This window comes from Clostridium sp. UBA7791 (genome assembly GCF_002480755.1).
In the GTDB taxonomy this organism is placed as follows: domain Bacteria; phylum Bacillota; class Clostridia; order Clostridiales; family Clostridiaceae; genus Clostridium_J; species Clostridium_J sulfidigenes.
The window spans coordinates 1,509,052-1,566,722 of the sequence record NZ_DLCT01000005.1; the positions used below are offsets into that span (position 1 = coordinate 1,509,052).

The following is a 57,671-nucleotide window of genomic DNA, read 5'->3' on the forward strand; positions in this document are numbered from 1 at the left end:
ATTTTATTGCCTCATCTAATCCTTCTTCATAGCTTATTGAAACACTAGATTTCATACCAGTGCCTTGACTAAAAATTTTTTCTGACTCTTCTTTCTCTTTACGTTTAGCATGTAGTTTTATTTTATCAGTAATGTTCAACCCTATGCCTGTTGGGAAATGAGTAATTTTTCTGAGAACATTTATATTGACCCTCTCTGCGTCAATCTCAATATAATCATCTACTAACTTTAATATATCTTCTTTTGTTAATGAAGGCGGTAAGTATAAATCCTTGTCATCCAAAAACTTTGAAAGTATTGTTTCAGCATTATAAGAATCACTCATTATTTTTTCCTTAACAATATCATCAAAATAATCAACTATCTTCTTATGTTTTAGTACCATGTAAAGTGGGACATTATCCTTATCTAAGAACATCTTAAATTCAAAACCAGGAATGTCTTTATAGACTCCATATATTTCGATTACTTCAAGAAAATCTTGGGTTCCAAAAAAATTAATATCATCATATTTTGAAATGATAACAGATTTGTTAAAACCTATGAACTTTCCAATTTCAGCTTTGATTTTCTTAATATAATCTATGCATATAACATTTGTTTTTTCCTGAATATATTCAGCAAACCTTTTTACTTGCATATACTTTAAAATGTTAAAAAACTCAATTACATCTTCTAATGACGATTCCTTCTCAATAGAATTGTCATTAATTCTTTCAATAACTTTATCTAGTTCCCATCCACATGCCATATCGTATTCAGAATAAAATTTAACTCTATCCATTTTTCATCTCACCCAAACCTCACAATATTTATTATATTAAATCCACTCACTTGCCCGGAGGGGACTGTCCTTGCTTGCTTACTAACCAGGTTTGATTATCACAATCTTTATTGCATTGTAGTACTTATATTTGTGTTATGATACAGTCTTGAAACCCTACCATAACTCAAATAAGCTCACCTCAGCATATAGTCTTATTTTCCTTACTTCATAATTAATGATAACTTAAAAGCCACTCATCTTAATTCTTCTACTGCCCAGTGTTTTCAATGCTCTCTGCAAAAAAACTTCGTTACTTATGATACGGTTCACCATAATGTATCTAAATGAGGTATTTCTTTTGAATAAATCAAAAGAGATATCCTACCACCATAGATAATCTCGGTTTTTTGTATTAGGAAACTTATCTTGCATATATTTATAATTCATCTGTCTATTGCTTGCTTTCAAAAACTTTAGCTAAAAATAATCCCATAATTATTAAACCTAAAACCGCCTCTAATACTGTAAGTAATCTGAACAATTGACTTACAGGTGTAATATCTCCAAAACCTAAAGTTGTAATCACTATAAAACTATAATAGAAATAGTCAAAAAAACTCTTGGAAATACCCTCGTGAATTATCATATTTATATCAGTAATTGTGTCATCTAATAAGACATTTGAGAATTCTAATAATTCATTTAGCAGAATATAATGATTTCTTTGAGATTCAAAGATTAGATAATTTGTAAGATTTTCTTCAGCAACAATTAAATACATATATTTTTCTACGTATTGATCTAAACCTTCTCCATTACTTTTATCTTTTAAAATACTTCCATTTAACTCTTCTGAAGGAAGTTTATATAAAGCAATTTTCAATAGTTTATAATTACCGTTTAAAAATTTATTATAATCTATGTTGGAATATGACTTTATAAAACTATCTTGAGTAAACTCAAAATCCGACATACTTAGAATTGAAAATAAATTATAATTTTTTATTAAATCACTATAATAATAGTTGGCCCAATTTTCACCTATCATATCAGAAGTTATATTTAAATCATTACCTTCAACATCTATAACCGTATATCCTATTTTATTTTGTTTCTCAGTTATAATTTTTGTTATGTTGTTTTCTTGGAAAGGATGTAAGTCTTTATCAAAATCAATTAGAACATTTCGTGCTAAAATTTCATTTTCAAGTTTTTCACTAAAACTAAAGCCATCCACATTACTAACAGAATAATAATCACCTATATAATATATTAATGAAAAAGAATAAGCTATAAACATATACAAAGCTAATATTAAAGAAACCCAGCCCTTAATCCAAAAGCCACTTTTCATAGAAAATCTTACAAGTAATACCACGAAAATTAGTGAACTTATCAACACAAATAGTATATATAATAATCCTAGTTGACTTGAATGTAATTTCTCTTTATGAGATATAATAAAACTAGATAATATCTTATGTATAAAATTCATTATTATCGGAAAAAATAAAACAATAGTCTTTAAAATGTACCTTTTGAAAACCTCTTTTATATCAGTTTGTCCCTCATATATATCAATATATTTCCACCAACTTTTTATACAATCTAACAATATAATTAAACCTATACCTAGACTTAAATAACTCATATTTTGTTTTAATAAGTCTTTCTCTGGTATAGCTACAAAATTGAATAACTGTAATGAAAAATAAATTATAAATACAAATTCTAGATACGGAATTCTAAATTTATTTATATAAATTTTCCATAAACGCTTAAAAAAATTCGATATATTTTCTTCCATACAATCCCCTCCTATAGCCTACTATATTTACTTAAATCAATTCTAAGCTAAAATTCATAATAATGAAAAAAAAATAAGCCTCTAACAACATTAACATTCATGTCCTTGATTAATTATTTCAAAAACCTCACTTACTTATGGTACGGTTCACTCTTAATTATCCTAAACTCCACCCTATATACTTTTATATCTCCTATTACCTCTTCCAAACCCCATACCCCTGATTAAAAGCTTCCTGATACGTCTGTTCAAAGCTTAGTTGCTTTATTTAGCCCTTTAAATGGAATTGCTGGTACATTAAGATTTAACTAGTTCTATTACAGTAAATATACCTTTAATTAAATTAATTTATTTAACATGTCTAAATACTCTATATCAAGTATATAATTAATAAAATTGCTAGCTCTCCTACATCGTATTGAGCTGACTATTTCAAAATAAATCTACATTTAGGATAATTGCTGCACCCTTTAAACTCACCATATTTACCTTTTCTCAAAACTAACTTGCCTCCACACCTAGGACATATATCATTACTTATTTTATTCTTATTATCAATTAGTCGATTCTGATTTTGTGCTATATGGGCTTTTCTATTTTCTTTACCATCAATACTCAAAGAAATCAGCTTTGAGTATATTTGTTTTTTTACAGAATCTCTTAATGTCTGTTTATTGTATTTTTTAATTGTCTTCAATAAATTTATTGTATATATAACATCTGTTTTACATTTAACTTTTAAATCCGCATTAATAGTGAAAACTACAATAGGAATGTAATTCACATCTGGGAAGTCACCTAGTATCTTTTTTAAAGCTTGTATATGTCCGTAATTCTGCCCTATTGGATTATACATATCTTTCTTATAACTATAAATTCTTTGTTTCCAATATTCATCAAATTCATTCCCTATAATCCTTCCCTTATAGTTTTTAGTTTCAATTACAAAAACACCATAATTCATTATTAGCTTTATCTAAGCATTTATACGGAGGAATATTATATATAATAATGATTTTAATGTTATATTTTATTGCTGCTAATATATTGCTTTAACAATCCACTTGCTTCTCTTCTATCATCTTTTAAACTATTAATATTACCAAAAACTAAAAAACTATCTTTTGAACGAGAAACAGCAACATTTAACATACTTTTGCTTGCATCTATAAAATAACAACCTTCATTTCCACCATACACTGTAGACATTATTATTACTCTTCTTTCTGCTCCTTGGAAAGTATGCACTGTTCCAACATTTATATTTTTCCACATTTCTTTTGGAATTCGCTTATTAATCTCATTTTTAATGCAACTTACCTGTGCTTTAAAGGGCGTAATTACACCTAACAAATTTTTTGTATCTTCATTGGGATATGCCTCTTTAATCATTTGGAAATTTTCATTAATCCAATTTGCTATTTCAATAGCTTCATTTTTATTATATCTGCTACTTCCATTTTTACTTGAACATTCAGTTTCAATCTGTTTATATCCAATTTGGGGTAGATTAGTTAACTTATAATTGTCATCTACGCTACCTTTACCGCGCATAGGTTCAAGATTTCCTTCATATACTAAGTCATTGCAATAAGATATAATTTCATCATAACATCTTCTATGTTCACTCAAAAATAATCCCCTATTTTCAAACTTCATATATTTACAACTCTTTGAGGCCATCTTCATTACACTTGAATTTGAAGCGTTAATGCCTAATATATCAATCTTTTTATATTCTTCTACATTTTTTACTACTCCATTTTCTATAGCTAATGCCTTATCTAAAGCATTACTAACATTCCAAACAGGCTCTATTTGATATGAATCACCTACAACTACAGCTTTTTTAGCTAATGAGAAAGAGCATGCTGCAATTTCAGGAGAAACTTGTCCAGCTTCATCCACTATCAATAGATCTATATAATTATAAAGATAAAAACGCTTACCACCTATCTCCTGTGATAAAAAATTTTTAGGAAGTTGATAAAAAGTCATTACATAGCATGGCGTAACCATGCTTAATCTATTATATAACTTATCTAAAACATTTTTATACGGCATACCTTTTTGCTTTACAGTTAGACTATCTTCTCCTTTAGCCCATCGACATTCATAGTAATGAACTGCTAACCAGAACTCAATATATCTAAGAGTTTTATCCATTATTTCATTTGTTTGCTCTAAATTAACAGGGTGCTTTTTCTCTCCTTTAAATATATCAATATCTAGATCATTTAATAATTTTAAATTGTCATCATACTGCTTTTTTATCTGTTCTACTTCTCTATATATTCTTTGTAATTCACTTATTTTCACCTTTAAATCTTTGATTATATAACTATATTTCTCCTCAATCTTATCTAAAGTCATATATTCATCTAAAAATGTTTCTTCAATTGCAATAAACATTCTGTTTCTTGCCTCTATTTTTATTTTATACTTCTTGAGAAACTTTAATAGTTTATATAACAAAGGTATTTCCTTGAAGTGTTTTCTCCAGGCTTCAACTCTTATCAAATTTAAAGATATATTGTCTTTTAAGATTTTTATTTGATTTTCAAGATATTCTAAGTATTCTTCTATAGTTTTATCATTAATTTCATATACCTTGAGCTTATTAAATACCTCTAAAATATTGTATCTAACTAAATCAATTTTACATAGCAAGGCATGTATTTTTTCCTCACATACTTGTAGTTCTGAAGCATTATCACCAAAGTATTTATTATAATTTTTTAATAATTTATCCTTAGATTTTAATATATTCTCTTCACTTTCAATATCGGAAACAAAATTATCACCTTTTATGTTAGTATAATGATATCCCGTAACTTTTGCATCTTTCGCTTTTTCAGCCGATGAAAAATAAACAGCAAAACTGTTAACTCCTTCTATCCATCTTTCTTCAAGATTTTCATATCCTAAAGCATCTATTTTCCCAAAGGATTCTATTATATTAGTAACTGCCTGATTGTTTGTAGAAGAAGCTACTATAAGTGGAGGTTTTTCTTTTTTTAAGGCTCTCTCTACATACATATTAGCAACTACAGATTGAAGTAAGGTTGTCTTACCTGTACCTGGTGGTCCATTTACTGCTAATATTTCTCCATCTTTCATGTTTGTAAAATGATTAATACACTCCCTTTGAGAAGGTGATAATGGATATTCTCCTGACATCTGACCGCAATGTTTACTCATTTCCACTAAATTATTTGATATAAGTGGCGATATCTCATTAAGATCTAAATTAATAAAATTTTCATAGAGCTTGGACTCTTTGCATTCACTAATCATGTCATCATATAAATTTAATATTGCCCATGTAGCATTTATAGTAGTATCCTTTAAAATATAAATGTTTTTATCTAACTCAACATCTAAAATATTAAACTCTGTAAATTTAACTTTAGTCACATTTTCGTATATATCACTAGTAAACTCTATGTAATCCTTCCAATCTTCTATTTTATGTATTCTTCCAATACTTTCACTCATATAGGTGTCATAATCCTTACAATCTCCCATTGATAAATCAGCTTCAATCATTGGTTGAAGAAATTCTCTGGGTATCCATGGAAATTTACCCTCATTATAATGGAGTGTTCCATCTTTTTCTAAAATAGCTGGAACAAAGTATATTCCTGTTAAATCTTCAAAATTACTATTTATCTTCTCTTGAGAATCAAAAATTGTTTTTATTGTCTTTGCAACAATTATCACATTAATGCTTTCTTTATATTTATTGTTATTTTTATCTTTTTCTTTATTTGCTTTATCTACTTTGGACAAATTTACAAAAATACTTTCATCAATTTTACCATCAATTAATTCATTAAATGTAAAATAGTAATATTCATCTTCTTTAAATTCTATTTTCTTATTTACTTGTGCTGTAACTGCACTTCTAAAATATGATGTTAGCTCTTTTATTTTATTATTCAATTTTCCACCAACTTTTCTATTCTATTTTTGCCAATCGGCCTTTTGTTTTGTTATTATTTCACCTTTAGAATTTAGTAAGGCACCATCAGAATAGTAAAATACAACTTTGTCCTTTGATTGTTAAGTCTCCTTTATTAGGAGTACATGATAATACTACTCCAGGATTACAATCAAAATTTACTTTTTCTTCAGCTTGTTTTTTCTCGCCATCTAAATTATTACCAATTTTATCTCCACAGCCTGTAAAAGCTATAATTGTAGCTACTGTTAAAATAACTAATATATTTTTCTTCATAACTTGTTAATTTATATCTATTATTTAAATTTAATCAACAATATCCTTATTGTACCACCTTGCTGTCCACTGCTCAATAAATTCGTACCATTTAAAGCATATATTTCCTTCGTTTAATGTATAACTACATAAAAAAACAGCAGAATTCTGAAATTCTACTGTTTCTTACTTTTCTAGTTAATTAATGTATATCTATTTTATTTCACTAATATTTTATAAAACATCTATAATTTAATCCCACATCATTACCTCTGCAATCTCTAAGATTTCATGACATTTTGGACAATTTAGCATATGAACCTTATCATCATCTATAACTTTCATAATATCTTTTTTGCACATACTACATCTATATGTTTTTCCATAAAAGTTGGCTTTTGTATAAGCCTTTATCTGTAGTTCTTCTGATAAATTATTACAGTTTTTACAGTGGTATATTTCTCTTCTAACATAACTTTCTGCCGTGGTATACTCATCTATAAAACTTCGCATTTCTTTACCGTATTTACCATCTACTATATACTTTGCTACTTGTTCCTTAATCTCCATAAATAGAAAACCTATTCCTGTGTTAAAAGTCTTTTCATAGTCGCATTTACTACATTTCAAAGTATAATTTTGACCCATACTTTGTTTATTTCTTCTTAAAGCCCTTTCACTTAGTTTTTTTATATCATTTAGGGGAATATAGGCTTTTATAATTAACTCCGGAATTAATGACAAAAATATTTTGTTTTAATAAAATATTAAACTCCTCCAATTTTTCATAACTTATTATATTTTCTATGAACTTCTTTCTAGCATACATAGAAAATAAAAACATCCTTATTATCCCCAATGTAGTTCCTAAGAATCATATTATTGTTCCATTGAATCTTCCAAATACCAAACTACCAGCCATTATTGTAATAGGTTCTGGTAACGGTAATACTATGGGTTGTAGAAAACATACAAAAAAATAAATCAAAATTGACTTTTCTTTATATTTAATTAATATGTATTAAAATTTATATCCCAACAAATTATCTTTTATATTCCATAATGCACATAGTATCATTAAAACAATAAAAATACTAAAAATTTTGATATTTTAAAATTAAATTTACTTTTTACTTTTAGATTATGTTCCACAATTATATTTTCCTAATTTTTTTTATTTTACTATTAAATCACTTATTGATTTTTTAAAAAAGTAAAATGCATAAATACTTATTGTTAAAACAAATATAACCATTCCATACTTGCTAAACATAGTTTCTAATATACTCATTCTTAACATCTACCTTAGTAATACTATAATAAAATTTTAACTTTTAATAATTAATATATATGTTAATTTTTCTTAGTAAATAAAGCATAGTCAATTTACTATGTTTTATTTATTATAATCTTAAATTTTATATTTTCCTTATTCTTTTCTACAATTATTTCTCCGTCATGTAACTCTATTATCCTTTTAGCTATAGTTAATCCTAATCCAGAACCTTCATTTTCACTACTTCTCGCTTCATCTACCCTATAAAACTTTTCAAATATTTTACCTAAATCATTTTGAGTTATTTTTCCACATTTATTTATAAAATGCATAGTAATATTTTGCTCATTTTCTTCAACAATTACTCTAAATATTGAATTATTGTCGCTATATTTCTCAGCATTTTTAACCAAGTTCTCAAAAACTCTTGAGATTAATCTCACATTTATATCACAATATAATTCTTTATATGGATTTTCTAAATTTACTTCAATTCCTCTTTCTGAAAAAGATAAAATACTTTCTCCTACAATTTGATTAATTAAATTTGATATATTAAATCTAACTTTCTCAATTTTTATATCATTGCTAGTCAATCTTGTGTACTCAAATAATTCATTAATTAATACTTTAAGCCTTAAACTTTTATTATAGGCAATTTTAATATACTCATCCTTAACATCCTCATCAACTTTTTTATTATTTAATACCTCTAAATAACCTACAATAGAGGTTAGTGGTGTTTTTAAATCATGTGATACTGATGTTATTAATTCATATTTTGAATCTTCAATTTCCTTTTCTTTATTGAACTTTTCTTCTAATCTTTGCGACATTGTATTAATACTTGTTGCCAATTCTGCAAATTCATCATTACCTACAATATTTAGCTTTGATAAAAATTGCTCCTTTTCAATTTCTGAAACTGAATCTATTATATATTTTAAATAACTAATCCTTTTTCTTATCAAAGTTATAAAAGTAATAATGAAAGCTAGTATAGGAATTATTATTATACCTAATGTTATGAAATTATATTTTTGAACAAAATCTATAGGACTGTATTTACTCCTATTCATTAAGAGTTTCTTAATAAAATTATTACCTAGTATCATAAAGATACTTGATATAATAAAAGAAATTAATATTGCAACTAAAGCTTTAACCGTTAAACTTTTAGCTTTTATCTTTTTCATATTTTATATCCAACTCCCCAAACTGTCTTTATATATTCTGGGTTTTTAGGGTCCTTTTCTATTTTTTGTCTTAACTTGGTTATATGAACTATTATAGATGTATCTCCCACAGCATATTTATTTCTCCAAATGTTTTCATATATCTGCTCAACACTGAAAACTATGTTTCTATTTTTACATAAAAGCTCTAGTATCTTGTATTCTGTAGGCGTTAAACTTACTTCTTTACCAGATATCATTACCCTATACATTTCTGTATCTAAGACTAAATCTCCTATTGTTATTATATTTCTCTCCGAATTATTAAATACTGTATATCTTCTTAATTGTGATTTAACACGTGCTATTAACTCCATAGAACTAAAAGGTTTAAATATATAATCATCTGCCCCTAAAGCAAGTCCTTTTATCATATCTATTTCTTCATTCTTTGCAGTTAGAAAAATTACAGGCATTGAATATTTTTTTCTAATCTCAATTAAAACTTGTAATCCATCAAGCTTTGGCATCATAATATCTAGGATAACTAAATCATAATTTTTTCCTTCAATTAGTTTTAGAGCTTCTTCACCATTGCAAGCCTTATCAACATAAAATTCTTCTGTTTGCATATAAACAGTTATAAGTTCTCTAATATCTTTATCATCATCTACTACTAATATATTTTTGCTCATCTTTTCCTCCTTTACATTTTAAAACATAAGCAGGTGGTAAATTTCTTATTACTTTTTTATAGTTAATATCATGAAAAAACTCTCTAAAAAAGTTTAATCTAAAGAGTGAATATTGAAATGTTATAAACTCTGATTCTCCTTTTAGTATTTTACATGTTTTATTCAATACATTCTTTGAAACTTCCTTTGGTAATGATGCAAATGGAAGTCCTGATAAAATATAATCCACATTTTCTATAGAATGTTCTTTAAGTATTATATCAATATTTTCAGCACTATCATTTATAATTATTACATTTTTTTATGTCCGTATATTCCTCTTAAAATATTATAAAACTCTTTATTAATTTCTACTAATATAACTAGTGCATCTTCTTTAATTCTTGAAAGAATTTTCTCTGTAAATACTCCTGTCCCTGGTCCAAATTCCACTATACACTTAGCTTTTTTAAAATTAATAGAATTTACCATTTTATCTGCTAAGTATTTACTACTGGGAGCAATTGCTCCCACAAATCTAGGATTTTTAATATATTCTAATACAAACATTTTAAGCATTACCTCCAACATTTATTTTTATTAATTATAGAAATAAATGTTTAAGTAACACTATATAAAAATATTAAGATTTCTTAATATTTAAGTGAGAATAGCCTATTGTAAAAAAATAAGATTATCTTAATTAGAAAATCTTATTTTTTATCACATTATTTTATTCATAATACATATAGGTAAATGTTTTTAAACCTCACTTATTTATGATAAGACTCACCGTATCAGCAGTAAGTGATGTTTTTCCATTATTGCAATTTCATCATAGGCTTATGTCATGCAATAGACTAAACTTTTTTAAATATCTTGCAAATACGCAAAAAACCCAACAATAAACTAACACCACTGTTTAATGTTAGGTTTCAGAAAACTAAGTTAGAAGATATTAACAATTAAGTAGTGGTGTTTTAGGCTCTCAAGTTAAAAACTACTTGTTTTTTACGGATTTATTTCGCCGTTTTATTGATAAAATCAATTTCATACTGACGTTCACTGTATTTTTCTTGGTTGTCAGTAATGGTACCCTCTGTGAGGGAGATACGCAAAACGATTGAGTTCGGATTATCTTCGTCCCCAACTTCATCAAACCAATCGAAAACTTTTTTAAATATCGCCCTGATTTTCCACTATATCAAATGTATAAATACAAGGGGTTTCTTTGCTTACTCCAAGCTTGGGGATGTCCATTGAATTAATTTTGAGTTTTATTCCCAGCGATTTTTCTAAAACATACATGCGCCCTCCCGCACAACTCTCATAATATAAGGCAAACGGCGCTGTAAGTTTTCCTTTAAGCGTATGTCTGTAACACTCGTCACAGGCAAATGTTATCGTTATAGTATTCTTTTCTTCGTTCAAAACGATGTTGCGTGTCTTTCCGGTATAATTCCCTACAAAAGTGATTAAATATAATTCTAATCTTACAGCAAGAGGCTTATCTGCGTGTTCTAACGCAAAGGCTTTACGGACTTTATCGTGCCCGGTACCCTGACAACCTCCGTGTTGTTCCCAGAGCTTAAAACGTTGCTCCTCGGTGAGATGTTCACTCATAGCTTCCATAAACCTATTATCGCACTGATTCCCTCCGTATGTTTGCACAACGCTTTCAAATATAGGCAATATATCTTCAGAAATACCATTTTTTCGCTTTTTCATAATGCTTAACATAGTTTTCAATTTATTAAGCCTCCAAACCTATCTTTTCTTCCTTTAGTTTTATAGGAACATATCTTTGTAGCTGTTCATAGCCAAGGCCTCTTTTTATTTCATCGTCATTATAGGTCATGTTTCCCATGATGTCACGTTATCTATCAATTATAAAATTCGTTCCCTCCAACCATTTGAGGATTTTATTTTCAACTTTCTTAATGCTGTCATCATCACCGTCAATGCATACCGCAGAAGCGTACAAGCCGCCTTCAAACTCGATGACTTCATAGGTCGCAGTATCAACTTCTTTGACACTATCATGTACACCATATAACCATCTGAATTTTCCATCGTTTCTTCTGCACAAAAAATCCGCGCAGTCAAAGATAACGTTTTTTTTAAAATTACTATGCCTGCCAATCCAAAACATTAAACAGTCTTCATTGAACAATTCACCGAAGTTTTGATACTTCGATGTCAGTGCCAAGAATTTCGGCACCCTCACAATCATCACGTCCGGGATTTTCTTGTCAAGCTTTTCGGTTATTTCTAGCAAACGGTTCACATTCGCTGGGTTGCCGTTGTAATTAACATTTACAAGCTGTCCTTCAATCTCTTGAGCTTTTTCGTAAAGCAACTTCACATTCGCATCCTTGGAAAAATCGGCTTTTTTGATTTGCTCGATAAATTCCAAAACGATTGACTTCAACTCGTGCAAAAGTGACACATCTTCGTCAATGCCGTTGACTTTGTTCCCAAGAACCTCAAGTACTACCTTAGAATCCGGCGCGTTAAATATACGCTGGATATCTTTTATGCTTATGTTCAGTTTACGCAAAATCAGTATCTGTTCCAGCCTTTTTACGGCATTCCCGTCATACATTCTGTATGCGTAATCTTCACTTCGGGTGCTGGCTATCAGCCCCATGTCTTCGTAATACTTCAATGCCCGTGCAGAAATATCATATTTCAGTGACATTTCACGTATTTTAATAAGTTCACTCATATTTTTACCTCCATAGTGGTTTATTATAGCCATTATAAAGTACGACGTAACGATTGAGTCAATAGAAAACTACACATTATATAAATTATCTAAGCCTTTGGTAGGTACAGCCATCTTTTGAATTATATCTTACTTTTAATTATTAAGTTTTAGTAAGAACCGCTATTACTTATGGTACGGTTCACTCTTTATTATCCTAAATTTCACCCTATATACTTTTAATATCTCCTATTACTTATTCAAAACTCCATAACCTTTAGATATATCAATTCCAACACTTATCATATTTGTACCTACAATGAGAATATTTTGTAATTGATTCCATCTGCACTTACTACAATTCATCTTGGTTAGTTACACGAAAGCCTTATAGTTTCAACCGGTTTAATCTAATGTTTTGACATCTTTTATGAAAGATGTGATTAATCCAAAAACAACTTTCTATGATATATTTATTTTATCATAGAAAGCTGCTATTATTTGTAAAGATATTACTCTAACATCCTTTACTTATTTATAACACAATCCTATCAATTTATCTTGATTTACTGTAACGAAGTATTTTTTATCAATATTTACTGCCAACTTATACCCGTCATCCATGTATACTTGCATTTTAAACATAATACTTTTTATCTACATTAATATTATTTTTAGAATTTCAATCACGTTTTTAAGAATCAAACTTTATGTCATAATATACTCTATACTGTTCAATTTGCTTACCTTTATAGCTAATTGCATTAACCGGACAGTTGTGAATGCAACATGTACACATAATACACTTGTTAAAATACTTCTTATCTTTAAATTTTATTTTTTGGGGGACAATTTTTTCACACATTCCACAACCAATACAGTTTTCATTAATGCTAATTGACTTACCCAATGATTTTGCCATAATTCTAAATAAAACAGCAGAATTCTGAAATTCTACTGTTTCTATGTGTTCCTAATTATTGAGGTTCATAGTAAATATATCCTTAATTAAAGATACTTCCTTAACCCTCTAATGATTCTAAGTAAGCACAACATTAATTGAAATATGGGTTCTCTATCCACGTTGGAATATACGGTGTTGGAATATCTATTATTATTTCACTTTCATTTGTACTTTGTGTATCTTCTTGATTATTTATTTCCCCTTAAGTTTGAGTTTCTGCTTTTAAGGCTTTTAGCTTTTTATTTCCCATCTTTATATCTCCGTGTTTACATTACATCAAGCTCTTTATAATCATTTTCCAATGTAATAATAATTACACTTTTAATTTCATAACCAATTTATTTATACCTTCACTGTTCATAAGCTCATACATTAACTTAACTAAATCTTCTTTTGAGATATTTTCATTATTTTTAAACCAATAGGTTAATATGCCAATCATAGCAGATAACATATACTCAAGGGTATAATCAATTTCCATATTGCTCTCACTTGTTTCTAGTTGCTCCAATAGTTTTGCTTTTATACCATTTTTAATCTTACCTGCAAAAGCAGGGTCTCCATTATCCCCTAAAAGCACAGTATAATACTTACTACTACTTGAATAGAGCTTTATAAATGAATCTATAGGTACCGATTCATTGCCCATTGTTGGTAAAAGTGGTGGCATGTCTTCAATGTTTGGTAAAAGAGATTCTTCAATCTGCTCAAGAACATCATAAACGTCATTAAAATACTCGTAAAAAGTGCTTCGATTGTATCCTGCTTTTGTGGTTATTTCACGGACTGTTATTTTCTCAATACGCTTCTCACAATAAAGCTCCCAAAAAGCGTCTATAAGGTTTTGTCTTGTTTGGGTAGATATTTCTTTATATTTTGCCATAACTGCTCCTTTATAAAATCCGACATATTGATCGATATTGTCGGTTGAATAATTTTTATATGTAGAATACACTAAAATCATACAACAAGCTGTTGTGCAAATCAAATGGATTTTAGGAGGCAATAATGATTACGATTTTATGTAGTGGTTCTCGTGGAGATATTCAGCCATATATTGCTCTGGCTATTAAGTTAAAAAAACAGGGGGAAGATGTACGAATTGCAGCAGGTAAAAGCTTTGGAGATTTTATTACAAGTTATGGAATAGAACATTTTCCACTTGCAGCAGATTATAAATCTGTAGATATTGATCCTAAGCTTCTAGATGCTGCTCAAAGTTCAACAAATCCACTTAAAATGCTTTTTACCTTTAACAAAATGAAAAAATATTCGAAAATGATGGTTGATGAAATGTATGAGTCATGTGTTGGTAGTGACGTTATTGTATATCATCCTGGTTGCACTATTGGCTATTTCGCTGCACAACAAATGGGGATACCATCTGTTATGGCATCTCCTTTTCCTATGCTGAAAACTTCTAAAGTGCCATCAATTATCGCTTATGGGAAAACTAAAATGCCTATTTCTCTGTCTTACAAAATGCTACAGGGGATGTTATGGATGGCATCTAAAACAGGCGTTATGCTTTATTGGAAAGAAAAATTCGGTAAACTACCAGAAAATTTTGATTGTCCTTTTGAACGAGTAGATGAAAAAAATCCATCTATTGTTTGTTGTTCTAATTATGTTTTTCCACGTCCAGGAGACTGGAATAAAAATGTTTATCAATTTGGCTATTGGTTTACTCAAGAAAATGATGAATATACTCCACCAAAAGAACTTGTGGAGTTTTTATCAAAGGGTGAAAAACCTATTTATTTTGGATTTGGTTCTGTATTTAACGAAAAAGATAAAGATAGGTTTATATCTTATGTAAAAGAGGCTTTATCAAAAACAAATAAGCGTGGAATTATTTATGGTATGGGTAATGTTAAGAACTTACCTGAAAATATATTTACAATAGACAGCATCCCCCATACATGGCTATTTCCAAAATGCTTGGCTGTCTGTCACCACGGTGGATCAGGTACAACAGCAGCTGGCTTTGCTGCAGGCGTGCCGTCTATTATTATTCCATTTTCCAACGACCAATTTGCATGGGCACATCGTAGTTATGACATTGGAGTAGGAGCAAAACCTATATACAAAAAACAGCTATCAGCAAAAAAGCTTGTAGAATCAATAAACTATGCTTTATCTGACAAAGTCACACAAAATGCAAAACAGTTGGGTAAAAATATTGCAAGTGAAAATGGAGCAAAGCATTGTGCAGATTTAATTGTAAGGATGGTAAATTAAATATGCATAAAATTGTAGCAATTTTAGGTAGCCCCCATATTAATGGAAATGGTGCATTTGCTTTGGATAGAATACTTAAAGGCGCAAAAGAAAACGGAGCAATATGTTTAAAATATGAGCTTTGTAAAATTAACATAAAAAACTGTTTAGGTTGCAGAAAATGTGTAGAAAATGGTGGTGTATGCGTTTTGAAAGATGATTTCACTGAGATTTTTGAAAATATTAAAACTGCTGATACTGTGATAATATCATCGCCAATTTATATTAACCAAGTTAACGGATACACAAAAACCTTTCTCGATAGGTGTTATCCACTTACCGACAAATACCATAAACCACGTTTTGGAAAACGAAATGTTATAATGCTTTGTACATATGGTGCACCTATACCTTTTATTTTTTCAAAATATATTAAAAGTACAGGTAAATCTTTAAAAGCAATGGGATTAGTTAATAACAGAAATATTATAATTCATGGCTGTACTACTATTGATAAGGTTAAAAATGATGTAAAACTTCAATCAAAACTAATTTCCATTGGAAAAAATATATAAAAAAATTTAGATTTCTCCATATACAATATAAGTAATATTATTTAAAGTTCAAGTTTTAATTATATTTTTCATGAAAAAAAGATAGGCTTTTAAGCCTATCCTATCCCTTTGAGTATCTTCACCTGCACAAATTGGAATTTGTAAAACTTCGGATTAGCCTCATAATCTCACTGATAAATTAATATATACTATACACAATTCTCAAATATTGGTTCAATATAATCTTTAATAAGTTTTAAACTATCCTTCGCATATGGCTTTAAAATAGAAGCAATAGAAACTACCATTTTTTTCTTTGTATTAACATAAATCGCATTTCCTCCCTGTCCCAAAGCTGCATATATATGTTCTTTATCATCAATAATCCACCACAGATAGCCATAGGACAGCTTTCCTCCTCGGCTATGCTCCTTTATACTCTCATCTATCCACCACGCCGGTATAATTTGTTTATCTTTCCATATTCCATTACTTAAGTACAATTGACCTATTTTTGCCATATCCATTGGGGTTAAGGTAAGACCCCAGCCTGCTGTATTTATACCTTCAGGGTCAACAACCCAACCGCTAACATTTTTATCTTTGGGAAAGGCAAGATGTTCTTCTTTATTTGGTAATACCACATTGTGTTCAACATTAATTTCCAATGGCGAAAACAAATTTTCTCTTGCAAAATTAAGTACTGATTGTCCTGTTGCTTTTACAAGAATTCCTGATAAAATATGTGTTCCTACAATAGGAGAATACCTAAACTCTCCATTCTGCCTCTTTCCTCCTAATAAATCAAGCCCAGCTTTTATCCAGTTATCGCTTGCGAAAACCTTCGCATATGGTTCTGACTTACATTTATATGGGGCTGTCATAGTCAGCATGTCCTTAATGGTAACACTCTGTATCGTTTTTTCTCCTCTTTTAACTGTGTAATCCGGGAAAAAATCCAATACTTTCTGGTTAATACTTTTGATGTACCCTTTATCTATAGCAATACCAATCAATATGGAAATAATACTTTTTGTCACTGAAAAAACATGGCTGGTGTTATTAGCGGCACATCCATTATAGTAATTTTCATATAATGTTTCACCGTTTTTTAATACAATTATGCCAGTAATATTGTTATAGCTACTGTTTATTATCTTTTCTAACCATATCTTTTTTCTTTGATTTATATGATTCATATAAGATACCCTCCTGTTCTGGAATTTGGATTATCTTTCAGTTGCTCTGGTATTCCTTTGGCAATAATCTCACCGCCCTTGTCCCCACCTTCCGGACCAAGTTCAATAATATAGTCACAGCTCTTTAAGACCTCTACATTGTGTTCAATTACAATCACCGAATTGCCATTTACAACGAGTTGATCTAATAGTTTTAATAACAATGCCGTATCATACAAGCTAAGTCCAGTGGTTGGTTCATCTAACACATATAGTATATTGCCCTTTCGATGCCGTCCTAACTCTTTGGCAAGCTTCACTCTCTGTGCCTCACCACCACTTAAAGAAGAAGATGGTTGACCAAGGGCTAAGTACCCCATGCCCATTTGATCTAGAATACGTAGTGGTCTCACAATGCTATTCTGATCTGCAAAGAATGAAATGGCTTTGGTAACGCTCATCTCTAACACATCGGCAATGTTTTTTCCTTTATAGTCTACAGAAAGACTTTCTTCATGGAACCGCTTGCCATGACACATCTGGCAAAGCTTATCTACGGAAAAATTGGAGGTCAGAAAGATTCTTTCATAACCACTACCACCACAGTCTGGACATGCCCCTTTAGAATAAAACGAAAAATGTCCACCGCTCATGTTTCTTATTTTTGCTTCAGGCTGTTTTGCAAAAAGTTCCCTGATTTTATCCCAGATACCAATATAAGAGACTGGCGTAGAACTGGAATTTCTTCCAATAGGCTCCTGAGATATCTTTGCAAAGCCACTAATCAGTTCTACTCCTGCTATATCAGTTGCAATACCATATTTTCTGGCACTAACAAGACGTTTCAAAAGCGTCTCCTCAATGAGTGAACTCTTCCCACTTCCGGACAATCCAGCAATACCAACCATGACATGAAGTGGAAATGCTACAGTTAAGTCCTTTAAATAATGGGTATTTGCATGCTCTAAGATTAGACAGTCTTCCTTATCAAAGGCATGCTTTCTAACCGTCCTTTCCGGCATCAAACATTTGCCTGAAAGATACTGACTAAGCATAGTATTTACATTTTCATATCCTTCATAATTTCCCTGGTAGACAACCCTTCCACCTTCTATGCCTGCTTTTGGACCAATCTCAATAATATGGTCGGCATGACGAATCATCTCTCTATCATGCTCCACCATAATCACTGTATTACCAATGTCTCTTAATTCCTTTACCGCTTCGATCATGCTTTCCTTCTCAGATGAATGTAATCCTGCCATGGGTTCATCAAAGACATAAATCAGAGAATTCAGTTTAGACTCCAAATGGAGATGGAGAAAGATTCGCTGTACCTCACCACCGCTTAAAGAAGACATCTCCCTGTAAAGAGTCAGATGTCCTAAGCGAAACTGAATCAGATGCTTCAATTTTTCCACTAAATTCTTTACCAGGTTCTTACCAAAATGAGATAATTCTTCCTCCGGTATTTCCTTTAGGAAATCAAGAAGACCTGTCAGTGTCATCTGTCCCAGTTCACCAATGCGCTTTCCATGAAGGAAGACTTCTCTTGCTTCTTCGCCGATTCGCTGTCCATGACAATCTGGACAAAGGGTCTTTAAATAAACTTCCTCCACATCCTCGCCCTTTTCATACGCATTTCTTAGTATACGCTCCAGACAGTAGCTTTGCTTGCCATTATCATATGTCCCATAGATGACTTCATTACTGATATCTTCTGGAAGTTCCCAGAATGGAGTTGCAAAATATACGCCGTATTTCTTCTTTAAAATTCGTAAGAAACCAGCTGTTACCTGCAGACTCTCATAGACCTCCAATAAGGTTGTTGTTTTATCTTGAATCAACTTCTCCAGATTAATATCATAATAAGAACCTCTGCCCTGGCAGCTAATACACATACCATCGGCCGTTGTATATAGAAAGAAGCCTAGGGAGAGATGTCCACTATGCTCATCCATAGCCTTTCCGTCACTGGTATATAACATGGCTAACTGGTTTAGAATTCCAGTCTTTGAGCCAACTGTAGAACGGGGATTGCTCTGCCTTATTGTATTTTGGCATACCGCCACCGTTGGGCCGATTCCTTCCATAGTATCGAATCTGTCCTCGTTATCAAGTCCAGTCAGAATTCCAATGGACCTTAGATACTTGTTCTTGCCTTCTTCAAACAGGATATCAAATGCAAGACTGGACTTACCGGAACCACTGATCCCGGTAATGACCACTAGTTGATGCTTTGGAATCGCTAGATTAATATTTTTTAGATTATGGATTCGTGCTCCTTGAATCTTGATTTCTTCCATATGCTCACCTCTGAATAGATCTGCAGCATCTTAGAAATGAATGGGCTCTATGGGAAGGTAGATGTCAACCCTAATTGCCTAAATCGTAGATTACTTCACATAATTCATTGGCTCAATAGGAACGTATATATCTACCTCATGGATAGGACTTCCATTGGCATAAGGTTCGTTTCGATACACTTCGAATGGATATGAGTTTCTTGGAACATAACCACTGCTGGTTATCCACTGTTGATACATGTAATTCCAAGCATCGCTATACTGTTCCTGCTGAATCTGAAAATGTCCCACCGCATACAGTCCGCCTTCTAGTTTCATCCTCCCAAGAATACCGTCTTCCTGAACTCGTATATCCTCTGGCACCGTGAGACACAGGCTGGTACGGAATTGATTCTCCTCTCCGAATTCCGGATTATCATGATACATGGCAATCACCCAGTTTTGACCCTTCACAAGAAGATGCTGCTTCTTTGCATGATCAAATAAAATCTGAATAAGATTGACATACTTCTTTGCTAATGTGTCATAGGTACCTATATGTCTCACATAAGCCACCTGTTTTTCCTCTAAATTTGCTATGGTAATCTTCCCTGTGACAGGAAGCAGATTGTCTGCCCATTCTTTCTTCACTGTGTCCTTATTATACTCTGACAGTAAAAAAGAATCTTTGCAATTCTTGCTATATTCATTCCGGTATTCTCTTGGACTAGTGCCATAATAATTCTTAAATGCCCGGGAAAATACGGCTGAATCAGTATATCCAAGTTCATAGGAAATATCCGTAATATTTTTATCTGCCCGGTGTGCAAGCAAAAAAAGTGCATTCTCCATGCGAATCCGGTTCACATAATGGACTAAAGGCTCGTTTAATATGCCCTGAAATATCCGGCTGAAATGATATTTTGAAAACCCAGCAGCACTGGAAAGTTCCTCAATAGACAGTGATTGCCCTAAATGACCTTCAATATAGTCCTGCACCTTATGAATTTTTCGTATGTATTCATCTTGACACTTCTGATCTGGCATATGATACCCTCCTGTTCTTGATAAATATAGGATAAGGTATTTAATAAATCTTTTCAACCCACCCTCAGAAGAGTTGCTTTGAACTGCTTTCATACCACGTTACGCTAATATAAATAATCTCCAGTACAAATAGAAATAGTTATAACACAAGCCAATGATACTTTTTATATCATTGGCTTGAATTTAATATATAACCCCGATAACAGTTAAAAATTATTTTTTCTTAAATTCCTTATTATCTAAAATAATAACCTCTGACTTATCTTCCTTTGATGCCTGCTTTGTGTGATTTACAAGTTTTATAACGTTCTTATATGATTGTTTTGCTCCCTTTACAAGCAAGGGTACTCCTAGAAAATCAATTTTTAGCCACCTAGAAAGTAATCCGCCAAAGGTCATTGGTAATGGAACCGTTGGTGATGTATTAGAAAATATAATTTTCTCATCTAATAGCTTTTCTTTATGAAGCATAGAAGTTAAATTATATAATCCTGGAATTAAAACCTTTGAACGTCCTCTACCTACAACATAGACTTTATTTCCATCTTCATCACTTCCATAATAAAAAAGTTCTCCACGATTTCCATATACTAACTTATTAAAGTTAGGTAATTTCAATATTTCATCCTTAGTTGGTTCTCGAGTTTCATCCAGCATTTTTAAGTGATAAGCAATTGCTAGAATAGACGAGTGGGTTCCTCCATAACAATTATATATGTATATCATTTAAATCACCTAATTTCTTCTTTTTTTACTTTATTTTAATAATTGTAGTATATGCAATAAACATTTATATTAAACATTCTTTGAACATATTTTATCCAAGTTCCCCAATTCTTTATACATAAAATAAATATGTTACAATCCGTTACCACTACCAAACTTAAGCTCTTAATAATTTCATTAATTTATGTGCATCTCCATCAGCATTAATGATATCATCATCTGTAAGACCTGCCTCAGCTGCAATATTATATGCTTTACCAAAATCCCCTACATCTTCTGATTTGTGTGCATCACTTCCTAATGAAAATTTGACGCCCATGTTCTTTAACTTTTTTATTGTTTCAATATCCATATTCTTATGAGATCTGTTAATTTCTAAAGCAGTATTTCTTTCAATAGCTACCTTTCCAATTTCAATAACATCTGGATTAACATGCTCTAATGGATGATTTAATATTGTAATTTCATATTTTTTAATAGCACTAATCGCAGCTTCTGTATAATTTCTCAATAAAAGTGGATTTTGTACCGCTCCAGGATGATAACCCACACAAATTATGTCCAGGTAATCAATTATTTCATCTTTAATATCTATATCCCCCTTTTTAGTAACAATATTACATTCTATACCAAGAAGAATCTTAAAGTCATTCTCCTTCAATAATGAACTCTTATTAAAATCATCAATTACTTTACGTACTTCTTTATATTGATTTAGTTTCATCCCGTAGATACTATGCCTATAACCATGGTCTGTTATTGCTATTTCTTTTAATCCTTTTTTTATTCCAGTTTTAACATTTGATTCAATACTTCCTTTTGCATGTTCTCCAAAAATAATATTAAATAAGGGAATATGCCCCTTTGCAATATTAGTATGAGTATGATAGTCTGCAATAATCTTAAAACTCATTTTATCTCCTCCATAGTTTTATTTTGCCCATATTATTGGATAATTCTTATCATATATCACAAATCTACACAAACAATATATATCATTACTTCTGCATAGTATTTGTTTTTTACCATAAAAAAAACTTCATTATTTATGGTACGGTTCATTCTTAATTATCATAAATTTCACCCTATATACTTTTAATATCTCCTATTACCCAATAACCCATACCCCATACCATTGATTAAAACCATTCTGATACATCTGTCCAAAATTTAGTTACTTTATTTAGCTCCCTTTTCTGGTGTTGTGATTTTAAATAAAATTGCTGGTACATTAGGATTTAACTAGTTCTATGTACAATAAATATACCTTTGTTTAAGGCATAACTACATAAAAAAACAGCAGAATTTTGAAGTTCTACTGTTAATAGGTCTTTCTAATTACTTAGTTTTATAGGGAATATATCCCTAATTAAATATACTTCTTTAACTCCTCTATGGACTCTATATCAAACAAATCTCCATTAATTTTTTCTATCTTTTCTAATAATAAAAAAAGTGAATTAACTCAACCGTATACTACAGTAAGTCAAATGCTTTTGAAAATTACTCTGGAAAAACTCGTAACTGTACTGATACCCCATTTGGATCATATACATAAAAATAGCGAGTTCCATCACCAGGGTTTTGGATGGCAGAAGGATTAAGACCTCTGTCCTGCACAAGATCATGCATTTCATCTAGTTTATCTGTTTTAAAGCAAATGAACATACCCTTTCCTTCAAACTTCTGACCCTGTGGCATACAAACAAGTTCAATCTCAGTTTCTCCCTTGCCATTTGTCAGAAATGCAAGCTCTCCATCTCCTGCTTTAAAGCGTCGGGAAACAGTTAGTTCTGTAATTGTCTCATAAAATTTAATAGATTCTTCTAAGTCGTTAACCATTAAGGTTACATGCTGAATATGCATAATATATCCCCTTTCCTTTGTGTAATCTTTAATAATTATCTCATAGTGAAATATGTAATGCAAGAATTGCCCTACTGCTCTATTTGTACTTATTTATTACTAAATCTATGAATAGGACCATCCCAAACTTCGTTACCATTTTGAAGTTCTATGAAGTTACCTAAAGTATATTGGTTAAAATTAATATTTTTCTGCAAAATATTCTACCCATGCTGGATAAAATCCTGTGGCTAAAGCAGTTCTCATTGAAGCAAGGTTCGCACTCCACGTTGTATAATATGGTATTTTATCTAGCTTCAATATCTCCTTTGTTAATTGTTGAATAACCAATTTTGCTAATCCTTGTCCCCTATATTCCTTAATTGTATCTATACCTATTTGCCATAGTGGATCATGGTAATTGTCTGCACCAGCTACGGCTACCACAGTTCCCTCAATAAAAGCTGCAATTGCAATTTCATCCTTTTCATAGTTTAATGCATTTTCAAATCCAGGATATCTTATGTAAAACTCACTCATATTTTCTTTTTCTATTTTCTTAAGAACTACATTATCTGGGCAAATAATATCTTCACTTTTACTATAAAGGAATCTCAAATGTTCACCTGCAAGACATAAATCATTTTCCCTTAGTTTGCATTCAATCCTATGAAGATTTTTACCATCAATAATATCTTCTGCTAAAGTATCTATAAAATTTTCTTTTGCCCAGTTAATTAAATCTCTTCTTCCAATAAAAAGCATTGATTTTCCAAATGAAATCATACTAAAAATTTCTACATCGCTTTCCATGAATACATTTTTTCCATCATCAAATATATTATATTCCAGATTATAATTTGTAATATAATAATTAATTACTTTCTGAACATTATCCATAATTTAAAATCTCCTCTACAAAATACTATTTGCCTGTCACTAAAAAATTTCTTACTTATTTAATTGTAACATATTTTGTAAATATAACATTATTTTTAGTATGGTATTTCCAGCTTTAAAAATAGCCTTAGCCAAGCCATATAAATTCCCGGGGGTTTAAATTGCATTTTCTTGTGGTACAGTTCTCCATATCTACTTAAAGTGGGGTTTTTTATATATTTTCATTAAATAAACTAGAATTGCACTACCTCTCCATAACATAGTTTGTTAGTAAAACACCTTTTCTTTCTACTTTCTGTTCTTTTACAACCTTATATCCTCGTTTTTCAAAGAAATACTTTGCAGTAATTGATGCCTGTGTACTAATCTTATCTACATCAAATGCCTTTTCCAGCACATCACAAATCGCAGTAGCAATCCCTTTATTTTGGTAGTCCTTATGAACATATAATCTATCTAAATATCCACTCTTATCTATATCTCCAAAACCAACTATAATATTATTTTCAATAGCAATAACTGTAAAATTTTCTAATAAGGATTTATTCCATTTCTCTAAATCTACAGCACCTGTTGCCCATACATTCAACTGTTCTTCTGTATAGTCTTTTGCATTAATGGAATGTACTGTATTATAAAACAGTTCCGCTAAATCTTTACAATATGATGGTTCATACCTTCTTATAAGCATTTCCTATCTCACTCACCTTTAATACTATTCCTAAATTGAATATTATTTTACATGATCCTTATTATTTAAATTTAATTAACAATATCCTTATTGTACCACCTCACTTTCCACTGCTCAATAAACTTATACCATATAAAGTATATTTTTCCTTTGTTTACCTATAACTATATAAAAAACAGTAGAATTCTGAAATTCTACTGTTCCTAAAAAATACTTCTACCCATACTTTATATAATTTATAAAGACTTTTTATATTTCTTAAAGTAGACTAAACTTGAAAAAATAAAAAAAGCACCAAAAATTATAAAAAATGCTGCAGAAAAATATAGTTTCCCGGTTAAATGCCATATTCCTATTGCCAACCATAGAACCCCTGAAATTGCATCTAATATCCATGAACTTTTATTATCTATTGCTTTACAATTACACGTACCATATTTTTTTATTTGCTTAATTCTAGAGCTATATGCTAAATAAGGCATAAAATTAAAGACAAATACAAATATATCAATTATCAACAATCCAACAATAATCAAAAATATAGGTTTAATGGCAACTAAAGAAACAACTAACAACCCCATTAGAGCTATAGCTAGTATTAAAGAATATAAAGTCCCTTTTCTTGTTTGATTTCTTATACTTGTATATTTATCTATTTCTGATTCACAATCACTATAAATAGGTTTAGTTCCAGCTTGCGCTGAAAAAATGTGCATATAATTTTCTATAGAAACAATACAATTCCATCCTGCTTCTTTAAATATAGTGAAGTATTCTTCATTTGCCTCTGTTTGGTAATCTAAGTTATATATTATATCTTGAGATTTATCTTTTCTTAGTTTATAGAAAAACCCTCCTACTATATCTTCTAATATCCAACCTTGCCTTGCATATTCTTTTAATTTTTCCATATCACTTTCTTCACTAAATGCAAACCCATTAATCATTACATATTTACTTTTCAAAAATATCCCCCTTTCTAACCCAAAAAATTTTCAGCGAATTTAATCATCTGCTTTTTACGTTCAATCTCTTTTATAAGCATATCTCGTCCTTTATTGGTTATTTTATATATTTTTTTGTTTTCATCTGTGTCACAATTTAACTCCACTAAATCTGCCGCTAAAAGCTTTTTCAATGTTGTATAAAGAGATGCAGGACCAATAGTAACTTCATTATTAGTAAACTTCTCAATAGTTTTCATAATTAGGTATCCATGCTTTTCATCAACAACACTAGATAAAATATAAAAAGCAGAATCTGTTAATTCCCCTATATCAATAGAATCTTTTCTTGGCATAAAATTCTCCTTCATATTATATTTAATGATATATCATTAAATGATATATCATTAAATATAATATATCCATAAATGATATACTTGTCAAGTTTTTCTTTATTGCTTTTGATATTTATATATTTTTATTAAAATATATAAATACACTGGCAAAAAAGTCTTCTTCCATAAACTAAATATTAATTAATAAAAAATATAACCACCTGTAAAGTAGCTATTTAATCTACTTACAGGTGGCTATTTTAATCTTATCTCAACTATCTCACATATTAAAGTTTATTATAACTACTAAATGTAATGATTATACTTATTTTTTACATTTTATCAATAAAAACTTCATTGGAGGTTTATCTTTATTATCACTATCTATTTCATCAATTTCAGAAAATTCTACAAGTCCATATTTTTGAAAATCTTTTTTTATTGATTCTGAATCATAAAAAAAGATTTTTACTCCGTCTTTTGTTTCATAATAACTTTCATTAAGTTTTTTTCCTTTTCCAAACATAGGAGCTTTCTTTGAAACAGCTGTAAAAATCATATATCCGTCTTGTTTTAATTGATTATAACAATCACTAATAAATTTTTCCCTCTCACTTTCATTTAATAAATGAATAAGTGCATAGCTAAATATCCCTTCATAGAGTTTATTTTCAAAAGGCATATCTCCTACTGAACCATGATAAATATTAATATCAATCCCATGTTTCCTTGCTAAATCAATAGCTGTTTTTGAAATTTCGATTCCCGTAACATTTATATTATTATCAATAAATACCTTTGCATTTCTTCCATAACCAATACCAGGTATTAATATATCTTTTATATTATTTTCAATAAAGCAATCCTTGGCAATAATGGCTGATTCTGATGGTTTAAATCCCCACATTGTTTGTTTTTCTATAAAACTTTTTTCCCAAAACTCCGTCATATTTTCGCTCTCCTTAAAATATATTTTTTGAATCTGTAACAATAATAACCCCTAAAACAAATGGATAAGTAATGTTAAAGTTTTTATTACTATTCACTTAGATCTCTTATATAATGCATAAATTTAATTTCCCATTGTGATTCTGAACTATATGCTTCATATTTATTATCTAAATAGTGTTTAATAACATAAATCTCTTCCTTTGAAAGTGTTTTAAATAATTCTAAAGCTTCATCTTCCCAAAAACACAGGTTTAACACTTCCACTAGGTCACTTAAGCTATTAACCTCTTCTTTTACCATTGCAATCTTATCTGAAATAAATCTACAATCATTTATTTCATTGATTAAATTGCGTAACCTTTCATTATCCATAGTATCATTATCTATAAATTCACTTTCTTTTAAATCCTCTTCATACTTAAAGGATAAAAATATATTATCAATATTTCCTATGGATAATCCTACTTTAATTCTAGGATAAATATTTACAGCTGTTTTTTGGATATATTCTATCTTTTCATTATCAACTATCCCTAAAATATCACAGATTCTCTTTGCTGAGCTCTCTAATTTTACTAAAATTTCAGTTTTGGACAAGTTTATAAAAATCCCTAATAATGTTTCTCTTTGCAATGCCGAAATCTCTAATGTTAATATATCTCTGCCTAAAATATCAAGCCCTATGGCATTTGTTAGTATTGGTTCAAAAATATTAATTAATAGCTCTTTATAATCAGAGCAATAGCTATTTAGAACATAAATAATATTATCCTTATCAAAACATATGCAAAACTCATTTTCAATAAGTAGTGCTTTTAAGTATTCATTTATATATTCAATTCCCTGTAGCTTTTCTGATATGGGATTAGAAAGTTGATAATCTATGCTACAGTCTATCTTATGAGCAAAATATCTATAGTCATATTTATTAAAAAATCTATCTATTTCATTTATTGTATCCTTATATGATATGTTTTCTATATTAGATGAACTTTTTCTAACTTCTTCTAATAAGTTCTTTCCTCTCTCCATCAAAGAGGCTATTTTACTCCAAGAAGTCTTTAACAAGTCACTTATATCTTCTTCCATCAATACTTCCTTTGCGTTCATTAACTCTCTTAATTCTAATCCTAATGAAAAACAAATTGAATTAAGTAACTCTTCCGCTATTTCTATTGGAACTGATGTGCTATCACCCATTGTATATCGTTCAGTGTGCTTACCAATAAAATTCCATATTTTAAACTCAATAAGCATTTTATCTTCTTCACTTATATTTTTATCTATTTGAATATTATCTGAAAACGCCATTAAACTCTTGTTGCTTTCTTCCATAATACCTCCTAAAATTCATGTCCGTACATATCTGTATCATCCACTTCATATCCGTATCTTGTATTTCTACAAAGCTCTTCCAAAGTAGTTCCTCTTAAATATTCTAAAGAACCTTGACATTTTCCATCAAAATGTTTTTTCATAAACTCAATAAGTTCATCATCAGCTATCTGATCCATGGCTTCATTTTTAAAAAAGTAGAAAGACTCTTGAACCTCCATTAATGTCTCTTTATAATTCTGTTGCATTATATAAGGGGAATCACAAAAAACTTCCACTATCTTTTTTAAAATCCCTTCAGAAAACTCAATTCTTCCTGTATCTTTTAATGACTTAAAACGATTCTCCACCAGCTCATTAATTTCTACATCACATAAAGCTAACCCATATTTTATTGTTATTTCATTACACGCTTTTAACTCAATTGCAGCTTGTTTTTTCTGAAAATCTTGAAATGCTAAAGTCATATTTTTATCCACCATAATCACCTCTAGATACACAGTACTCCTAAGTCTAACCCAATACAAGACTTGAAATTTTAGTAATTTTGTGGTAATATAAACTTAGAAAATACTTCCCAGTTTGAAAATCAATCTGGGAAGTATTTCTTATATTATAATAGATTTTTCTTATGTTAATGATATATATATTTCGGCTTCTCTTCAAACTGAGCACAATAAAATCAAAACTAATCAAAAAACTTTCCTTTATAAAAATTCTCATTGTCAAGTTTCTTTGCCATAAGTCTGAATATGACACAGCCATCTGGACATACAATATCCTTGCTATATTTGCTATTGCCACCAATGTTCTCTAAATCTCCACCACTTCTCACCGACTCCATGATTGGAAACATAATCATCATAACCTTGGAACAGATACCCTGTCCATCCGAATTTATGGGACAGCCATAGGTGCAGGTATACTTATCACCCACTTCTTCGCCGTTTCTGCAATACCGCTCTGTATGGTCACTTCGAAGAAAACCAGTTACCTCAATTTCAAATTCGTACTCCTCATTATACCATTTTTTCATAATTAACCTCCAAATTATTGTTTATCTATATATAATTTTCCAATAGCTTAATAACGTAATTATAACACAAGCCAATGACACTTTTAATATCATTGGCTTAATTTAAATACTTTACAAATTCCTTTTAAGTTTGGTTATACACAGATACCCTTCACCGCACCACAAGTAAAAAGTTTAAACTTCTCCACCTACAGATTAACTTATTGCTAAACTCCCTCATATTATAATAATAAAAAAATATAGGAGTAGATAAACATGTCTATTTTTGCTTATGTTGCAAATGACAATAATAAAATTTCAGTTATAGATACAAGTACAAATACGGTAATAAATACCATTCCAATTTTATCTCCAAGTGATATAACAAAATTTATTGCACTAACACCAGATGGTAGCTTTGCCTATGTTACAAACCTTTCAAACCTGGTAGCAGTTATAAATACTTGCACCAATACGTTAGTAGATACAATAACAGTTGGCACTTCCCCAACAGGCATTGCGGTAACCCCAAATGGTAAATATGTCTATGTAGTAAACTCTGGCCTTGCAACCTCTCCCTCAGGAACAGTATCAATCATAGATACCAATACTAATACAATTGTGAATACTATAACTGTTGGTAGAAATCCCATTGCTGTGGCAATATCACCAAATGGCAACTTTGCTTATGTTACAAACTCAAAATCAGATAATGTATCAGTTATAGATACAACTACAAATACCATAGTAAACACCATAACTGTAGGAGATTTTCCACAAGGCATAGCAATAACTCCAAATGGTACCCTTGCCTATGTTGCAAATCAAGGACAAAGTGCCTTCTCAAACACTGTATCTGTAATAAATCTAACCAATAATACATTGGTAGATACCATAACTGTTGGTACTGGTCCTAGTTATATAGCAATAACACCGGATGGAAATTATGCTTATGTCACAAATGTCTTTACTAATAATGTCTCTGTAATTAATACAAATACAAATACAGTAGTAAATACTATTCCTGTTGGAAATTGCCCTTTTGATATAGCAATTACACCAGATGGTAGCTTTGCCTATGTTACAAACTCCTGTACTAATGATATTTCTATAATTGATATAAATACAAATACAGTGGTAAATACCATCCCTAATATTCCTTTACCACTTGGTATAGCAATAGCAAATGTTGATTTTCCATGCCCAACACCTTTAAATAGAATGTGCATTGAAACAACAAGAATATTTGATTCAAATAAGTTTGAAGAAGAACTTAAAGAGACCTTTAAACTTCCACCATTATATAATACTGAACACATCCAATGTGATGTTGGAGAAACTAGATGTAATATATTAAATATAACTACAATAAACAAACAAACTAATTTAGTAAATGTAAAGTTGCAAATAAAAGTAATTATTAATTTTACAAGTAACTATCCAGATTGTTATTTATTTAAAAAAGTAGTATGCTTTTATAAAAATGTTAATCTTATAAAACCTGAAGGTGCTGATGTATATTGCTCTATTAATAATGTAACTTGTTCATGCATGCAACCAAGTAACTACTCAATTGGGTTCCATAATAAAAATTTATGCTGTACTATAAAGGTAACTGCTACTGTTAAATCTCAAAAGCTTGTTCAAATTGAAGTACCAGTTTTAAGATCTTGTGAACCAAATTAATGTTATTCTAATAACTGCATAACTAAAAATATATAAAATTCAACCATCTATATTTTTATGCAAAGTAGCTAGTAAAACTTATCATATTTTTACTAGCTACAATTCCATCACTTATTTGTTTTAATTGCTTAGACTATCACTATTTCTTTATCAGTTTCAAACTATTCCCACCTAAAAAACTTAATAGATACCCAAATGCATATCACAGAAAGTATACTTATAACTAAAATTGGTATCATTACATTATCTATGCTTAAGTTAAGTGATGCGCTTTTTAAAAGCTTTATTCCCTGAGTTAATGGTAAGATATCTGCCACTTTTTGAAGGGATGTTGGCATAACCTCATAGGGTAATGTTGCTCCTGAAAATATAAGCATAGGAAAGTATAAAATACTTGCAATAACACTTGCCATTTTATTATTTTTCGCTATTCCACCCACCATAAATCCAATGCTGAACATTGATGCCATTACTAATGTATAAGCTCCTAAAAAGTTTATCCATGAGCCTCTAAATTGAAACTTGAAAAATATTTTTGCTGTTAAATAAATAAGTATTAATGAAACAATGGCATATAAAGTATAAATCATTCCTTGAACTACTAAAATCATAGCTGGGCTAACTGGCGTTACTCTAAATCTTTTTAATATCTTTCTATGACGATACTCAGATAATACTAATGGTAATCCCATGAAACCACCTGCACATATTGCAATAGTTGATACAGCTGCAAAGGATTGTTCCATGAATGTAAAGTCTGCTTCAGGAAACGCGGGTTTATTTCCATAAATAATACCTAAAATAATAGTTATAACCACTGGCATACAGATTGCAAAGATGAACATATCCATGCCTCTTAGTGATAATTTTAATTCAGTTTTTAACATTGCTTTAAATGCTCTCATCATCCAAATCCTCCTCATCTACAAACCATAAATAGGCATCCTCAAATTTTTCATATGGACTCAGTTCCACTGCTTCTTCAACTGTTCCATAAAAATCTATTGCTCCATTTTTCAAAATACATATTTTATCGCACAGAACCTCAACCTCATCCATGAAATGAGATGTTAAAAAGATTGTGAGTCCTTGCTTCTTTAATTTTAATAAGCACTTCCACACATCTCTTCTAGCCTTTACATCTAATCCTGTTGTAAGCTCGTCAAGGAATACTACCTCTGGGTTAGGAATTAAGGCTAGGATAATAAATAATCGTTGTCTTTCACCTCCTGATAATTCACTTACTAAATTTTTCCCCTTATCTTGAAGGTCAAATTCTTCTAATAATTTATTGCAATCTAATGGATTTTTATAAAGAACCTCAGTTATTTCACACAACTCTTTCACTGTTATTTTATCTTGATAATTAGATTCTTGAAACTGAACCCCAACCCTTTGAAATAGCTGTTTTCTTTCTTTTTGAGGATTCATGCCTAGGATAGATACCTGACCATGATCAAAATTCTTTGTACCTAAAATACACTCTATGGTAGTACTTTTCCCTGCCCCATTGGCACCTATCAATCCAAATACCTCACCTTTCTTTACTGTTAAACTAACACTCTTCACCACTTGAGCATCCCCATAGGATTTATAGAGATTATGAACTTTTATTACTTCCATGTGTTATTCCCTCCTTTTGATAAAAGAATAACACCAGCACAAAGTCTGGTGTTAAAGTGTAGAGTTTGTATTAAATTTGTTTTTCATAAATTGTAATTGCCTTAATATAATTTTTGCATTTTTTTCTGCATCACTTAAGGAAGTAAGAAGCTTATCACATGCTGTAACAATGTCCTCATCTTCTTTTGGTTTATCAATTACCTCTCTAATATCAATTTCTATACTTTCTGACATTGAATTAATCATTCTTAAAATTGCTGAAAGAGAATAATTAGCACAACGTAAAGTACGTATTATTTTAAGTCTATTAATATCACTTTCAGTATAAACTCGATATCCATTATGCCTTCTCTTAACAGTAAGTAAACCATTCATCTCCCAATTTCTTAATGTGTCCATTGTGACCTTAAGATAGTCTGATGTTTGCTTTCTCGTAAAAAATATATAATTATCTTGAGCATCCCTATCTAATAAAAGCTTCTTTGAAAGGTCTATAGCTTCCTCTGCATTTTTTTGTTCTTGCTTTATCTGACTTATATAATCATTTGTACAGTTAATTGCTTCTTGGAACTCCCCCTTGGCAGATAACTTAACAACATTGATTATCTTTTTTCTTAGCCCATTTTGTAGAACCTCTACTTTAAAGGCAGTTCTAGCAAGATTAAATTGCTCTATGTGATAGTCAGTAAATACTCTATAACCATTTTGTAATCTATTCACCTTTGGTATTAATTCAAGCTTTTCGTACAAACGTACAGTGTTGGAATGTACACCAACTCTTTTAGCTACTTCTGATGTTTTATATACCTTATCCATACTATGTGCACCTCCATGTTATTATAATAACACTTATGGAAAGTCTGGTGATATAGTGTAGAGTTCTATTTAATTCTTATTTAGTTTTTGCTATCTCATTTTCATCTTCTAATATTACAGGATAAATTCAATATGTTAGTATTTAAATAGCTCCTTTTGAGGAAATATTCCAAAAGCCCCACCAGTATGGATAAATAAAATATTTTCATTGTTTTTAAAGTTTCCTTTTTTTATTTCTTCACTTAATCCATACATAGCTTTACCTGTATAAACAGGATCTAAAATTATTCCTTCTAATTTTGCAAATTCCTTAATGAAATTTATTTCTTCTTCTCTACTTAAAGCATATCCATTTCCTACATATCCATCTATAATTCTTATTTCATCTTTAGACAATTCCAAATCTACATTAATATACTTCATGGTATCTTGTACTATTTCGTAGATTCGATTTTTAAAATATTCACTGTCATCACAAACATTAACACCTAAAATATCACACTTGTTTTCTGATATTTTATTTGCTAAAAAAGTTCCTGCGTAAGTACCTCCAGATCCCACGGCGAGTATAACTTTGTCAAAATGAACACCTAACTGCTGTTCCTGCTCAATAATTTCTTTCATTGCATTATAATATCCAAATGTGCCTATTACATTTGAAGCACCTTCTGGAATAATATAGGACATATAACCTTTTTTATCATATTCTATCTTAATCTGTTCCATAATTTCTAATCTTGAATTTTTATATTCTTCTGCGGTAATAAAACGAATATCTGAACCTAAAAGCTTATCTATAAATAAATTTCCATCAGATTCAATACTGCTGCTTCCTCTTAAAACAAGTACTGATTTTATCCCAAGCCTCGCTGCTACTGCTGCCGTTGCTCTACAATGGTTTGATTGGATTCCACCGCAAGTTATAAGCACATTAGCCCCTTTATTAATAGCATCTTTTACTGTAAATTCTAATTTTCTAATTTTGTTTCCTGATACTTCAAGTCCAGTTTGATCATCTCTCTTTATATAAATATTGGGTCCACCTAACATTTTAGAAAACCTCTCAAGTTTTTCAATTTTAGTTGGCATATTTGAAAGTTCTATTCTTTCTGGAATTTGAATTTTGTTTAAAATATTATTCATATTTTGTTCATCTCCTTTAGTAATTATAAGATTGGAACGTAATTATACATAAACCCAGGGTATAATATTTCATTCCATATATTTTCTCAGATATTTTCCTGTATAGGATTTATCACACATTATAATATCTTCAGGACTTCCCTCTGCTACAATGTGACCACCATTTTCTCCTGCATCAGGGCCCATATCTATTATATAGTCTGCGGTTTTTATCAAATCCAAATTATGTTCAATTACCAGCACAGTATTTCCTAAATCAACAAGTTCATTAAGAGATAGCAACAATTTCTCAATATCTTTAATATGGAGACCAGTAGTTGGCTCATCTAAGATATATAGATTATCCTTCTCTTTTTTAATTTTCCCCAGTTCTCTTCCTAGCTTCAACCTTTGAGCTTCTCCCCCAGACAATGTAGATGAGGATTGTCCTAATTTTAGGTATCCTAATCCTAGCTTGTTTAATACATTCAATTTAGAGTGTATTAGGTTTACATCCTTGAAAAATTCCACTCCTTCTTCAATTGTTAGTTCAAGAATATCAGCTATGTTTTTTTCTTTATATTTGATCTCTAATATCTCGCTTCTATACCTTTTACCCTTGCATACTGGGCATATGGTTATGATATCTTGCATAAATTGCAACTCAGTTACAATATTTCCTTCTCCCATACAAGTCTCACATCTACCGCCCTTATTATTGAAACTGAAACTTGAAATGTCATACCCTCTAGCTTTTGCTTCTTCTGTTCCTGCAAATATATCTCTTATTTTATCATAAATATTAATATAGGTTGCTGGATTTGAACGTGAACTTCTTCCAATTGGTGATTGATCAATATATCTAACATCACTAATATTCTCAATACCCTCAACTCCATCATTGAGTCCTGGCTTAATTCTAGAATCATGCAACTTTGAGTATATGCTCTTGTATAATATCTCATTTACCAAACTGCTTTTTCCAGACCCTGATACACCTGTAATGCAAATAAAGGTTCCTAATGGTATGCTTAGGTTAAGATTCTTAAGATTATTTTCTCTTGCACCATGTATTCTTATATGTTTTCCTATGCCTAAGCGTCTTCCTTTAGGAATAACAATTTTCTTCTTTCCAGCCAAATATTGTCCTGTTATAGATCTTTCTGTATTAATAATCTCTTTAATATTTCCACTTGCAATTATCTCGCCGCCATTTGCTCCTGCACCTGGTCCTAATTCTACTATATAATCTGCGTTCCCAATAGTCTCCATATCGTGTTCAACTACAACTACAGTATTACCCATATCTCTTAGCTTTTTTAATGTATTAATTATTTTAAATGTATCCTTCTCATGAAGTCCTATACTTGGTTCATCTAATATATACATCATCCCCATTAGATTTGATCCGATTTGTGAAGATAAACGTATTCTTTGAGTTTCTCCTCCAGAGAGAGTATCCGAACTTCTCCCCAAGCTCAAATATTCAAGTCCTATTTCTTCCAGAAGCTCTAGTTTTATTATCATTTCATTAATAATCTGCTGTGCAACTTCCCTTTTAGACTCAACTACTTCTAGGGATGATATAAATTTCTTTAATTTCTGTATCTGCATTTTCCCAAACTCATTTATGTCTATTCCGTTTATCTTTACTAATAATCTTTCTTTTTTTAGCTTTTTACCCTTACATTCTGGACAAATGTGACTTACAAAGAGTTTTTCGTTATCTCTGTTCTTTGTTCCTTTATCTAAATTATCTTTATAAAGACGTGTTATATAGTTCACTAGCCCTTCATAACTTACGTACCTTCGTCTTCCTTCTGTTTCTCGCTCTCCTGTTGGCTTCAGCAGCTCATAACGTTCACCTTTAGTTCCATAGAAAAAAATATCTTTTATTTTCTCTGGGAGCTCATTAAAAGGAGTATCAATACTAAAATTATAATGTGCTGCAAGGCTATGCAATCTTGCTGCACCATTTTTATCACTCAAACTGAATTGAGATACATAAAGAGGGTCCATTCTCATGCTCTTCTTTTCATCCTTAATCAAAAGATATGGTTCTGTCATTTTATAGGTTCCAAGTCCCTGACATGTAGGACATGCTCCACTGACATCATTTGGTGAAAAATATTTAGGGAGGAATTTCCCTGTAATAATATTATGTTCACAGTTAATAAACCCCTTAGTAAACTTTCTTACTTCCTCTTCTGAAAGCTCCTTGTTTAGGATCTGTAATCTTATAAAATTCTGCCCTACTTCCAATCCTCTTTCTATTGCGCTAACTATTTGTTCATAATTCTTTTTATATACTGAAACCTCATCTACTATTACTTCAATTTTATAAGTTCCAGTCTCATCTAAGTTTATATTATTTTTAATATCAAATACTTTATTGTTGATCACAAATCTTCTATAGCCTCTACTTCTAAGTTCAGTTAATAAATAATCATAGCTTTTATCAAATATTTTATTAACAGGGGCTTGTACTTCAATTCTAGTACCTTCTGGGAGACTCAATATATGTTCAGCTATTTGACTGGTTGACAAACACTGAATTTCCTTATGGCATATAGGACAATGTGGAGTTCCTAAAACTGTATATAATAGTCTAATATGGTTTGACAAGTCAGCCATAGTTGCAACTGATGAACGGGGATTGTTAATACCTCTCTTCTGTGGAATTGATATTACTGGGGATAACCCTGTGACCATATCTACATCAGGTTTTTCCATATTCATTATATTAGATCTAGAAGATGATGATAGAGACTGTAAAAATCTTCTTTGTCCTTCTGCATATAATACGTTATAAGCAATAGACGATTTTCCTGAACCGCTTACCCCAGTAATTACAGTGAGAGCATCTCTAGGTATCTCTAAATCAATATTTTTTAGGTTGTTCTCTCTTGCTCCTTTTACACTTATACTTTTTCTAACCAATTGTATTCTCCTTTACTTTCTAAATAGCTTCTAAGTTATATATCACTGTCAAAATTATAATAATATGCCGCTTCTTCAAAGGTAACCTTGCTTTTATCCATAAGTTTTATTGATTCACTAACCTTAATTAGTACATCTCTTTCTGCAAGCCAATTATAAGTATCTGTAAGTTCATTGCCATCATTACTAATATTATATTTCTTTTTCAAGTATTCATTAATCATTGATACGCCTCTTATTTCACCTTCTTCTTTCATCCATCTGACAATAGGATGAAAAAGAACATCTTTTCTCTCTTCTATATACTCTTTACACAATTCTAATATTTTAACTAAACTTAAAATAGTTACTTCATTTTTAATCAAAGTCATATAGGTGCAATTAAAAAAATCAGGATTGAGATTTAATCCTTGACTTATTACTTCTCTGCCCCTAAACTCATTATTTAATGCTATTTCTATACATGCTATATGGCATACTAGTTTTTGAATTAAACTGAATCCATCAACAAGCTCTTCTTCAACCAGTAATAGCTTTTCTGCTTTTTTTACACATATAATTCCATAGATGGCCGACTTTAATAAATTCTCCTCTTTGTCTCTATCACCTAAGAATTTATCTCCATTAAAAAGCTTTTCTATTGTTTCATCAGTTGAAAATAATAAATTACTTTCATTTAAAACTGTTCTAAAAAAGTTTTGATTTTGGGGACTATCTACCAATTCAATAAAATAATTTCTGCTATATAGTTCCACTTGGAAGTCTATATCATCCTCTACAAGTGAATACTGCTTATATACCTTCTTGCTGTTTTCCTTTAATATTAACCATATATCTATATCAGACTTTCCCCATAAATTATCACTTGTAATACTTCCATAGGAAAATGCAGCAATAATGTTACTGTCCCTTCTTACCTTTTCAATAAATTTCTCTAAGGCACTGTTATATCTTTTTTTAATATATGACATATTTGTATTCATAATTGCTAAATCTCTTCCTCTCTTAGAATATTAACCTCTAAACTCATACTTTAAATTATATACTTTATTTCCAAACTGAACAATAATATTAAATATTTTACATTTTACTCATAATATTGTTTACACATTCAATAATAACTACAAAAAACAGTAGAATCCTGAAATTCTACTGCTTCTATGTGTTTTAAATTTGCTAATTTTATAGAAGATATTGCCTTAATTAAATATACTGCTTAACTTTTCTAATACTCTAAGCTACTATAGAATAATACTTGGGTTATTAAAGTTTGCCCATGCTATATTATTGTCAATATTTCTAATCATTCTGTAAGCTATTGGCTTAAATCCACACTTAGGCCAAAAATCTGAACCACCAAGGTTTGTTATTTTCCAATCTGTTATTATGCTACTATATCCCTTTTTCTTCATAATCCTATAGCCTTCATTCATTAACTTTTTACCAACACCTCTTCCCCTTTGGGAATGGTGAGTGCCAGCAATATGCAGCTCTACCCCATTATCAGGTGCCATCAAATCTGGAGTAATAGGCTCATATACTTGAAATCCTAATTCCTTCATATCCTTTTCTGCAATAAGAATCGTTGAATCATTATCCTCTACTAAACTTTTATACCCAGCATTTATATTCATTACAAGTTCAGGTTTTATAGGTAAAAAAGTAGGTGCTGAATTGAGGCATGATAAGATTATACTGGACATATTACCCATTATTTCACTATCATTTTTGTTAGCAAATCTAATCTCTGCATCAGATGAATTTTTAAAAGCCTTGTAATCCTCCATATTCATTATTCCATATACATGATCAATAAAAAAACTTAATCTTTGGAAGGCTTCATAGTACACCTGATTTCCTAGAGGTACAAATGTATGGTGGCTAAAGTAGCCATGTTCAAGCCATAAAACAGAAACCTTTGTATAAAGCTCCCTTATAAGCTCTGAGGATTGATCCATTCTAATTGCTATTCCCTCATAGGGCACCCATATATGTCTGCCTCTATCATCAATTTTCATCTCACCAAATATATAACCTACTAGTTCATCACTAGCAAAGGCTCCTATTCCAATTGCTTTTCTATTAACAAATAAATTCTCAAGTAAACCCGTGATATATTTTGTATTAAGACAACTATTCTTCAAGGACGGAAATGACTTACTCTCAAGGTTTTGCCTAAATATTAACAAATCAGACATTGCAGGTATATCATCAATAGTAATTTTTCTAAATTCACATCTCTTCATTTCTGTACCTCCTAGTATAATAATGATATGGCCACTAAGGGCTATCCTTTTCTCAATAAATTTATATTACATATTCTAACATAGTAAATTATCATTAAATATGTAAAAAACAATTCTGTATTATTCATTACATAGATTCTCAGCGCCTATTAATAAGCAACCTATCCTAAAGTGGCTATCATTCTAATTACCCTCTATAAGTTCCCCTATTATCTTATTCATAATATCCATTTTCCCTTCAATATCACTAACCAGCTTAAACTGTGTTCTTGCTCTATGAAGATTGTGTTTCTCCTTGTGAATTTTAAAATAGGTATCTCCATTTAAATAATCCGTTAAAAATCTTATACCACATTCAAAGGTCATAAGTTTCACAGAAAACGCCATAAGTTCAATCTCTTTTGGCACAAGTATAGGTAATACTTCATGAAAATATCCCTTTGTAAAATACTTAAACAGATTCATATCAAACCATATTTTTGATAAATCTGTTTCATCTTCCCTTCCGCTAGAAGCTCCATATCTCAGTGCATCGCCGTAGTCATAGAGAAGTGACCCTGGCATTACTGTATCTAAATCAATTACACATACCCCTTCACCTGTATCTATATCTATCATAACATTATTCAGCTTAGTGTCATTATGTGTTACCCTTAGAGGAATGCTTCCATCTTTCATTGCATCTAATATAATGCTCACATCTCTTCTGCGTTTTTTTACAAATTCAATTTCTTTTCCCACTTCTTCTAATCTGCCACATTTATTATCTTCAATTGCTTTTAACAGATCCTCAAACCTTGTGGCTGTATTATGAAAATTAGGTATTGTGTCATATAATTTACCTGCTGGAAAATCAGACAACATATTTTGAAACTTACCAAAGGCCTTGGCGCCATAATAAAATTGCATAGGATCTTCAACCTGATCGTAGGTCACTGCATTACCTATAAATTTATATACCCTGAAATAATCATTTTCATTGGTTTTATAGTACTTTTCACCATTCTTAGTTTTTATTATTGTTAGTGTTTCCCTGTCAGGATTTCCTCCACTAAGAAGGATTTTCTTTCTCAGATGCTCTGTTATAGCTGCAATATTCTCCATTAAACCCTCAGGATTTTTAAACACATTACTATTGATTCTTTGCAATATATATGGTTTTGCAATATATGTGTCATTTATATATCCGTTACCATAAGAGCTCATTTCAGTGTTAATATTAAACTGTTTTAAAACCTGATGCAATTTATATTCCATGGTATAATCCCTCTCTAATCATTCGGTTTATAGCATTTTTAACTATAGACAAGTCTTCTTTGTATGTAACTCCATACCACTTATCTAATGTCTCAAGTACTTTCACCTTTGCACTTTGTGTTTTAATCATATTATCAACTACTGACGGAAGATAAAATTCATCCTTTAATGGATTTTTTAAATCATTTAAAAACAGAGTGAAGTCCTGTTCAAGGACATTAAATATATCAATGTCAAACCCCCACATGTTCATAGATACTATAGTATCAAGAGGTATTCCACTATTTTTATCAATAGATGTATGCTCCACCACACTTTTTAAATACCCTTTTTCTATTTCGCATAATCCTCTGCTTACCATGCCATTTTCAGTTAGTGTATTTTTTAGTCTAAACCCAGCCATGCACATACCTTTATTTTGAGATAAATAATCCCCAACTATTTTGTAGGAATGGCTACCATAGTAATCATCTGCGTTTATTACCATAAAGGGAGTGGTAACTTCACTTTTAGCACAAATCACAGCATGCCCTGTTCCCCATGGCTTATATCTATTATTAGGGATAGAACACCCCTTAGGAATTTTGTCTAGTGTTTGAAAAGCATAATCTACATCTATTATCTTTTCAATTCTCTTGCCGATAACATGTCTAAAATCCTTTTCCATTTCTTTTTTTATAATAAAAACTACCTTTGAAAAGCCTGCTTTTACTGCATCATATATTGAAAAATCAAGTATTATTTCCCCATTTGGACCCACAGGCTCTAGCTGTTTAAAACTCCCAAAACGACTTCCCATACCAGCTGCCATTACTACTAATGTTGTTTCATTCATATTACCACCTATATTTCAATACTTTCTTTATATTAATCTATGTTAAATTCATTACTTAATTACTACATGCCATTTTATTTTCTTAGAGTATCCAAATCAACCACAACGCCATCTGCCAGCCTAGATTGTTCCGCTGCCATTGCGCAATAATGACTTTCTACGGATTTATCTACTGATGTAATGGCATTAGTCGGTTCTCCATCCTCTGCAATCATATCAATGAATTCCTCCACCATACGATTGTCTCCCCCTGCATGACCAGAAAAATCCGTTGATAGCTTAGATATATCCATTACTTCAGTTTCTTTTCCAAAAGGTGTTACTTTAATAGTTTTTTCAGACAAATCTGCAACAATTTCTCCTTTTGTCCCCATAATCTTCTGATAACGTGAACCTGTAGCAGTGAATGCACTCATTGTCAATGAAATGGTGGCACCATCTGTCATATTTAGGTTTACAACCTGATGATCTACTACGTTATTATCACAGTAATATACACATCTTCCATAAGGTCCACTTTGAATTGCTTCTGTAATACTTTCTACAGTAGGATGAAGGGTCAATACATCAACAGGCCACTTTGTATTCCCCTTTGCCACACCAGTTTTTTCATTTGTTATATAAATCTTTTCTGCATCAAAGGGACAATTTGCTTTTGCTTTGCATCCATCCATACAACGCTTCGTTGCTCCTTCCGGTGCATTTTCTTTTTTGAATAAATAGGTGCTTCCAAAGGAAGATACAGACTTACAAGTTTTACCTGTGAGCCATAATAACAAGTCCATATCATGACAACATTTCTGTAATATCATAGGACTAGTAGTATTTGAGTTTCTCCAGTTTCCACGTACAAAACTGTGTGCTTGATGCCAATATCCCACATTTTCAATTGCCATAACAGAAACTACTTCTCCAATTATACCGCTGTCAATTACTTCTTTTAATTTTGTATAGAATGGTGTATAACGCAACACATGACATACAACCACTTTTCTTTCACATTCATTTGCTACTTTTACAATTTCCCTACACTCATCAAGGTCTGGTGAAATTGGCTTTTCCAATAACAGATGATAGCCTTTTCTAAGGGCCGGGATTGCTTGTCTTACATGTTCCTTGTCCTGAGTAGTAATAAACATAACATCTGCTAGCTTATCCTGAGCAATTAGTTCTTCTGCACTGTAAAAGCATGCCCTTTTCGGAATGTTATACTCCCTTGCCACATCTTCTACCTTTGCAGGATCAATGTCTGCAATTGCTACAATTTCAATTTTCTCTGGGAATAATTTAGCAGTTAATGCATAGGTGTCTTTTCCTCTACTACCAAGTCCAGCTAATGCTACCTTTAATTTTTTACTCATTTTATTTCCTCCTATTTATTTCTATTTTCTCCATTCATATTTTAAAAGGTATTTCTATGTGCATAGAGAAGACCTTTTCTATAACTTCCATACTGTTACATATATTGTATAGTTTTTTTTAAAATTTAGCTTATACAATCATCCAGTATAATTGTTATATCATCCAAAATATCTATTTGTTAAATTGTATTCTTTTGTTATATTTGCTAAAATAAATTGATAATAATTCATAAGCAAGGAGTTGGTTGTATGGCTTATATCAGTACTAGATTAAAAAAAGAATTTAAAATCACTGAAATCATCACCATTCACTATTTTGAATACTTGAAAGATTTTGTTTTCCATGGTGAGTCTCATGATTTTTGGGAATTCCTATATGTAGACAAAGGAACAGTTATGGTACAAGCAGCCTCTGAGCATTATCAGCTCTATGCTGGAGATATGATTTTTCATAGACCAAATGAATTTCACGCTGTGAAGGCAATAGGAAGGAAATCGCCTAATTTAGTGGCAATTTCATTTTTGTGCAATTCCCCATCAATGGATTTTTTTACTGGTAAAGTTACCACTCTGTCTTCTATAGAAAAAACTTTAATTGCAAAAATTATTTCAGAAGCGCGCGCTGCATTTTCAACTCCACTCCATATCCCTTCCATTGAACAAGTAAAACTCTCTACTAGTGCACCTTTTGGCTCACAACAATTGATTTTGTTATATCTGGAACAATTTCTAATTCATATAAAGAGGCATCATTGTGATGATGAAAAAGTTAAAAACCTATCTTCTGTTACAAAACAGTCTTGGGATAGCTCTAATAAATCCTATGCATTTGAACAAATTTTGCATTATTTGCAGCTACACATTTGTGAGCAAATTAAAATTTCAGATATTTGCAATGAATTTTCTATCAGCCGTTCTACCTTACATTCACTCTTCCACAAAAATAAAAACTGTGGAGTAATTGATTATTTCATATATATGAAGATTGAGCGCGCAAAGGAAATTATTCGTGATGGGAATATGAATATCACTGAAATCGCATATTTTCTTTCTTATAATTCTTTGCAGCATTTTTCCAAACAATTTAAAAAGTTAACTGGAATGTCACCAACGGAATACATCTCATCTGTAAAGGGGATTTCTCAAACTTATAAGTGGTAGCCATAATGTGGCTGCCATTCCTTATTTGACAGTATATAAATATGACATAGTGATGTCATATTCATGTGTTATAATATGATAGAGGTGAAGATATGCAAATCAACCGAATGTTTGAAATAATATACATACTTCTTGATAAAAAAAACGTTACAGCAAGAGAACTTGCAGAGAAGTTTGAAGTTTCTAGTAGAACCATTTATCGTGATATTGAAACATTATCATCAGCAGGTATTCCTGTTTATATGACCAAAGGCAAAGGTGGCGGAATATCTATTTTAGATGAATTTGTGCTGAACAAAGCTGTATTAACCGAAGAAGAAAAGTCTGATATTTTATCCTCACTACAAGCAGTTGGTGCAATCAATTTTAATGAAACAGATTCTGCATTACAAAAATTAGGCAGCCTATTTGGAGAGAATAACTCCGATTGGATTGAAGTGGATTTTTCATCCTGGTACAATTCAGAGAACGAATCTAAATCCTTTAATGATATTAAATCAGCAATCCTATCTAAGAAAATAATGAGTTTTACTTATTCAAGCGGAAAAGGCGAAAGAACTACACGAGATGTAGAACCTTTAAAGCTTTGTTTTAAAGGTATGGCACGTTATTTATATGCCTATTGTACTTTAAGGCAGGATTTTCGATTTTTCAAACTAAGTCGTATAAAGGATATTGTGGTTACAGATAAACATTTTCATCGAAAAGTTATGGAACCTATATTTAAGAAGGACAACATGTTTAATGAGCAATATATCACTTTGAAATTAAAACTGTCTCCCCAAATGGCTTTTCGAGTATATGACGAGTTTGATAATTATACTAAAGAAGTTGACGGCAGTTTTATAACTGAAACAATTTATCCTATGGGTGAATGGCTATTTCCTTATATAGCTTCTTTTGGTAGCCATTGCGAGGTATTAGAACCATTGGACATAAGAAACTCCATAAAAGAAGAAATACAAAAAATGATGAACAATTATTTATAATATGACATACTGTTGACATATTATTTGATTTATTATAAATATATCAAATATATGGAGGTAGTTAAAATGAACTATGAAATTGTAAATCTTGAAGAAAAAATTATTGTTGGTGTAAGTGTGACAACGAGCAACGAAGACCCTAAAATGGGTGAGAAAATCGGCAAGCTTTGGGTTGATTTATATCAAAGTGGCATCAATGCAAACATCAAGAATAAGGTAAATGAATATGCAATTGGACTTTATTCCGATTATACAGAAAACAGTTATCTTGTTACCGCAGGCAACGAAGTATCAAAATCAGAAAACAGTGAGTTTACAACAAAAATCATTCCTGCGGGGAAATATGCAAAATTCTCTGTACATGGACACATGGAAACAGCAGTAGCAAAAGCTTGGGACGAAATTTGGAAAATGGACTTAGACAGAAGCTTTACAGGTGACTTTGAGGAATACCTAAATAGTGACTTTGAAAATGCAGATATTGATATTTATATAGCATTAAAATAACAGTGATAAGATTCATCATATTTAGCTAATTAAGTTAATTCTACTGAGTTGCAACATTCCAGTGATCTAAATAAACTAAGTATCGTAACTTTAACATATTCTAAACATATATTATAATATTATAAAAATTATAAAGTTGTAAATACTATAGTATAGATATATAAAAAAGAAGGTGTAGATATGTGTACAGCGTTTACTTTAAAATCTTTACAGATGGAAAATTTGTTTTGTAGGACTATGGATTTTTCTTACGATATAGAACCTGGATTTTTTATTATACCTAGAAATAACCCATGGTATAATCCTATTACCATGAAAAAGCATAATGATTGCTATAACTTTATAGGTATCGGGCAAGAAGCTGATAATGTGCTAGGCTTTTTTGATGGGGTAAATGAAAGAGGCTTTGCTGCCGCAGCTCTATACTTTGCGGGTTATGCCGATTATGATATACCAGTAGAGGATAAGAATAAAGAGCCTATTGCATCATTGGATTTTCTACATTATATTTTAGGACTCTGTGCTTCAGTAGATGAACTAGATATGATACTGAAAAATATATGTGTCATAGGTCTTCCCGATCCTGTTACTAAAACGGCTGCTCCTCTTCATTGGATTGCAACTGATAAAAGTGGTAAATGTGTAGTTATTGAGCAAACAAGAAATGGGCTTGAGATATTTGATAATCCTATAGGAGTTATGACTAATAGTCCAGATTTTATGTGGCATATGACTAATCTAAGAAATTATATGGAATTATCTACAATCCAAGAAAAGAAAACCTGTTGGGAAAATGTTGAGTTAACACCCTTTGGTCAGGCTGGTGGAACAATGTTATTACCTGGTGGATACACCTCTCCAGAACGATTTGTTAGAACAGCCTTTCTAAAAACCCATAGTCAAGTACCTAAAGATAGAGTCGATGCAATAATGACTTGTTTCCACATTGTGGAGAGTGTTTCAATTCCAATGGGAATTGTTCTTACAGATAAAGGTACTTTTGATTACACTAAATATACTGCATTTATAAACACAAACACCTGTGAGTATTACTTTAAAACCTATGATAACAGTCAAATAGCGACTACAAGACTAATTAGTGATTATAAGAATTGTACACATCCTATCTACCTTGGTAATTTAAAACGTCCTGTTACCTTTGAAAAGCTCTAGAATTTACTTTTTTGCCCTACCTAATACCTTTGTTAGATTAGGTTCTTCCTAAACTTGAAAGGTCTAAACCTATCCCATTAAGGGAGTAAGTTTAGACCTCTTTCCTTTTCTAATTAATAGCGCTCTTACTATTCCCTTTCATCTGCACCACCATACAATTCCAAATTGTGTAAACTACTATGAACTTTCCTTTTATAACAGTTAGTTTTTATTAAAGTTTCAGATAAATAACAGCTTAAACTAACTAACAATATATCAATACCAAGTCTTAGAAGTGTATCAATAAACGTCCCCGAAAATATAATTGGGATAAAAATAAGAAAGGCAAACCAATTAATTCCAAATATTGTAATTCCAAATTTTATTGCACTTAAAGCCTTTGATTGTGATTTAGTAGTATTACCTAATAATAGATATACGATACCTATACATGTACCCATTAATAAAGTCCAAATAAAAGTAAAATAAGGTCTTTTCTCATAACCTGAATCTATAATTTTTGTAAAATAGAAAAAGTAACGTCCAAATAAAAAGATTATAGAAAAAATGAAAATAGATAAAAATATGTTACTACTATTAAAAGGTCTCTTCTTTTGTTTAATATGACTGGAGTCACTTGTAAATTTACCTAATAATAATCCCATCAATACTATCGGTCCAGCATCACAAATTCCCATTACAATTTCATGTGTTAAAGTATTACCCGATAAAGAAACACCTTCCATCATACCCCATAACCACAATAAACCTATTGCACTACCATATCGCAGTCCTTTTCCAATCTTTATTCCTAGAATTTTATCTTCATATCTATAAAACACATAGGCTACACTGGAAAAAGCAACCAGAATCCATACCGTAGCTGCTCCAACAGCTCCAATAGTTTTAACAAGAAAACTGAAGTTTGCAATTTTAGGAAAAGGACTAATCTCCGAAGTTATTCCATGAAGTGTCATATCAAGTATAGAACAAATAATAACTATAGCTATATATTTTATTAATTTAACAATTTTCATTTAAGCTCCTCCTTTATTATAATTGATATTTATAATATTACTCCTTCATCTTTTTCAATTTTATTATTCTATTTATAACAATGTACCTTTTGTCTTGATATTGCTTTACCTTATCCTTATTATTTAAATTTAATCAATAACATCTTTATTGTATCACCTCACTCTCCACTGCTCAATAAATCTATACCATATTAACAAAATATTCCCTTTATTTAGCATGTACCTACAATAAAAAAACAGCAGAATTCTAAAATTCTACTGCTTCTACATATTCCTTATTATCCGCTTGGATATCCCTCCTTGATTTTAGATGTGGTTGGCAAACCTACTTCTATTTATCAAAGAGGGTTCTTTTTTTCTACTTATAGCTAAAAGCTTTTTGAACCACCAGTATAACCAGTGGTATTCATTAAACAATCACTTGCCATTCTTCTATTAACTTATCAAGACTATATCTTGCATTTGCAGGACTAGTTGATGGAAGTTTAATAGCTTCTATTCCTGTTTTTTTTAATGAATATTTATTATAAAGTTGATATGCCTTGCCACCATTAACATATATCTTTTTAATATTGCTATTATCTAAAATACTAGTTAAATCTGATGGGACTACATTTTTAATACTAGAATCACTTGAACCTATGATATCACAAGAAGCTATTGTATCCCATATTGCAATATTATTTTCTAATAACATTTTCTTTTTTTCCTCAATAGTTCTATATTCAGAGCATCGAGTTATTGCTCCAATAACTTTCCAAAATCTATTTTGTGGATGACCATAATAAAAATCCGCCTCTCTTGATTTAACAGATGGCAATGTTCCTAAAATAAGAATTTTTGAATTTTTATCAAATACAGCTTCAAAGGTATGCTCTACATGCTTCATAACTCTCTCCTTTATAATTAACTTTTAAAATTATTATTATCAATTTTACTTAAAAGCTATTTATCATTATTTAATCTTATTAATTGTTCTTTTCCCCACTTAAATAACATTTCCATTATAGGTATTAATGATTTTCCATATTCAGTTAAAGTATATTCTACCTTTGGCGGAATCTCTTCATAAACTTCCTTATGTATTATGTTATCACTAACTAACTCTTTCAACTGATTACTTAACATTTTATCTGTAATTCCACTTACAGCTCTTTTTAATTCACCATATCTCATAACTTCACTATCATAAATATGCCATAAAATAACTAGTTTCCATTTCCCTGATATCTGAGTCATTGCAAATTCCATAGGGCACAGTTCACTACAATTTTTTATTTCTATTTCTTTATTATTCATACAACTCTCCTTTTTGATATCACTATCCTTTTAGATAGTACTTACTTTTAAGTGCATACTTGTTCATATAACAGTATGTTGATATTATTATAGCATACAAGGGCGGCAAACAAGTAAGCCTTTGAAAATTTATAAAATTAATATAAACTATTTTTGAATTAAAAGGAGATATATAATATGAACTTAATAGAAATAATGGAAAGACGTTACTCAACTAAAAAATTTGATAATACAAGAAAAATTTCAGCAGAAGATATGAAACAAATTAAAGAACTTTTAAGACTTAGTGCTTCAAGCGTTAATACTCAACCATGGCATTTTATAATAGCTTCAAGTGAAGAAGGGAAAAAACAAATAAGCAAAAGTACTCAAGGATTCTACGCTTTTAATGATGAAAAAGTACTTACTGCATCAGATATAGTTGTACTTTGTGCAAGAACTTCAATGGATGAAGATTACTTACAACATATCTTAGAAAAAGAAGATCAAGATGGACGTTTTGCTAACGAAGAAATCAAAAATGGTATGCATGGAGGACGTAGTACATTTGTTAACTTCCATAAAAATGACTACAATGACTTACAATATTGGATGGATAAACAAGTTTACTTAAATATGGGTAGCTTATTACTTGGTTCTGCTGCTCTTGGAATAGATGCAGTACCTATGGAAGGATTTGATGTTAAAGTTTTAAATGAAGAATTAGGATTAACTGAAAAAGGATTCACCGCTGTAGCATTAGTTCCTTTAGGATACAAAGCTAATGATGATTTCAATGCACAATTACCTAAATCAAGACTTTCTGAAGAAGAAGTATTTACTACAATTTAATTAATTATCCCCTCATTAATATAACTTACTCTAGATTTAAAGAAAGCTAATACAAAAGATTCCCCATTATTTTATTAGCTTTCTTTTATAATAGATTTCATTTTACGTTTCTTTTCCTACAGGCTTTTATCACATGATCTATCTAGCAATTATTTCTATTCCATCTTCAGTTACAAGAATTGTGTGCTCCCATTGTGCTGAAAGAGAATCGTCATCGGTAAGAACAGTCCACCCGTCATCTTCATCTATAAATATTTCATTACTTCCAGCATTTATCATTGGTTCAATGGTAAATACCATACCAGGTACTAAAACCATACCTGTTCCTCTTTTTCCCAAATGAGAAACAAATGGTTCTTCATGAATATCTAAGCCTACTCCATGTCCACCGAATTCTCTAACTACTGAATAACCATTACTTTCTGCATATTCTTGAATTGCAGCTCCAATATCTCCTAAGAACCCCCAAGGTTTAACTGCTTCTAAGCCTTTATTCAAACATTTTTTAGTTACTTCAACCAATTTCTTAGCTTCTTCATCTACTTCACCAATCATAAACATCCTTGATGCATCTGAGTAATATCCATTAAGTATAGTTGTTGCATCAACATTTACAATATCACCATTCTTTAGAATTACATCTTTACTAGGTATTCCATGGCATACAACATTATTTATTGATACACAAATACTTTTAGGAAATCCATCATAATTAAGAGTAGCTGGAATTCCTCCATTGGATACTGTATATTCATGTGCCAATTTATTTATTTCTTCTGTTGTCATGCCTTCCTTAATGTTTTCACTAATTAAGTCTAGAAGACCATTATTAATCTCAGCACTCTTTCTTATTCCTTCAATTTGCTCTTTTGTTTTTATGAGGTTTCTAGTTGGTACTATATGACCTTTTCTTTTTAAATCACTTAACTTTTCATCAGATTCTAAATGACAGTTTTTATATTTTAATCCACTTTTGCACCAACATAAATTATTTCTGTTTAATTTCATAATCTTTTCCTCTCTCATATATTCATTTTAATTATTTAACTGATCCTCCATGGAAATGACATTCATAAACCTTAATATGGTCAAAATATATTTCCTCATGTCCTTGAAACCACTTAAATTCTCCATTTATTATACAATGATATTTATACTGCCCATTTTGATAAATAATAGGACCTCTATATGGATTCTCCTTAGTTACTAAACTCAAGGCTTCCTTTAAAAAGCTCCCTAAAAATCTTTCATCTAAAACTCTCCCAATATAATTCATTGACCAAAATGGAATATCATCTTGCCATAGTGCTTCCTCTCCTGCGAACCTCTCTCCACCTAAATATGTATCAATATATTTCAAGTTTCCTTCTACATATTTTAAATCATGAGAATTTGGTCTTGAAGATTCACTCTCTGTCCCCTCTCCAGCATATGTAGCTTTTTTAGCCCTACATAAGAAATCAATTATATTTTCATTTATATGATTATCGCTATGCTCTTCTATACATAAGCGGCAATTTTCTTCATAATCATTAACTAGTTTATCAATGCTTACTTTAAAATAATCACTTAGTGCAATCAGTCTAGCTATATCGGGATAAGATTGACCCACTTCCCATTTTGCAACTGCTTGCCTTGATATCCCTAAAACTTCAGCTAACTTTTCTTGTGATAGACCCTTTGCTTTTCTAAGTGTTTGCAATTGTTCTTGAAAACTCATTGTTTAATCACCTCTTATATAAGTATACTGATAATATTATCATGTTTCTACCAATTAAGTATAACAAATTTGACAACCTAAAGTTGCTTTAAATAAAAAGGTAATTTTAATACTGTTAAATCATATCTTTCCTATTACTTTTATAATATATATTTAGTTTCTATAATATATATTTATTTTCTATAATTTACCAATTATTTTAACTATATTGTAAAAAAATTAAATTAGTGTTAGTATAGTTATTACTAAAACAAATATAGTAAATATAGTAAATTATAAAAACGGATTCATAATATAGTCGCAATTTTTTCGTATTAATCAATTTAAATCCAACTACTAGGTTATAGAAATATACAGCTATATATTCATAACTTAAATATATTTAAGATTATAGGAGGAAAATAATATGATTTTTTATAGTAAAGAGAGCGAAAAAGAGGAAATTTCAAAAGACACACCCAATATAGTCATGGAAAAATTATTGAAATCAAGAACTATAGTTATTTCTGGTGAGATTAATCAATCTTTAGCAGAAAAAGTAGTTACTCAACTTTTAATCCTTGAAGAAATGGGAAATGACCCTATTAAAATATTTATAAATAGTCAAGGAGGGCATGTTGAAGCTGGAGATACAATACATGATATGATAAAGTTCATTACACCAAAAGTTATAATGATAGGTACAGGTTGGGTAGCAAGTGCTGGTATAACAATTTATCTTGCAGCTGATAAAGAAAATAGATATTCTCTTCCTAATACAAGATATATGATTCATCAACCATTAGGAGGATTTAATGGTCCAGCTACAGACATCGGTATTGAAGCTGAAGAAATATTAAGAGTTCGTAAAAGAATTAATAAAATTATAAGTGAAGCTACTGGTCAACCACTAGAAAGAGTTGAAAAAGACACTGATAGAAACTATTGGTTAAGTTCTGATGATGCTATAACATATGGTATAGTCAATAAAATAATATCAAATCATTCTGATTTGAAGTAATTTACAGAGTTTTTTTCACAGGCTCCACAGATCCTTTAGAAGTTTAATTTAAAACTTATAAAAACCTCAGTTATATCTGAGGTTTTTGCTTTATATTCCATTATTCTTCTCAACATATTGAACTAACTTAACTCCTTTATTCATTTCTGCCAATCTACCTTTTGTATTAATATTATTTTGCCTTATCCTTTAATATTTAATCAATCCCATTGACCTGGAAATCTTAATTTTTGTAGCTTTGGGAATTTTTTATTATATTCTTCAACTTCTACCTTAGGTAGATTTTCAAAAACTTCCGATTCGTAGAATTTACCTTTTATATCTTTCATACTATCTTCTGCTAATTCAATTCCCATAAATGCATCAAAGTTTTTACCATCAGCAGTGGTAATATTAAAATTATCACAGGTTTTAAATCCTATTCGAGGATAATAATCTGGTTCTCCAAAAATTACAATACCTTTATACCCTTTATTTGTAGCTAGCTTCATTGTTTCCCGTAATAACAGCTCACCAACTCCACTTCCTTGCCATTTAGGCTCTACACAAAGAGGACCAAAGGTTATAATTTCATGGGTATCTACACCATCAACAATCTTTGCCTTTGAATACATTATACATCCTATTACTTTACCATCCTTTACTGCTATTCTGCTGAGCTCTGGAAGATAGTCTTTATTCTTACGTAATTTATGCACTAGGTAATGTTCGTCACAGCCAAGATGATGTTTGTTCCAAAAAGCATGTTGTGTCATCAGCTCCACATTGTACCAATCATCCTCTGTTTCCATTCTAATTTCTACCTCTTCACCATTTAACTTTTTCTTTTCTTCTGGAAACCATCCAAATTCTAATCTAACTTCTTTTCTTTGTAAGTCATTATTTCTATAGCAGCAAGCATCCATACCAATCAAAGTAAATCCTTCATGCTGATAAAAATCCACTGCATTAACATTGCAAGACTGTGTTTCTAGTATAATAGCTCTACGACGTTCTCTTCTTGCTTGTTCCTTTACAACCTGAATTAATGCATGTCCTATTCCATTCTTTTGATATTCTTCTGCTACCCAAAGTTCTGTAATTCTGAGACGATTAGACCATAGTTCTTGATCTGTTTCAATTGCAGCAATTAATTTATCTTTAACTAACACTCCCCAAGCATAAGCATTCTCCCAGTGGTCTTCATATAACTTATCTGGAAAATCATACTCTTCTGGTGTATGGGTTACTGGCTCGCTAAAGTCTTTCTTTTCTATATCAATAGTAAAGCCTTTATCCGTTTCATTTACTACAACATCATAATATTTATCTGTAGTATAACCTATCGGGATTATAGTTTCCTTCCATTTATCCTTTGCTAAATGTATAATTTCATATTCCATAGTATTTACCCCCAACTTTTCATACTTTCAATTATATTTATTTTCTATGTTTTTTTAAGTCCTATTCTTCTAATTAATTCAACAATCGCTATATAACATATTATTAACATGTACATTAATCGTACTGCTAAGTGTAGGTTTGGGAGAAAAATTACTATAAATCCTAGAACACATACGACATACATAGAAATTATAATATTATTCATAATCCACATAAAATATATCAATGCTATTATGCTAATTAAACTTAATATATAAAATAAAATTCTCAATTTCGTATATTCTTTCTTGGTTAAAGTATTTAGTAAAATATTAATAAACCTTGATGTTTCCACATCAGGATTATTTTTTTCTTTATAGTGTACCTGTAACAATAAATCCATTAACCATACCCCTTATAATGTATTATATGTAAACTATATACATATACAATTATGTTGTCAAGAAAATTTTTAAGGTAGCAAAACATATTGTGTTCCTAATTACCTAGTTTTATAGTACTTTTAGCTAGAGCAATTTTTCATTCTAGCTAAAAAACAGATTTACCTATAGTACACGCTTCTCCCTAACAGTTATAAGACATACTATTTAAAATATAATACCTATGCATAGAGTGCATAGGTATTATATTTATTTATTTAGATATAAATTATTTCTACTCCTGAAAAATCTATACATCCACATATAGTTAGAATATTATCTGCTGTTCCTTCATTTCTATTTTTTTCAGTTATTGCACTAAAAGATGTAGTAGATATATTTTCAACAGTCCAATTTCTAGGTATATATAACTCTACACCAGAAAAAAAAGCTTCTATATTAACATATCCTTTTCCTTCATAAAGAACAGCATTATCAAAATACACTTTCATTGCTCCAAAGCTACACTTTAAATCTGCTTGTTCAAATTTATCTGTATTTATATACTTAATACTTCCAGCAAATGAGGTCTTTAACTTTATATGACTTTCATCTTCCGTATCAATAGTATTAAATTTAGAAGAATCCCAATTACTTTTTCTGCGAGACCACTTAGGATGTTTATTAAAAACCATAGAAAGACCGATACTTCCAAGTAATGCTGCTATTAATACTGTCCATGGAGTGATAGCTGTTATACCAAGCTGTTCATCATAATCAATACAAATGAGTGCTATTGGGAATAAAATGCCTGCGAAATTAGCTTTTAATACACTCTTTATAATGATACCAACTAAGAAAATTGTAAATAAAATTGTAAAAATATTTGTATCTGAAAAATATCCAAGTTTATAGATAATTAAAGCAATTCCACATAGTATAAGAGAAAGTCCTCCCGAAAGTCTACTGTTATCCATTTTATCTCCTCTTTTCTAATAATTTATTTTTTAGTGGTTTATAATAATATCTTGAAACATACACCTGTTTGTGAGTATTTTGAAATTCGACCTTACTTGATGATGATAGACTATGTGTTATGGAGTAAATATGATTTGTATTTAGAATTGTTGATTTTGAAACTCGCATAAAATATCCTGGCAAAAACTCTTCAAGTTCGTAAAGCTTGTATTTCACGTTATATATATTGTCTATAGTATGTGCACAAACCCTATTTCCTTCAGTTTCAAAAAATATTATTTCTTCCAAAGAAAGATAATATTCGGTATCACCTCTATAAAAAGTTATACATTTCTTGCATGATAGCATATCGTGAAACATAATTTGAATATTTTTAATGTCTTCATTAAGTTCACTACATCTAATAATAACTTCATTTTCGCTTATTTTATTATCTACCTCAATTCGTATTTTCATATTTTCACTCCCCATATTTTTATTATATTAACTATTTTTTCCCTTGTAAATATAACAACAGTAAGTGGTTAGTTATTGTCTATAAGTGGTATGTTTTTATACATATGTTATATTAAAATATATAAAATAAGAAGTTTATCTGTATTGATATAGAAGTTACCCTATTGCTAAAATACTTGTTCCAGGTAAATAGAAAACATTTTAAATTTAAAAAAGCAGCCTTTTTCAGACTGCTTTTTTGAATTCTAAACAAGCAATTTATATTTTTATATGAAATAATTCTCTTTAAGCTTTGAAGTGTATCAATTATTGTTTTTTAGCTCCCCAAAAGTACATTTCTCCATTCTTGTTTTTATAAAAGGCATAACTCTCATCAATCCAAGTATGATGAAATTCAGTTTCTGATATTGGATACATGGGTATAATATATTCATCATCTAGAACAAAAAACATTTTTTCTTTGGCCCTTCCAACAGTGAGTTTCTCGCCGTCCCCTTTATATATCCCTATATATTCTTCATATATTTTGGAATCTAAAGCATATTCGAGTGGTCTACTTGGAAATTGATATTCCTCTTGAAACATTATAGCAGCAAGAATATCTGTAATACGCCAAACTGCTGTAAATCCATAATTACTTAATACAATAATACTTACTTGTTCATTGATGTATCTGTCAAATCCAGTTGTGAACCCCAATCCACCGCCGTCGTGACTTATCCTCTTGCGTCCGTACATTTCATCTATAAACCATCCATATCCATAATCATTATCCTCAGTTCCTCTTTCTCCGGAATTTGCATATGGTGAAAATATAGTATTCAGTGTTTCCTCTGAAACAAGGCCTCCATTATATAAAGCTTGATCCCATATTAGCATGTCCTCAACTGTAGAATAGATTTCCCCTGATCCAAATGTTACATCCATGTTTACATAATCAGTATGGATTAAATCATTATCATTTAGATAATACCCATTAGCTAGCCCTGGTATAATTGCTTTATTTTTTTCAATACCAGTATTCTTCATATTTAAAGGCTGAAAAATGTTCTTACTTAAAAACTCATCATAGGTCACACTTGAAACATTTTCAATAATACATGCAAGCAAATAGTATCCGTAATTAGAGTAATTCCACCTTTCCCCTGGCTCACACAAAAGAGGTTTATCTTTAAATATATTAAACATATCTTCATGTGTATGCTTTGATTTACTATACATTATTGGAAAGTTTGGTCCAAATAAATATTGAAGACCGGAAGTATGAGTTAAAAGATGATGTATAGTTATTCTTTTATC

At 30.5% G+C, this 57,671-nt stretch carries 54 protein-coding genes and 1 pseudogene (2 of these 55 only partly in view); 9 read left to right on the top strand and 46 right to left on the bottom strand.

The genetic code is table 11. The features are described from left to right. The 13 genes and pseudogenes from B3Z56_RS12765 to B3Z56_RS12825 form a co-directional block, all read right to left on the bottom strand. Nucleotides 1-784, bottom strand: partial view of a hypothetical protein gene (locus B3Z56_RS12765; protein ID WP_346878918.1) — the 5' end (the start) only. 1,124 nt of this gene lie to the left of the window's left edge; the window shows 784 of its 1,908 coding nt (coding positions 1-784); its start codon is at nucleotides 782-784; its stop codon lies beyond the left edge, outside the window. Between the two features lie 433 nt (nucleotides 785-1,217). Then, nucleotides 1,218-2,573, bottom strand: a complete 1,356-nt coding sequence (locus tag B3Z56_RS12770) for a potassium channel family protein (RefSeq protein ID WP_346878919.1) — start codon at nucleotides 2,571-2,573, stop codon at nucleotides 1,218-1,220. Between the two features lie 427 nt (nucleotides 2,574-3,000). Continuing rightward, a complete protein-coding gene (locus B3Z56_RS12775; protein WP_346878920.1) occupies nucleotides 3,001-3,537 on the bottom strand; it encodes an NERD domain-containing protein in 537 nt (178 codons plus the stop codon). A 59-nt stretch (nucleotides 3,538-3,596) separates the two neighbouring features. Beyond that, the gene (locus tag B3Z56_RS12780; protein WP_346878921.1) at nucleotides 3,597-6,518 is read right to left on the bottom strand and encodes an AAA domain-containing protein; all 2,922 of its coding nucleotides are present in this window, start codon (nucleotides 6,516-6,518) and stop codon (nucleotides 3,597-3,599) included. Between the two features lie 85 nt (nucleotides 6,519-6,603). Beyond that, nucleotides 6,604-6,813 carry a hypothetical protein gene (locus tag B3Z56_RS12785; RefSeq protein ID WP_346878922.1) on the bottom strand — a complete coding sequence of 70 codons (210 nt, stop codon included), beginning with the start codon at nucleotides 6,811-6,813 and terminating at the stop codon, nucleotides 6,604-6,606. 231 nt (nucleotides 6,814-7,044) lie between these two features. Continuing rightward, a complete protein-coding gene (locus B3Z56_RS12790; RefSeq protein ID WP_346878923.1) occupies nucleotides 7,045-7,536 on the bottom strand; it encodes a hypothetical protein in 492 nt (163 codons plus the stop codon). Between the two features lie 645 nt (nucleotides 7,537-8,181). After that, on the bottom strand, nucleotides 8,182-9,264 hold the full coding sequence (locus B3Z56_RS12795; protein ID WP_346878924.1) for a HAMP domain-containing sensor histidine kinase: 1,083 nt from the start codon (nucleotides 9,262-9,264) through the stop codon (nucleotides 8,182-8,184). Further along, complete coding sequence (locus tag B3Z56_RS12800) at nucleotides 9,261-9,938, bottom strand: response regulator transcription factor (protein ID WP_346878925.1); 678 nt, start codon at nucleotides 9,936-9,938, stop codon at nucleotides 9,261-9,263. The genes B3Z56_RS12795 and B3Z56_RS12800 overlap by 4 nt, the downstream gene beginning before the upstream one ends. Then, a pseudogene (locus B3Z56_RS12805) lies at nucleotides 9,910-10,487 on the bottom strand (class I SAM-dependent methyltransferase). The gene B3Z56_RS12800 and the pseudogene B3Z56_RS12805 overlap by 29 nt, the downstream one beginning before the upstream one ends. A 606-nt stretch (nucleotides 10,488-11,093) precedes the next feature. Further along, a complete protein-coding gene (locus B3Z56_RS12810) occupies nucleotides 11,094-11,666 on the bottom strand; it encodes a hypothetical protein (protein ID WP_346878926.1) in 573 nt (190 codons plus the stop codon). 127 nt (nucleotides 11,667-11,793) lie between these two features. Continuing rightward, complete coding sequence (locus B3Z56_RS12815) at nucleotides 11,794-12,645, bottom strand: MerR family transcriptional regulator (protein ID WP_346878927.1); 852 nt, start codon at nucleotides 12,643-12,645, stop codon at nucleotides 11,794-11,796. Nucleotides 12,646-13,318: 673 nt separating this feature from the next. Continuing rightward, nucleotides 13,319-13,546, bottom strand: a complete 228-nt coding sequence (locus tag B3Z56_RS12820; protein WP_346878928.1) for a hypothetical protein — start codon at nucleotides 13,544-13,546, stop codon at nucleotides 13,319-13,321. A gap of 355 nt (nucleotides 13,547-13,901) precedes the next feature. Then, nucleotides 13,902-14,471 (bottom strand): TetR/AcrR family transcriptional regulator, encoded by a 570-nt coding sequence (locus B3Z56_RS12825; RefSeq protein WP_346878929.1) that lies wholly within the window; start codon nucleotides 14,469-14,471, stop codon nucleotides 13,902-13,904. 125 nt (nucleotides 14,472-14,596) lie between these two features. Between B3Z56_RS12825 and B3Z56_RS12830 the strand changes: the two genes are divergently transcribed. Together B3Z56_RS12830 and B3Z56_RS12835 are read left to right on the top strand one after the other, a co-directional pair. Beyond that, on the top strand, nucleotides 14,597-15,829 hold the full coding sequence (locus B3Z56_RS12830) for a glycosyltransferase (protein WP_346878930.1): 1,233 nt from the start codon (nucleotides 14,597-14,599) through the stop codon (nucleotides 15,827-15,829). Further along, entirely contained in the window at nucleotides 15,796-16,383 is a 588-nt protein-coding gene (locus B3Z56_RS12835; RefSeq protein WP_346878931.1) for a flavodoxin family protein, read from the top strand. Before B3Z56_RS12830 ends, B3Z56_RS12835 begins: the two co-directional genes overlap by 34 nt. Before the next feature lie 188 nt (nucleotides 16,384-16,571). Here the strand turns inward: B3Z56_RS12835 and B3Z56_RS12840 are convergent, their stop codons facing one another. The 14 genes from B3Z56_RS12840 to B3Z56_RS12905 all read right to left on the bottom strand — a co-directional run bounded on the left by B3Z56_RS12840 (nucleotide 16,572) and on the right by B3Z56_RS12905 (nucleotide 29,635). Next, nucleotides 16,572-17,552: a serine hydrolase domain-containing protein gene (locus B3Z56_RS12840; protein WP_346878972.1), complete on the bottom strand. Its 981-nt coding sequence runs from the start codon at nucleotides 17,550-17,552 to the stop codon at nucleotides 16,572-16,574. Between the two features lie 5 nt (nucleotides 17,553-17,557). Then, entirely contained in the window at nucleotides 17,558-19,846 is a 2,289-nt protein-coding gene (locus B3Z56_RS12845; RefSeq protein WP_346878932.1) for an excinuclease ABC subunit UvrA, read from the bottom strand. A 90-nt stretch (nucleotides 19,847-19,936) separates the two neighbouring features. Further along, the gene (locus B3Z56_RS12850; protein WP_312496017.1) at nucleotides 19,937-20,872 is read right to left on the bottom strand and encodes an AraC family transcriptional regulator; all 936 of its coding nucleotides are present in this window, start codon (nucleotides 20,870-20,872) and stop codon (nucleotides 19,937-19,939) included. A gap of 213 nt (nucleotides 20,873-21,085) precedes the next feature. Next, complete coding sequence (locus tag B3Z56_RS12855) at nucleotides 21,086-21,598, bottom strand: DUF3189 family protein (protein ID WP_312496019.1); 513 nt, start codon at nucleotides 21,596-21,598, stop codon at nucleotides 21,086-21,088. 157 nt (nucleotides 21,599-21,755) lie between these two features. Then, a complete protein-coding gene (locus B3Z56_RS12860; RefSeq protein ID WP_346878933.1) occupies nucleotides 21,756-22,511 on the bottom strand; it encodes a PHP domain-containing protein in 756 nt (251 codons plus the stop codon). Nucleotides 22,512-23,101: 590 nt separating this feature from the next. Continuing rightward, on the bottom strand, nucleotides 23,102-23,464 hold the full coding sequence (locus tag B3Z56_RS12865) for a VOC family protein (protein WP_346878934.1): 363 nt from the start codon (nucleotides 23,462-23,464) through the stop codon (nucleotides 23,102-23,104). Between the two features lie 180 nt (nucleotides 23,465-23,644). Next, the gene (locus B3Z56_RS12870; protein WP_346878935.1) at nucleotides 23,645-24,343 is read right to left on the bottom strand and encodes a GNAT family N-acetyltransferase; all 699 of its coding nucleotides are present in this window, start codon (nucleotides 24,341-24,343) and stop codon (nucleotides 23,645-23,647) included. A 244-nt stretch (nucleotides 24,344-24,587) separates the two neighbouring features. Continuing rightward, on the bottom strand, nucleotides 24,588-25,034 hold the full coding sequence (locus tag B3Z56_RS12875) for a GNAT family N-acetyltransferase (protein WP_346878936.1): 447 nt from the start codon (nucleotides 25,032-25,034) through the stop codon (nucleotides 24,588-24,590). Nucleotides 25,035-25,270: 236 nt separating this feature from the next. Further along, complete coding sequence (locus B3Z56_RS12880; RefSeq protein ID WP_346878937.1) at nucleotides 25,271-25,999, bottom strand: DUF2812 domain-containing protein; 729 nt, start codon at nucleotides 25,997-25,999, stop codon at nucleotides 25,271-25,273. A gap of 14 nt (nucleotides 26,000-26,013) precedes the next feature. Further along, nucleotides 26,014-26,334 carry a PadR family transcriptional regulator gene (locus B3Z56_RS12885; protein WP_346878938.1) on the bottom strand — a complete coding sequence of 107 codons (321 nt, stop codon included), beginning with the start codon at nucleotides 26,332-26,334 and terminating at the stop codon, nucleotides 26,014-26,016. A gap of 304 nt (nucleotides 26,335-26,638) precedes the next feature. Then, nucleotides 26,639-27,262: a class I SAM-dependent methyltransferase gene (locus B3Z56_RS12890; protein ID WP_346878939.1), complete on the bottom strand. Its 624-nt coding sequence runs from the start codon at nucleotides 27,260-27,262 to the stop codon at nucleotides 26,639-26,641. An 89-nt stretch (nucleotides 27,263-27,351) separates the two neighbouring features. Further along, complete coding sequence (locus B3Z56_RS12895) at nucleotides 27,352-28,599, bottom strand: DUF6179 domain-containing protein (protein ID WP_346878940.1); 1,248 nt, start codon at nucleotides 28,597-28,599, stop codon at nucleotides 27,352-27,354. 8 nt (nucleotides 28,600-28,607) lie between these two features. Beyond that, nucleotides 28,608-29,078 carry a DUF6323 family protein gene (locus B3Z56_RS12900; RefSeq protein ID WP_346878973.1) on the bottom strand — a complete coding sequence of 157 codons (471 nt, stop codon included), beginning with the start codon at nucleotides 29,076-29,078 and terminating at the stop codon, nucleotides 28,608-28,610. Between the two features lie 209 nt (nucleotides 29,079-29,287). Further along, a complete protein-coding gene (locus B3Z56_RS12905; RefSeq protein ID WP_346878941.1) occupies nucleotides 29,288-29,635 on the bottom strand; it encodes a TIGR04076 family protein in 348 nt (115 codons plus the stop codon). Between the two features lie 255 nt (nucleotides 29,636-29,890). On the opposite strand from B3Z56_RS12905, the gene B3Z56_RS12910 reads away from it, so the two are divergent. Next, nucleotides 29,891-31,300 carry a YncE family protein gene (locus B3Z56_RS12910; RefSeq protein ID WP_346878942.1) on the top strand — a complete coding sequence of 470 codons (1,410 nt, stop codon included), beginning with the start codon at nucleotides 29,891-29,893 and terminating at the stop codon, nucleotides 31,298-31,300. A gap of 161 nt (nucleotides 31,301-31,461) precedes the next feature. Here B3Z56_RS12910 and B3Z56_RS12915 read toward each other — a convergent pair whose 3' ends face one another. The 10 genes from B3Z56_RS12915 to B3Z56_RS12960 all read right to left on the bottom strand — a co-directional run bounded on the left by B3Z56_RS12915 (nucleotide 31,462) and on the right by B3Z56_RS12960 (nucleotide 43,500). Continuing rightward, nucleotides 31,462-32,205, bottom strand: coding sequence for an ABC transporter permease (locus B3Z56_RS12915; protein WP_346878974.1), 744 nt, complete (start codon nucleotides 32,203-32,205; stop codon nucleotides 31,462-31,464). Continuing rightward, the gene (locus B3Z56_RS12920) at nucleotides 32,192-32,923 is read right to left on the bottom strand and encodes an ABC transporter ATP-binding protein (protein WP_346846738.1); all 732 of its coding nucleotides are present in this window, start codon (nucleotides 32,921-32,923) and stop codon (nucleotides 32,192-32,194) included. Before B3Z56_RS12920 ends, B3Z56_RS12915 begins: the two co-directional genes overlap by 14 nt. 51 nt (nucleotides 32,924-32,974) lie before the next feature. Beyond that, nucleotides 32,975-33,739, bottom strand: coding sequence for a MerR family transcriptional regulator (locus B3Z56_RS12925; RefSeq protein ID WP_346876842.1), 765 nt, complete (start codon nucleotides 33,737-33,739; stop codon nucleotides 32,975-32,977). Between the two features lie 135 nt (nucleotides 33,740-33,874). Next, on the bottom strand, nucleotides 33,875-34,882 hold the full coding sequence (locus B3Z56_RS12930) for a D-cysteine desulfhydrase family protein (protein ID WP_346878943.1): 1,008 nt from the start codon (nucleotides 34,880-34,882) through the stop codon (nucleotides 33,875-33,877). 69 nt (nucleotides 34,883-34,951) lie between these two features. After that, on the bottom strand, nucleotides 34,952-37,801 hold the full coding sequence (gene uvrA, locus B3Z56_RS12935; protein ID WP_346876843.1) for an excinuclease ABC subunit UvrA: 2,850 nt from the start codon (nucleotides 37,799-37,801) through the stop codon (nucleotides 34,952-34,954). Nucleotides 37,802-37,836: 35 nt separating this feature from the next. Continuing rightward, complete coding sequence (locus B3Z56_RS12940) at nucleotides 37,837-38,784, bottom strand: nucleotidyltransferase domain-containing protein (protein WP_346846734.1); 948 nt, start codon at nucleotides 38,782-38,784, stop codon at nucleotides 37,837-37,839. Nucleotides 38,785-39,042: 258 nt separating this feature from the next. After that, nucleotides 39,043-40,047 carry a GNAT family N-acetyltransferase gene (locus tag B3Z56_RS12945; RefSeq protein WP_346878944.1) on the bottom strand — a complete coding sequence of 335 codons (1,005 nt, stop codon included), beginning with the start codon at nucleotides 40,045-40,047 and terminating at the stop codon, nucleotides 39,043-39,045. A gap of 183 nt (nucleotides 40,048-40,230) precedes the next feature. Next, the gene (locus tag B3Z56_RS12950) at nucleotides 40,231-41,304 is read right to left on the bottom strand and encodes an aminoglycoside phosphotransferase family protein (RefSeq protein ID WP_346876846.1); all 1,074 of its coding nucleotides are present in this window, start codon (nucleotides 41,302-41,304) and stop codon (nucleotides 40,231-40,233) included. Further along, on the bottom strand, nucleotides 41,294-42,139 hold the full coding sequence (locus tag B3Z56_RS12955) for a sugar phosphate nucleotidyltransferase (RefSeq protein ID WP_346876847.1): 846 nt from the start codon (nucleotides 42,137-42,139) through the stop codon (nucleotides 41,294-41,296). Before B3Z56_RS12955 ends, B3Z56_RS12950 begins: the two co-directional genes overlap by 11 nt. A gap of 74 nt (nucleotides 42,140-42,213) precedes the next feature. Continuing rightward, nucleotides 42,214-43,500: a Gfo/Idh/MocA family oxidoreductase gene (locus tag B3Z56_RS12960; protein WP_346876848.1), complete on the bottom strand. Its 1,287-nt coding sequence runs from the start codon at nucleotides 43,498-43,500 to the stop codon at nucleotides 42,214-42,216. Between the two features lie 249 nt (nucleotides 43,501-43,749). Between B3Z56_RS12960 and B3Z56_RS12965 the strand changes: the two genes are divergently transcribed. From B3Z56_RS12965 to B3Z56_RS12980, 4 genes are all read left to right on the top strand, one after another. Continuing rightward, a complete protein-coding gene (locus B3Z56_RS12965) occupies nucleotides 43,750-44,661 on the top strand; it encodes an AraC family transcriptional regulator (RefSeq protein WP_346878945.1) in 912 nt (303 codons plus the stop codon). Between the two features lie 92 nt (nucleotides 44,662-44,753). Beyond that, entirely contained in the window at nucleotides 44,754-45,650 is an 897-nt protein-coding gene (locus B3Z56_RS12970) for a YafY family protein (protein WP_346846726.1), read from the top strand. A 66-nt stretch (nucleotides 45,651-45,716) separates the two neighbouring features. Further along, the gene (locus tag B3Z56_RS12975) at nucleotides 45,717-46,157 is read left to right on the top strand and encodes a GyrI-like domain-containing protein (protein ID WP_346876851.1); all 441 of its coding nucleotides are present in this window, start codon (nucleotides 45,717-45,719) and stop codon (nucleotides 46,155-46,157) included. A gap of 180 nt (nucleotides 46,158-46,337) precedes the next feature. Continuing rightward, nucleotides 46,338-47,330 (top strand): choloylglycine hydrolase family protein, encoded by a 993-nt coding sequence (locus tag B3Z56_RS12980; protein ID WP_346876852.1) that lies wholly within the window; start codon nucleotides 46,338-46,340, stop codon nucleotides 47,328-47,330. 128 nt (nucleotides 47,331-47,458) lie between these two features. Here B3Z56_RS12980 and B3Z56_RS12985 read toward each other — a convergent pair whose 3' ends face one another. From B3Z56_RS12985 to B3Z56_RS12995, 3 genes are all read right to left on the bottom strand, one after another. After that, nucleotides 47,459-48,346 (bottom strand): hypothetical protein, encoded by an 888-nt coding sequence (locus tag B3Z56_RS12985; protein WP_346876853.1) that lies wholly within the window; start codon nucleotides 48,344-48,346, stop codon nucleotides 47,459-47,461. Nucleotides 48,347-48,755: 409 nt separating this feature from the next. Then, a complete protein-coding gene (locus tag B3Z56_RS12990) occupies nucleotides 48,756-49,235 on the bottom strand; it encodes a DNA-deoxyinosine glycosylase (protein WP_346846722.1) in 480 nt (159 codons plus the stop codon). Nucleotides 49,236-49,291: 56 nt separating this feature from the next. Then, entirely contained in the window at nucleotides 49,292-49,645 is a 354-nt protein-coding gene (locus B3Z56_RS12995; RefSeq protein WP_035134068.1) for a winged helix-turn-helix transcriptional regulator, read from the bottom strand. Nucleotides 49,646-49,822: 177 nt separating this feature from the next. On the opposite strand from B3Z56_RS12995, the gene B3Z56_RS13000 reads away from it, so the two are divergent. Further along, a complete protein-coding gene (locus tag B3Z56_RS13000) occupies nucleotides 49,823-50,476 on the top strand; it encodes an oxygen-insensitive NAD(P)H-dependent nitroreductase NfsB (RefSeq protein ID WP_035134070.1) in 654 nt (217 codons plus the stop codon). A 138-nt stretch (nucleotides 50,477-50,614) separates the two neighbouring features. Here the strand turns inward: B3Z56_RS13000 and B3Z56_RS13005 are convergent, their stop codons facing one another. Together B3Z56_RS13005 and B3Z56_RS13010 are read right to left on the bottom strand one after the other, a co-directional pair. Further along, nucleotides 50,615-51,484 carry a methionyl aminopeptidase gene (locus tag B3Z56_RS13005; protein WP_346876854.1) on the bottom strand — a complete coding sequence of 290 codons (870 nt, stop codon included), beginning with the start codon at nucleotides 51,482-51,484 and terminating at the stop codon, nucleotides 50,615-50,617. 31 nt (nucleotides 51,485-51,515) lie between these two features. Then, the gene (locus tag B3Z56_RS13010) at nucleotides 51,516-52,196 is read right to left on the bottom strand and encodes a DUF5680 domain-containing protein (RefSeq protein ID WP_346876855.1); all 681 of its coding nucleotides are present in this window, start codon (nucleotides 52,194-52,196) and stop codon (nucleotides 51,516-51,518) included. A 406-nt stretch (nucleotides 52,197-52,602) separates the two neighbouring features. Between B3Z56_RS13010 and B3Z56_RS13015 the strand changes: the two genes are divergently transcribed. Then, nucleotides 52,603-53,196, top strand: a complete 594-nt coding sequence (locus tag B3Z56_RS13015; RefSeq protein WP_346846719.1) for an ATP-dependent Clp protease proteolytic subunit — start codon at nucleotides 52,603-52,605, stop codon at nucleotides 53,194-53,196. A gap of 200 nt (nucleotides 53,197-53,396) precedes the next feature. On the opposite strand, the gene B3Z56_RS13020 is transcribed toward B3Z56_RS13015, so the two are convergent. From B3Z56_RS13020 to B3Z56_RS13035, 4 genes are all read right to left on the bottom strand, one after another. Then, complete coding sequence (locus B3Z56_RS13020) at nucleotides 53,397-54,578, bottom strand: GNAT family N-acetyltransferase (RefSeq protein ID WP_346878946.1); 1,182 nt, start codon at nucleotides 54,576-54,578, stop codon at nucleotides 53,397-53,399. 638 nt (nucleotides 54,579-55,216) lie between these two features. Next, nucleotides 55,217-55,915 (bottom strand): LiaF transmembrane domain-containing protein, encoded by a 699-nt coding sequence (locus B3Z56_RS13025; protein ID WP_346878947.1) that lies wholly within the window; start codon nucleotides 55,913-55,915, stop codon nucleotides 55,217-55,219. 1 nt (nucleotide 55,916) lies between these two features. Beyond that, nucleotides 55,917-56,372 carry a LytTR family DNA-binding domain-containing protein gene (locus B3Z56_RS13030; protein WP_346846716.1) on the bottom strand — a complete coding sequence of 152 codons (456 nt, stop codon included), beginning with the start codon at nucleotides 56,370-56,372 and terminating at the stop codon, nucleotides 55,917-55,919. Nucleotides 56,373-56,678: 306 nt separating this feature from the next. Beyond that, on the bottom strand, nucleotides 56,679-57,671 hold the 3' portion of the coding sequence (locus tag B3Z56_RS13035) for a serine hydrolase domain-containing protein (RefSeq protein WP_346846715.1). 288 nt of this gene lie beyond the right edge of the window; 993 of the gene's 1,281 nt are visible here — the last part of the coding sequence; its start codon lies beyond the right edge, outside the window — the gene reads right to left on this strand; the stop codon is at nucleotides 56,679-56,681.

What these genes read in the sequence shown, in the direction of transcription:
- B3Z56_RS12855 (WP_312496019.1), bottom strand. Translation starts at nt 21,598, where the DNA reads ATGATATACATATATAATTGTTATGGAGGAACCCACTCGTCTATTCTA.
- B3Z56_RS12775 (WP_346878920.1), bottom strand. Translation starts at nt 3,537, where the DNA reads ATGAATTATGGTGTTTTTGTAATTGAAACTAAAAACTATAAGGGAAGG.
- B3Z56_RS12920 (WP_346846738.1), bottom strand. Translation starts at nt 32,923, where the DNA reads ATGGAAGTAATAAAAGTTCATAATCTCTATAAATCCTATGGGGATGCT.
- B3Z56_RS12885 (WP_346878938.1), bottom strand. Translation starts at nt 26,334, where the DNA reads ATGCCAAGAAAAGATTCTATTGATATAGGGGAATTAACAGATTCTGCT.
- B3Z56_RS12860 (WP_346878933.1), bottom strand. Translation starts at nt 22,511, where the DNA reads ATGAGTTTTAAGATTATTGCAGACTATCATACTCATACTAATATTGCA.
- B3Z56_RS12995 (WP_035134068.1), bottom strand. Translation starts at nt 49,645, where the DNA reads ATGAATAATAAAGAAATAGAAATAAAAAATTGTAGTGAACTGTGCCCT.
- B3Z56_RS12845 (WP_346878932.1), bottom strand. Translation starts at nt 19,846, where the DNA reads ATGGAAGAAATCAAGATTCAAGGAGCACGAATCCATAATCTAAAAAAT.
- B3Z56_RS13000 (WP_035134070.1), top strand. Translation starts at nt 49,823, where the DNA reads ATGAACTTAATAGAAATAATGGAAAGACGTTACTCAACTAAAAAATTT.
- B3Z56_RS12890 (WP_346878939.1), bottom strand. Translation starts at nt 27,262, where the DNA reads ATGACGGAGTTTTGGGAAAAAAGTTTTATAGAAAAACAAACAATGTGG.
- B3Z56_RS12770 (WP_346878919.1), bottom strand. Translation starts at nt 2,573, where the DNA reads ATGGAAGAAAATATATCGAATTTTTTTAAGCGTTTATGGAAAATTTAT.
- B3Z56_RS13005 (WP_346876854.1), bottom strand. Translation starts at nt 51,484, where the DNA reads ATGAAATTAAACAGAAATAATTTATGTTGGTGCAAAAGTGGATTAAAA.
- B3Z56_RS12945 (WP_346878944.1), bottom strand. Translation starts at nt 40,047, where the DNA reads ATGAAGAGATGTGAATTTAGAAAAATTACTATTGATGATATACCTGCA.
- B3Z56_RS12825 (WP_346878929.1), bottom strand. Translation starts at nt 14,471, where the DNA reads ATGGCAAAATATAAAGAAATATCTACCCAAACAAGACAAAACCTTATA.
- B3Z56_RS13030 (WP_346846716.1), bottom strand. Translation starts at nt 56,372, where the DNA reads ATGAAAATACGAATTGAGGTAGATAATAAAATAAGCGAAAATGAAGTT.
- B3Z56_RS12865 (WP_346878934.1), bottom strand. Translation starts at nt 23,464, where the DNA reads ATGCATATTCAGCATGTAACCTTAATGGTTAACGACTTAGAAGAATCT.
- B3Z56_RS12915 (WP_346878974.1), bottom strand. Translation starts at nt 32,205, where the DNA reads ATGAGAGCATTTAAAGCAATGTTAAAAACTGAATTAAAATTATCACTA.
- B3Z56_RS12785 (WP_346878922.1), bottom strand. Translation starts at nt 6,813, where the DNA reads ATGAAGAAAAATATATTAGTTATTTTAACAGTAGCTACAATTATAGCT.
- B3Z56_RS12980 (WP_346876852.1), top strand. Translation starts at nt 46,338, where the DNA reads ATGTGTACAGCGTTTACTTTAAAATCTTTACAGATGGAAAATTTGTTT.
- B3Z56_RS12970 (WP_346846726.1), top strand. Translation starts at nt 44,754, where the DNA reads ATGCAAATCAACCGAATGTTTGAAATAATATACATACTTCTTGATAAA.
- B3Z56_RS12895 (WP_346878940.1), bottom strand. Translation starts at nt 28,599, where the DNA reads ATGGAAGAAAGCAACAAGAGTTTAATGGCGTTTTCAGATAATATTCAA.
- B3Z56_RS12930 (WP_346878943.1), bottom strand. Translation starts at nt 34,882, where the DNA reads ATGAATAATATTTTAAACAAAATTCAAATTCCAGAAAGAATAGAACTT.
- B3Z56_RS12800 (WP_346878925.1), bottom strand. Translation starts at nt 9,938, where the DNA reads ATGAGCAAAAATATATTAGTAGTAGATGATGATAAAGATATTAGAGAA.
- B3Z56_RS12950 (WP_346876846.1), bottom strand. Translation starts at nt 41,304, where the DNA reads ATGGAATATAAATTGCATCAGGTTTTAAAACAGTTTAATATTAACACT.
- B3Z56_RS13015 (WP_346846719.1), top strand. Translation starts at nt 52,603, where the DNA reads ATGATTTTTTATAGTAAAGAGAGCGAAAAAGAGGAAATTTCAAAAGAC.
- B3Z56_RS12820 (WP_346878928.1), bottom strand. Translation starts at nt 13,546, where the DNA reads ATGGCAAAATCATTGGGTAAGTCAATTAGCATTAATGAAAACTGTATT.
- B3Z56_RS12870 (WP_346878935.1), bottom strand. Translation starts at nt 24,343, where the DNA reads ATGGATAATGTTCAGAAAGTAATTAATTATTATATTACAAATTATAAT.
- B3Z56_RS13025 (WP_346878947.1), bottom strand. Translation starts at nt 55,915, where the DNA reads ATGGATAACAGTAGACTTTCGGGAGGACTTTCTCTTATACTATGTGGA.
- B3Z56_RS12910 (WP_346878942.1), top strand. Translation starts at nt 29,891, where the DNA reads ATGTCTATTTTTGCTTATGTTGCAAATGACAATAATAAAATTTCAGTT.
- B3Z56_RS12955 (WP_346876847.1), bottom strand. Translation starts at nt 42,139, where the DNA reads ATGAATGAAACAACATTAGTAGTAATGGCAGCTGGTATGGGAAGTCGT.
- B3Z56_RS12925 (WP_346876842.1), bottom strand. Translation starts at nt 33,739, where the DNA reads ATGGATAAGGTATATAAAACATCAGAAGTAGCTAAAAGAGTTGGTGTA.
- B3Z56_RS13020 (WP_346878946.1), bottom strand. Translation starts at nt 54,578, where the DNA reads ATGGAATATGAAATTATACATTTAGCAAAGGATAAATGGAAGGAAACT.
- B3Z56_RS13010 (WP_346876855.1), bottom strand. Translation starts at nt 52,196, where the DNA reads ATGAGTTTTCAAGAACAATTGCAAACACTTAGAAAAGCAAAGGGTCTA.
- B3Z56_RS12905 (WP_346878941.1), bottom strand. Translation starts at nt 29,635, where the DNA reads ATGAAAAAATGGTATAATGAGGAGTACGAATTTGAAATTGAGGTAACT.
- B3Z56_RS12975 (WP_346876851.1), top strand. Translation starts at nt 45,717, where the DNA reads ATGAACTATGAAATTGTAAATCTTGAAGAAAAAATTATTGTTGGTGTA.
- B3Z56_RS12850 (WP_312496017.1), bottom strand. Translation starts at nt 20,872, where the DNA reads ATGCCAGATCAGAAGTGTCAAGATGAATACATACGAAAAATTCATAAG.
- B3Z56_RS12875 (WP_346878936.1), bottom strand. Translation starts at nt 25,034, where the DNA reads ATGCTTATAAGAAGGTATGAACCATCATATTGTAAAGATTTAGCGGAA.
- B3Z56_RS12830 (WP_346878930.1), top strand. Translation starts at nt 14,597, where the DNA reads ATGATTACGATTTTATGTAGTGGTTCTCGTGGAGATATTCAGCCATAT.
- B3Z56_RS12960 (WP_346876848.1), bottom strand. Translation starts at nt 43,500, where the DNA reads ATGAGTAAAAAATTAAAGGTAGCATTAGCTGGACTTGGTAGTAGAGGA.
- B3Z56_RS12965 (WP_346878945.1), top strand. Translation starts at nt 43,750, where the DNA reads ATGGCTTATATCAGTACTAGATTAAAAAAAGAATTTAAAATCACTGAA.
- B3Z56_RS12815 (WP_346878927.1), bottom strand. Translation starts at nt 12,645, where the DNA reads ATGAGTGAACTTATTAAAATACGTGAAATGTCACTGAAATATGATATT.
- B3Z56_RS12795 (WP_346878924.1), bottom strand. Translation starts at nt 9,264, where the DNA reads ATGAAAAAGATAAAAGCTAAAAGTTTAACGGTTAAAGCTTTAGTTGCA.
- B3Z56_RS12985 (WP_346876853.1), bottom strand. Translation starts at nt 48,346, where the DNA reads ATGAAAATTGTTAAATTAATAAAATATATAGCTATAGTTATTATTTGT.
- B3Z56_RS12990 (WP_346846722.1), bottom strand. Translation starts at nt 49,235, where the DNA reads ATGAAGCATGTAGAGCATACCTTTGAAGCTGTATTTGATAAAAATTCA.
- B3Z56_RS12940 (WP_346846734.1), bottom strand. Translation starts at nt 38,784, where the DNA reads ATGAATACAAATATGTCATATATTAAAAAAAGATATAACAGTGCCTTA.